The organism is Vibrio sp., from assembly GCF_050299255.1.
Classification (GTDB): Bacteria; Pseudomonadota; Gammaproteobacteria; order Enterobacterales; family Vibrionaceae; genus Vibrio.
In genome coordinates, this window is record NZ_JBNKVP010000013.1 from 1 (window position 1) to 57671 (window position 57671).

General features: G+C 50.6%; 52 protein-coding genes, 1 other RNA gene and 1 pseudogene (1 of these 54 running past the window's edge). 43 read left to right on the plus strand and 11 right to left on the minus strand.

What is annotated here, in order from left to right; genetic code table 11:
* From ACQY6F_RS05895 to parC, 4 genes and pseudogenes are all read left to right on the plus strand, one after another.
* A pseudogene (locus ACQY6F_RS05895) lies at positions 1 to 370 on the plus strand (3',5'-cyclic-AMP phosphodiesterase); the annotation flags it as partial.
* A 1-nt stretch (position 371) separates the two neighbouring features.
* The gene (gene yqiA / locus ACQY6F_RS05900; protein WP_428772908.1) at positions 372 to 953 is read left to right on the plus strand and encodes an esterase YqiA; all 582 of its coding nucleotides are present in this window, start codon (positions 372 to 374) and stop codon (positions 951 to 953) included.
* Positions 954 to 1173: 220 nt separating this feature from the next.
* Complete coding sequence (parE, locus tag ACQY6F_RS05905) at positions 1174 to 3054, plus strand: DNA topoisomerase IV subunit B (RefSeq protein WP_428772910.1); 1881 nt, start codon at positions 1174 to 1176, stop codon at positions 3052 to 3054.
* 3 nt (positions 3055 to 3057) lie between these two features.
* Complete coding sequence (parC, locus tag ACQY6F_RS05910; protein WP_428772911.1) at positions 3058 to 5334, plus strand: DNA topoisomerase IV subunit A; 2277 nt, start codon at positions 3058 to 3060, stop codon at positions 5332 to 5334.
* 67 nt (positions 5335 to 5401) lie between these two features.
* Here parC and degS read toward each other — a convergent pair whose 3' ends face one another.
* The 3 genes from degS to zapG form a co-directional block, all read right to left on the minus strand.
* Entirely contained in the window at positions 5402 to 6466 is a 1065-nt protein-coding gene (degS, locus tag ACQY6F_RS05915; protein WP_428772912.1) for an outer membrane-stress sensor serine endopeptidase DegS, read from the minus strand.
* Positions 6467 to 6604: 138 nt separating this feature from the next.
* On the minus strand, positions 6605 to 7972 hold the full coding sequence (locus tag ACQY6F_RS05920) for a Do family serine endopeptidase (RefSeq protein WP_428772914.1): 1368 nt from the start codon (positions 7970 to 7972) through the stop codon (positions 6605 to 6607).
* A gap of 117 nt (positions 7973 to 8089) precedes the next feature.
* The gene (zapG, locus tag ACQY6F_RS05925) at positions 8090 to 8533 is read right to left on the minus strand and encodes a Z-ring associated protein ZapG (protein ID WP_428772915.1); all 444 of its coding nucleotides are present in this window, start codon (positions 8531 to 8533) and stop codon (positions 8090 to 8092) included.
* Positions 8534 to 8684: 151 nt separating this feature from the next.
* On the opposite strand from zapG, the gene zapE reads away from it, so the two are divergent.
* From zapE to sspB, 8 genes are all read left to right on the plus strand, one after another.
* Positions 8685 to 9788, plus strand: coding sequence for a cell division protein ZapE (zapE, locus tag ACQY6F_RS05930; protein ID WP_428772916.1), 1104 nt, complete (start codon positions 8685 to 8687; stop codon positions 9786 to 9788).
* Positions 9789 to 10010: 222 nt separating this feature from the next.
* Positions 10011 to 10439, plus strand: a complete 429-nt coding sequence (rplM, locus tag ACQY6F_RS05935; RefSeq protein ID WP_428772918.1) for a 50S ribosomal protein L13 — start codon at positions 10011 to 10013, stop codon at positions 10437 to 10439.
* Positions 10440 to 10454: 15 nt separating this feature from the next.
* Positions 10455 to 10847, plus strand: coding sequence for a 30S ribosomal protein S9 (gene rpsI, locus ACQY6F_RS05940; protein ID WP_428772919.1), 393 nt, complete (start codon positions 10455 to 10457; stop codon positions 10845 to 10847).
* 328 nt (positions 10848 to 11175) lie between these two features.
* Positions 11176 to 11769: a ubiquinol-cytochrome c reductase iron-sulfur subunit gene (gene petA / locus ACQY6F_RS05945; protein WP_428772921.1), complete on the plus strand. Its 594-nt coding sequence runs from the start codon at positions 11176 to 11178 to the stop codon at positions 11767 to 11769.
* Complete coding sequence (locus tag ACQY6F_RS05950; RefSeq protein WP_428772922.1) at positions 11769 to 13034, plus strand: cytochrome b; 1266 nt, start codon at positions 11769 to 11771, stop codon at positions 13032 to 13034. The genes petA and ACQY6F_RS05950 overlap by 1 nt, the downstream gene beginning before the upstream one ends.
* Positions 13031 to 13768, plus strand: coding sequence for a cytochrome c1 (locus ACQY6F_RS05955; protein WP_428772923.1), 738 nt, complete (start codon positions 13031 to 13033; stop codon positions 13766 to 13768). The genes ACQY6F_RS05950 and ACQY6F_RS05955 overlap by 4 nt, the downstream gene beginning before the upstream one ends.
* A 97-nt stretch (positions 13769 to 13865) precedes the next feature.
* Positions 13866 to 14501: a stringent starvation protein SspA gene (sspA, locus tag ACQY6F_RS05960; protein ID WP_428772924.1), complete on the plus strand. Its 636-nt coding sequence runs from the start codon at positions 13866 to 13868 to the stop codon at positions 14499 to 14501.
* A gap of 5 nt (positions 14502 to 14506) precedes the next feature.
* Positions 14507 to 14971 carry a ClpXP protease specificity-enhancing factor gene (sspB, locus tag ACQY6F_RS05965; RefSeq protein ID WP_428772926.1) on the plus strand — a complete coding sequence of 155 codons (465 nt, stop codon included), beginning with the start codon at positions 14507 to 14509 and terminating at the stop codon, positions 14969 to 14971.
* Positions 14972 to 15050: 79 nt separating this feature from the next.
* Here the strand turns inward: sspB and ACQY6F_RS05970 are convergent, their stop codons facing one another.
* From ACQY6F_RS05970 to ACQY6F_RS05985, 4 genes are read right to left on the minus strand one after another with little or no spacing between them, the layout of a single operon-like run.
* Positions 15051 to 15626, minus strand: coding sequence for a BON domain-containing protein (locus ACQY6F_RS05970; protein ID WP_428772927.1), 576 nt, complete (start codon positions 15624 to 15626; stop codon positions 15051 to 15053).
* Positions 15627 to 15630: 4 nt separating this feature from the next.
* Positions 15631 to 16221 carry a phosphoheptose isomerase gene (locus ACQY6F_RS05975; protein WP_428772928.1) on the minus strand — a complete coding sequence of 197 codons (591 nt, stop codon included), beginning with the start codon at positions 16219 to 16221 and terminating at the stop codon, positions 15631 to 15633.
* A gap of 3 nt (positions 16222 to 16224) precedes the next feature.
* The gene (locus ACQY6F_RS05980; RefSeq protein ID WP_428772929.1) at positions 16225 to 16635 is read right to left on the minus strand and encodes a YraN family protein; all 411 of its coding nucleotides are present in this window, start codon (positions 16633 to 16635) and stop codon (positions 16225 to 16227) included.
* Complete coding sequence (locus tag ACQY6F_RS05985; protein WP_428772931.1) at positions 16580 to 18388, minus strand: penicillin-binding protein activator; 1809 nt, start codon at positions 18386 to 18388, stop codon at positions 16580 to 16582. Before ACQY6F_RS05985 ends, ACQY6F_RS05980 begins: the two co-directional genes overlap by 56 nt.
* Positions 18389 to 18451: 63 nt before the next feature.
* Here ACQY6F_RS05985 and rsmI point away from each other — a divergent pair, with 63 nt between their 5' ends.
* The 16 genes from rsmI (at position 18452) to lpxC (ending at position 36540) form a co-directional block, all read left to right on the plus strand.
* Positions 18452 to 19318, plus strand: coding sequence for a 16S rRNA (cytidine(1402)-2'-O)-methyltransferase (rsmI, locus tag ACQY6F_RS05990; RefSeq protein ID WP_428772933.1), 867 nt, complete (start codon positions 18452 to 18454; stop codon positions 19316 to 19318).
* Between the two features lie 99 nt (positions 19319 to 19417).
* An RNA gene (gene rnpB, locus ACQY6F_RS05995) (RNase P RNA component class A) lies at positions 19418 to 19811 on the plus strand.
* Positions 19812 to 20003: 192 nt separating this feature from the next.
* A complete protein-coding gene (gene rsmH, locus ACQY6F_RS06000; protein WP_428772934.1) occupies positions 20004 to 20954 on the plus strand; it encodes a 16S rRNA (cytosine(1402)-N(4))-methyltransferase RsmH in 951 nt (316 codons plus the stop codon).
* A 4-nt stretch (positions 20955 to 20958) separates the two neighbouring features.
* Positions 20959 to 21276 carry a cell division protein FtsL gene (gene ftsL, locus ACQY6F_RS06005; RefSeq protein WP_428772936.1) on the plus strand — a complete coding sequence of 106 codons (318 nt, stop codon included), beginning with the start codon at positions 20959 to 20961 and terminating at the stop codon, positions 21274 to 21276.
* Positions 21273 to 23009: a penicillin-binding transpeptidase domain-containing protein gene (locus tag ACQY6F_RS06010; protein ID WP_428772937.1), complete on the plus strand. Its 1737-nt coding sequence runs from the start codon at positions 21273 to 21275 to the stop codon at positions 23007 to 23009. The genes ftsL and ACQY6F_RS06010 overlap by 4 nt, the downstream gene beginning before the upstream one ends.
* A gap of 11 nt (positions 23010 to 23020) precedes the next feature.
* A complete protein-coding gene (gene murE, locus ACQY6F_RS06015; RefSeq protein WP_428772938.1) occupies positions 23021 to 24508 on the plus strand; it encodes a UDP-N-acetylmuramoyl-L-alanyl-D-glutamate--2,6-diaminopimelate ligase in 1488 nt (495 codons plus the stop codon).
* On the plus strand, positions 24505 to 25869 hold the full coding sequence (murF, locus tag ACQY6F_RS06020) for a UDP-N-acetylmuramoyl-tripeptide--D-alanyl-D-alanine ligase (protein WP_428772939.1): 1365 nt from the start codon (positions 24505 to 24507) through the stop codon (positions 25867 to 25869). The genes murE and murF overlap by 4 nt, the downstream gene beginning before the upstream one ends.
* Positions 25869 to 26951 carry a phospho-N-acetylmuramoyl-pentapeptide-transferase gene (gene mraY, locus ACQY6F_RS06025; RefSeq protein ID WP_428772940.1) on the plus strand — a complete coding sequence of 361 codons (1083 nt, stop codon included), beginning with the start codon at positions 25869 to 25871 and terminating at the stop codon, positions 26949 to 26951. The genes murF and mraY overlap by 1 nt, the downstream gene beginning before the upstream one ends.
* A gap of 14 nt (positions 26952 to 26965) precedes the next feature.
* Positions 26966 to 28291 (plus strand): UDP-N-acetylmuramoyl-L-alanine--D-glutamate ligase, encoded by a 1326-nt coding sequence (murD, locus tag ACQY6F_RS06030; protein WP_428772941.1) that lies wholly within the window; start codon positions 26966 to 26968, stop codon positions 28289 to 28291.
* Positions 28292 to 28309: 18 nt separating this feature from the next.
* Positions 28310 to 29503 carry a cell division protein FtsW gene (gene ftsW, locus ACQY6F_RS06035; RefSeq protein WP_428772942.1) on the plus strand — a complete coding sequence of 398 codons (1194 nt, stop codon included), beginning with the start codon at positions 28310 to 28312 and terminating at the stop codon, positions 29501 to 29503.
* Positions 29490 to 30551 (plus strand): undecaprenyldiphospho-muramoylpentapeptide beta-N-acetylglucosaminyltransferase, encoded by a 1062-nt coding sequence (gene murG, locus ACQY6F_RS06040; protein ID WP_428772944.1) that lies wholly within the window; start codon positions 29490 to 29492, stop codon positions 30549 to 30551. The genes ftsW and murG overlap by 14 nt, the downstream gene beginning before the upstream one ends.
* A 14-nt stretch (positions 30552 to 30565) precedes the next feature.
* Entirely contained in the window at positions 30566 to 32041 is a 1476-nt protein-coding gene (gene murC, locus ACQY6F_RS06045; protein ID WP_428772945.1) for a UDP-N-acetylmuramate--L-alanine ligase, read from the plus strand.
* A 165-nt stretch (positions 32042 to 32206) separates the two neighbouring features.
* Positions 32207 to 32989: a cell division protein FtsQ/DivIB gene (locus ACQY6F_RS06050; protein WP_428772947.1), complete on the plus strand. Its 783-nt coding sequence runs from the start codon at positions 32207 to 32209 to the stop codon at positions 32987 to 32989.
* Positions 32982 to 34244 carry a cell division protein FtsA gene (ftsA, locus tag ACQY6F_RS06055; protein ID WP_428772949.1) on the plus strand — a complete coding sequence of 421 codons (1263 nt, stop codon included), beginning with the start codon at positions 32982 to 32984 and terminating at the stop codon, positions 34242 to 34244. Before ACQY6F_RS06050 ends, ftsA begins: the two co-directional genes overlap by 8 nt.
* A gap of 30 nt (positions 34245 to 34274) precedes the next feature.
* Positions 34275 to 35522 carry a cell division protein FtsZ gene (gene ftsZ, locus ACQY6F_RS06060; RefSeq protein ID WP_428772950.1) on the plus strand — a complete coding sequence of 416 codons (1248 nt, stop codon included), beginning with the start codon at positions 34275 to 34277 and terminating at the stop codon, positions 35520 to 35522.
* Between the two features lie 100 nt (positions 35523 to 35622).
* Positions 35623 to 36540 (plus strand): UDP-3-O-acyl-N-acetylglucosamine deacetylase, encoded by a 918-nt coding sequence (gene lpxC, locus ACQY6F_RS06065; RefSeq protein WP_428772952.1) that lies wholly within the window; start codon positions 35623 to 35625, stop codon positions 36538 to 36540.
* 88 nt (positions 36541 to 36628) lie between these two features.
* On the opposite strand, the gene ACQY6F_RS06070 is transcribed toward lpxC, so the two are convergent.
* Complete coding sequence (locus ACQY6F_RS06070; protein ID WP_428772953.1) at positions 36629 to 37096, minus strand: DUF721 domain-containing protein; 468 nt, start codon at positions 37094 to 37096, stop codon at positions 36629 to 36631.
* Positions 37097 to 37412: 316 nt separating this feature from the next.
* Between ACQY6F_RS06070 and secA the strand changes: the two genes are divergently transcribed.
* The 5 genes from secA (at position 37413) to carB (ending at position 46439) form a co-directional block, all read left to right on the plus strand.
* Positions 37413 to 40136, plus strand: a complete 2724-nt coding sequence (secA, locus tag ACQY6F_RS06075; protein ID WP_428772954.1) for a preprotein translocase subunit SecA — start codon at positions 37413 to 37415, stop codon at positions 40134 to 40136.
* Between the two features lie 114 nt (positions 40137 to 40250).
* Positions 40251 to 40649: an 8-oxo-dGTP diphosphatase MutT gene (mutT, locus tag ACQY6F_RS06080; protein ID WP_428772955.1), complete on the plus strand. Its 399-nt coding sequence runs from the start codon at positions 40251 to 40253 to the stop codon at positions 40647 to 40649.
* Positions 40650 to 40761: 112 nt separating this feature from the next.
* Positions 40762 to 41571 carry a 4-hydroxy-tetrahydrodipicolinate reductase gene (gene dapB / locus ACQY6F_RS06085; RefSeq protein WP_428772957.1) on the plus strand — a complete coding sequence of 270 codons (810 nt, stop codon included), beginning with the start codon at positions 40762 to 40764 and terminating at the stop codon, positions 41569 to 41571.
* 481 nt (positions 41572 to 42052) lie between these two features.
* Positions 42053 to 43192 carry a glutamine-hydrolyzing carbamoyl-phosphate synthase small subunit gene (gene carA / locus ACQY6F_RS06090; RefSeq protein ID WP_428772958.1) on the plus strand — a complete coding sequence of 380 codons (1140 nt, stop codon included), beginning with the start codon at positions 42053 to 42055 and terminating at the stop codon, positions 43190 to 43192.
* A gap of 16 nt (positions 43193 to 43208) precedes the next feature.
* Entirely contained in the window at positions 43209 to 46439 is a 3231-nt protein-coding gene (gene carB / locus ACQY6F_RS06095) for a carbamoyl-phosphate synthase large subunit (RefSeq protein ID WP_428772959.1), read from the plus strand.
* 128 nt (positions 46440 to 46567) lie between these two features.
* Here the strand turns inward: carB and ACQY6F_RS06100 are convergent, their stop codons facing one another.
* Both ACQY6F_RS06100 and grcA read right to left on the minus strand, forming a co-directional pair.
* A complete protein-coding gene (locus ACQY6F_RS06100; protein WP_428772960.1) occupies positions 46568 to 46984 on the minus strand; it encodes a VOC family protein in 417 nt (138 codons plus the stop codon).
* Between the two features lie 273 nt (positions 46985 to 47257).
* On the minus strand, positions 47258 to 47635 hold the full coding sequence (gene grcA / locus ACQY6F_RS06105; RefSeq protein WP_428772962.1) for an autonomous glycyl radical cofactor GrcA: 378 nt from the start codon (positions 47633 to 47635) through the stop codon (positions 47258 to 47260).
* 300 nt (positions 47636 to 47935) lie between these two features.
* Here grcA and nfo point away from each other — a divergent pair, with 300 nt between their 5' ends.
* From nfo to ACQY6F_RS06120, 3 genes are all read left to right on the plus strand, one after another.
* Positions 47936 to 48859, plus strand: coding sequence for a deoxyribonuclease IV (nfo, locus tag ACQY6F_RS06110; RefSeq protein ID WP_428772964.1), 924 nt, complete (start codon positions 47936 to 47938; stop codon positions 48857 to 48859).
* A 299-nt stretch (positions 48860 to 49158) separates the two neighbouring features.
* On the plus strand, positions 49159 to 49842 hold the full coding sequence (gene ung, locus ACQY6F_RS06115) for a uracil-DNA glycosylase (RefSeq protein WP_428772965.1): 684 nt from the start codon (positions 49159 to 49161) through the stop codon (positions 49840 to 49842).
* Between the two features lie 80 nt (positions 49843 to 49922).
* Complete coding sequence (locus ACQY6F_RS06120; protein ID WP_428772967.1) at positions 49923 to 50477, plus strand: hemerythrin domain-containing protein; 555 nt, start codon at positions 49923 to 49925, stop codon at positions 50475 to 50477.
* A gap of 99 nt (positions 50478 to 50576) precedes the next feature.
* On the opposite strand, the gene ACQY6F_RS06125 is transcribed toward ACQY6F_RS06120, so the two are convergent.
* Positions 50577 to 50759, minus strand: a complete 183-nt coding sequence (locus ACQY6F_RS06125; RefSeq protein ID WP_428772968.1) for a DUF3545 family protein — start codon at positions 50757 to 50759, stop codon at positions 50577 to 50579.
* 695 nt (positions 50760 to 51454) lie between these two features.
* On the opposite strand from ACQY6F_RS06125, the gene ACQY6F_RS06130 reads away from it, so the two are divergent.
* From ACQY6F_RS06130 to deoA, 7 genes are all read left to right on the plus strand, one after another.
* Positions 51455 to 52885, plus strand: a complete 1431-nt coding sequence (locus tag ACQY6F_RS06130; RefSeq protein ID WP_428772969.1) for an alanine/glycine:cation symporter family protein — start codon at positions 51455 to 51457, stop codon at positions 52883 to 52885.
* Positions 52886 to 52986: 101 nt separating this feature from the next.
* On the plus strand, positions 52987 to 53763 hold the full coding sequence (gene yaaA / locus ACQY6F_RS06135) for a peroxide stress protein YaaA (RefSeq protein WP_428772971.1): 777 nt from the start codon (positions 52987 to 52989) through the stop codon (positions 53761 to 53763).
* Positions 53764 to 53789: 26 nt separating this feature from the next.
* Positions 53790 to 53921, plus strand: coding sequence for a DUF5363 family protein (locus tag ACQY6F_RS06140; protein ID WP_428772972.1), 132 nt, complete (start codon positions 53790 to 53792; stop codon positions 53919 to 53921).
* A gap of 13 nt (positions 53922 to 53934) precedes the next feature.
* Positions 53935 to 54708, plus strand: a complete 774-nt coding sequence (locus tag ACQY6F_RS06145; RefSeq protein ID WP_428772992.1) for a TatD family hydrolase — start codon at positions 53935 to 53937, stop codon at positions 54706 to 54708.
* Between the two features lie 203 nt (positions 54709 to 54911).
* The gene (locus ACQY6F_RS06150; protein WP_428772974.1) at positions 54912 to 56174 is read left to right on the plus strand and encodes a NupC/NupG family nucleoside CNT transporter; all 1263 of its coding nucleotides are present in this window, start codon (positions 54912 to 54914) and stop codon (positions 56172 to 56174) included.
* A 507-nt stretch (positions 56175 to 56681) separates the two neighbouring features.
* A complete protein-coding gene (gene deoC / locus ACQY6F_RS06155) occupies positions 56682 to 57458 on the plus strand; it encodes a deoxyribose-phosphate aldolase (RefSeq protein WP_428772976.1) in 777 nt (258 codons plus the stop codon).
* A gap of 93 nt (positions 57459 to 57551) precedes the next feature.
* On the plus strand, positions 57552 to 57671 hold the 5' end (the start) of the coding sequence (gene deoA / locus ACQY6F_RS06160; RefSeq protein ID WP_428772978.1) for a thymidine phosphorylase. The gene runs 1209 nt beyond the window's last position; the window shows 120 of its 1329 coding nt (coding positions 1-120); the start codon lies at positions 57552 to 57554; the stop codon falls past the right edge of the window.

Sequence of the window (57671 nt, forward strand, 5' to 3'; positions counted from 1 at the left end):
ACATGCCGACCGGTACAGTCTGGTGTTGCTGCATCATCACCCGCTGTTAGTCGGCAGCGCCTGGCTGGATCAGCACACCTTAAAAGACAGCGACAATTTCTGGCAGGTAGTTGAAGCGCACTCGAACGTTAAAGCGGTAGTTTGTGGCCACGTGCATCAGGATTTTGACCGTAACCACAACGGTGTGCGCGTATTTGCGACTCCATCGACTTGCGTGCAGTTCAAACCCAATTCCAATGATTTTGCCCTGGATAATAAACCTCCGGGCTGGCGAGAACTGACTTTGTATGCCGACGGCCAGCTTGACACGCAAGTACAACGCCTGGAAGAAGGCTGTTTCTTGCCTGATTTCAATGCCGCCGGTTACTGATATGAAGCCGTCGTTGCTGATATACATTCACGGCTTTAACAGTTCACCTCAGTCGCACAAAGCGATGCTGATGCAGCAATATTGTCAGCAGCATCGTCCTGATATTAAGGTGCTCGTGCCGCAGTTACCCTGCTTCCCCAATCAATCCGAACAGTTGTTGCTTCAACTGGTGGAGCAATATCGGGATCACTATCAGATAGGCCTGGTAGGCAGTTCTCTGGGGGGCTATTTTTCCATCTGGCTCAACCAACAATTCGCATTTCGCGCAGTGTTGGTTAATCCGGCAGTTAAGCCTTATGAATTACTGGTCGACTATCTTGGTGATCAGCTTAACCCGTATACCGGTGAACAGTACGTGCTGCTGCCGCAACATGTTCAGCAGTTAAAAGAGCTGGATGTTGAGCAGATTGCCCGTCCGGATAGCTTGTGGCTACTGCAGCAAACCGCTGATGAAGTGCTGGATTACCGGCAGGCAGTAGAAAAACTTTCGTTGTGTAAACAAACGGTTGAACAAGGTGGTGATCATAGCTTTGTCGATTTTGAACGTTTCCCCCAATCGATCATCGAATTTCTTCAACTATGACTCTGGTTGAGGGAAAAGTCATAAAATCACACCTTAGTTGCTGAACGAACTTGACATAGCCCGGCCTGAGCCAGACTATGTTTCTCCTATAATTGCGCAGTTGTGCCGTTCAAACCTGGTGTATCAATATCCGCTTTGTTTTTGTTAGCCAGTCCGGCCTGCATTGTCCAAATCAACTGCCCAATCGCATTTTGAGTATTCCAACACGAAATTCCGCAATATGACTGAACAATATAATGCTGGAGCCATTGAGGTTCTTAATGGTTTAGAACCAGTGCGTCGCCGCCCGGGGATGTACACGGATACAGCTCGTCCAAACCACCTCGGTCAGGAGGTTATCGACAACAGCGTCGATGAAGCTTTGGCCGGACACGCTACCAAGGTGCAGGTTATCCTGCACGCTGACCAGTCACTGGAAGTCATTGATGATGGTCGTGGTATGCCGGTTGACATTCACCCTGAAGAAAAAGTCTCCGGGGTTGAACTTATTCTGTGTAAATTGCATGCCGGGGGTAAGTTTTCCAATAAAAACTACCAATTCTCTGGTGGTCTGCACGGGGTGGGGATCTCGGTCGTTAACGCCCTGTCCAAGCGTGTGGAAGTGACGGTTCGCCGTGATGGTCAGGTCTATGAGATCGCTTTTGAACATGGCGACAAAGTGTCGGATCTTACTGTTACCGGAACCTGCGGCCGCCGCAATCGTGGTACCAGTGTCCACTTCTGGCCGGAAGCGAAATATTTTGATTCGCCTAATTTTTCCGTTACCCGTCTGATCAACAACTTACGCGCCAAAGCGGTGCTTTGTCCCGGCCTGGAAATTACGTTCAGTGACAAGGTTAATAACCAGGATTACCAGTGGCTTTACGAGGATGGCCTGAAAGACTACCTGGCTGAAGGGGTGAAGGGTTATCCGGTATTGCCGGAATCACCGTTTACCGGGGAGTTCCGCGCGGAAACCGAAGCCGCTAACTGGGCCGTGATCTGGCAGCCGGAAGGCGGTGAGATGATCACCGAGAGCTACGTCAACCTGATCCCGACCGCTCAGGGCGGCACCCATGTCAATGGCCTGCGTCAGGGGCTGCTCGACGCTATGCGTGAGTTCTGTGAATTTCGCAACATGTTGCCGCGCGGCGTCAAACTGACCGGCGACGATGTGTTTGACCGCTGTTCTTATGTGTTATCGGTCAAAATGCAGGATCCGCAATTTGCCGGCCAGACCAAAGAGCGCTTGTCTTCCCGTCAGACCGCTGCTTTTGTCAGTGGGGTGGTCAAAGATGCCTTCAGCCTGTGGCTGAATGAAAAACCGCAGCTGGCCGAACTGTTAGCTGAAGTCTGCATTGCCAACGCCCACCGCCGGATGCGCGCCAGTAAAAAGGTGGTGCGGAAAAAAGTGGCTTCCGGGCCAGCTTTGCCGGGTAAGTTGACCGACTGCTCGGTACAGGATCTTAACCGTACAGAAATCTTTTTCGTCGAGGGGGACTCGGCGGGAGGCTCGGCTAAACAGGCACGAGACCGAGAGTTTCAGGCGGTGATGCCGCTGCGGGGTAAAATTCTTAATACCTGGGAGGTGGCTGCTGATCAGGTATTGGCCTCGCAGGAAGTGCATGACATCTCTGTTGCGCTGGGCATCGACCCGGACAACGACAATCTGGATGGTCTGCGGTACGGTAAAATTTGTATTCTGGCCGATGCGGACTCCGATGGGCTGCATATCGCCACTCTGTTGTGCGCCCTGTTTACCAAACACTTCCCTGCGCTGGTCAACGCCGGACACATTTATGTTGCCATGCCGCCGCTGTATCGTATTGACTGCGGCAAAGAGGTATTTTACGCCCTGGATGACGATGAGAAAGAGGGCATTCTGGAGCGGTTAAGTAAGAAAAAAGCCAAAATCAACGTCCAGCGCTTTAAAGGTTTGGGGGAAATGAACCCACTGCAGGTGCGTGAAACCACCATGGATCCGAATACTCGCCGCCTGGTTCAGCTAACGATCGATGACGCTGAAGCGACGGTAGAAATGATGGATATGCTGCTGGGTAAGAAGCGCGCCGATGACCGTCGCAGCTGGTTGCAGTCTAACGGTGATTTGGCCGAGGTGTAATGAATGTCTAGTGAGATTACTTTTGACGGCGTCGAACAGTTGCCAATGCGCAAGTTCACCGAAGACGCTTATTTGAATTATTCGATGTACGTCATTATGGACCGGGCGCTGCCCTACATAGGTGACGGACTGAAGCCGGTACAGCGGCGTATCATCTATGCGATGTCTGAGCTAGGTTTGTCGGCGGCGGCCAAATACAAAAAATCCGCCCGTACCGTCGGTGACGTATTAGGTAAATATCACCCGCACGGGGATTCGGCCTGTTATGAAGCCATGGTGCTGATGGCACAGCCGTTCTCTTACCGTTATCCACTGATCGATGGTCAGGGTAACTGGGGTGCGCCGGATGACCCGAAATCGTTCGCGGCGATGCGATATACCGAGGCGAAATTGTCCAAATTTGCCGAAGTTTTACTCGGTGAGCTGGGGCAGGGCACGGTGGAGTGGCAGCCAAACTTCGATGGCACCATGAAAGAGCCGCAAATGCTGCCGGCCCGTCTGCCGCATATTCTGCTCAACGGCGTCACCGGTATCGCCGTCGGTATGGCTACCGATATCCCGCCGCACAATGTGCGGGAAGTGGCCGACGCAGCGATCCATATGATTGATCATCCTTCGGCACAACTGGCCGATGTGATGCAGTACGTTAAAGGTCCGGACTACCCAACCGAAGCGGAGATCATTTCCGCCAGTTCCGATATCGAGAAGATCTACCGCACAGGCAGGGGCAGCATCAAGTTGCGCGCGGTATGGCATAAAGAGGGCAGTGACGTAGTGATCACTGCGCTGCCACACCAGGTGTCCGGCGCTAAGCTACTGGAACAGATCGCCGCCCAGATGCGCGCTAAGAAACTGCCAATGGTCGATGACCTGCGCGACGAATCTGACCATGAAAATCCGACTCGTATCGTGATTGTGCCGCGTTCCAACCGGGTCGACTGTGACCTGCTGATGAACCATCTATTCGCGTCGACCGATCTTGAGAAAAGCTACCGGGTGAACCTGAACATGATTGGCCTGGATAACCGGCCTCAGGTGAAAGGTCTGGTGAAGATCCTATCCGAGTGGATTGAGTTTCGCCGCACTACCGTTCGGCGCCGTTTGCAGTACCGGCTGGATAAAGTGCTGGCACGGCTGCACATCCTGGAAGGCTTGTTGGTCGCTTACCTCAATCTGGACGAAGTGATCGAAATCATTCGTACCGAAGACGACCCGAAAGCGGTGCTGATGGCCCGGTTTGGCATCACCGACATTCAGGCCGATGCGATTCTCGATACCAAGCTGCGTCATCTGGCGAAGCTGGAAGAGATGAAGATCCGCGGCGAGCAGGAAGAGCTGGAGAAAGAGCGCCAGAAACTGGAACAACTGCTGGGTTCCGAGCGCCGGATGAATACGCTGCTGAAAAAAGAGATCAAAGCAGACGCGGATAAATACGGTGATGATCGCCGTTCGCCGCTGGTGGAAAGAGCCGAAGCCAAAGCGCTAACAGAGCGTGATCTGGTTCCGAGTGAGCCCGTGACCGTGGTGCTGTCTGAGAAAGGCTGGATCCGGCATGCCAAAGGCCACGATGTCGATCCAAGCGGCTTAACCTACAAAGCGGGTGACCAGTATCTCGCCCATGCCCGGGGTAAGAGTAACCAGCAGGCGGTCTTCCTGGGCAGTGATGGTCGCAGCTACTCGCTGGAAGCGCACAGCTTGCCATCGGCGCGGAGCCAGGGTGAACCGATCACCGGCCGTCTGAACATCACCGAAGGCAGTTCAATTCGTCAGGTGGTGATGGGAGAAGAGCAGCAGCTATGGCTGGTAGGTTCGGATGCCGGATACGGCTTTGTCTGTAAAGGCGCGGAACTGCTGTCGAAAAACCGCAGTGGTAAGGCGTTGGTGAATCTGCCAACTAATTCTCAGGTGATGGAACCGCAAGCTATTGCTGATCTGGACAGTGATGAAATTCTGGCCATCACCAATCAGGGCCGAATGTTGCTGTTCCCGATAAAAGATCTGCCGCAATTGGGCAAAGGTAAGGGCAATAAGATCATCAATATTCCGGCTGCGAAAGCGAAAGAGCGGGAAGAGGTGGTGTCACACCTGCTGGCCTTACCAAATGGCAGCGCCCTGACGCTGTATGCGGGCAAGCGCAAGCTGGGGCTCAAAACCTCGGATCTGGATAACTTCCGCGGTGAGCGAGGCCGGCGTGGCAGCCTGCTGCCGAGAGGGCTGCAGAGAGTGACGCGAGTTGAAGTGGAACTGCCTGCAGATCATCCGAGCGACGAGAGCGAATAAACCAAAAACCCAGCTAACGCTGGGTTTTTTATCACATCAGTTTAAGGCTTAAATTCGCTGCGACATACTACTCACGGGTATCTTCAGCGATAGTGACCGTCAGCGGCACTTCATTGCCTTTACGCAACACAATCACCTCTACCGTGGTACCCGGACGTAAATCGGTGACGATTTCCATGACACTCTCACGGCCGTTAACTTTTTTGCCGTCGATGTTCAGGATGATATCCTGAGGCTGGAAGCCCGCCTGAGCCGCCGGGCCATTGGGGTCAATGCCCAATACCACAATGCCACCCATTTGCTCCTTGCCCAGTAACCGGGAGGTCACGGAACTGATATCCTGACCGTCAATGCCGATGTAACCGCGAATTACCCGGCCGTCAGCAATGATTTTGTCCATAATTCGTTGTGCCAGCGAATAGGGGATAGCAAATGAGATGCCATAGGTTTCCAGTTCGGTGGCCTGCTGAAACGAGGCTGTGTTGATACCGACCAGTTCGCCGCGGGTATTGACCAATGCCCCGCCTGAGTTGCCCTCGTTTATCGCGGCGTCAGTCTGAATAAACGCCTGGCGGCCGTCGGCACTGATTGATGAGCGACCGGTTGCCGAGATAATGCCGAAGGTGGTGGTCTGCCCCAGGTTATACGGGTTGCCAATAGCCAGCACTACATCACCTACTTTGGCTGCGTACTCCGGGTTAAGCGGGATGACAGGCAGATTGGTTCCTTCCACCCTGAGTACGGCAATATCCGTGCGGCGATCTTTGCCAACCAGTTGTGCCGCAGCAACCCGCCCGTCTTGCAGCGCGACGATGATCTGATCCGCCTGTGCGACGACGTGGTAGTTGGTGATGATATAACCTTTTGCGCTGACGATAACCCCGGAACCCAGCCCTTGGGTCGACAGTTTGGTGCGGTCATTTTCGGTGTATTTACGGCTGTAGATATTAACCACGGCAGGCGCCGCTTTACGCACCGCAGTGTTAAATGACACCTGCAAGTTGCTGAAACTCTCGACCGGATCGATAATTTGAGTTGGAATGATTTTGGGGCGAAGTGACGGCACAAAGGTTAACACCAGTGCTGCGGACACCAGTCCTAACATCACAGATCGAAAAACAAAGTTCAGCATACCAGGCCCAAACACTCCACACTCTTAGTCAGAAGTCCGAAGAATAGCACTAGTTGCGTAAATAACAAAAGGACAGAGCTGACCGGCTCTGTCCTTTCGAATCCAACTCGCGTTTATGTTACTAAATGCGCCTGGCGGTTAACGAACCACTATATAGACAGTTCGGTTCCCCCGCTGAATATTCAGCGCCAATACCGTCGGGTTTTTCTCCAGAATAGTGCGCAGTTCGGCCAGATTTTTCACCCGCTTGCGATTGACGCCAATAATAATATCGCCTTTTTGTAGCTGATAATTTTCCGCATTAGACCCTTTCTCTACCGAAGAGACTTTGACGCCGTCAATGCCGTCACGGGAAGTGGTGTTGGTGAGTTCGGCGCCTGCCAGGCCTTCATGCAGTTTGTTCGCGGCGGTCTTGACATCGGTTTGAGCACCCAAAGTTACGTCGAATGAACGTTGTTTACCATCGCGTATGACCCCAAGCGTCACGTCTTTACCTGCACCGAGCGTGGCGATTTTTGCGCGTAATTCACTGAAGGTATTAATTTTTTTACCGTTGATCGAGATAATCACATCGCCTGCTTCCAGGCCGGCCTTGTCTGCAGCGCTATCCGGGACCACCTGACTGACAAATGCCCCTTTACTGGATTCATAACCCAGAGCTTCGGCCAGTTCAGAGGTGATCTCTCCCCCCTGCACCCCGAGCATGCCTCGTTTAACCTCTCCGTATTCCAGGATCTGGTTGGTGAGGTTCTTCATCATGTTGGCTGGGATAGCAAAGCCAATACCGACGTTGCCTCCGTTGGGGCCTAGAATGGCGGTGTTGATCCCGATCAGTTCACCATTAAGGTTAACCAGTGCGCCGCCTGAGTTACCACTGTTGATGGCAGCATCGGTCTGAATGAAGTTCTCAAAGTTTTCGATATTGAGACCACTGCGCCCCAGGGCTGAGACGATACCGGAAGTCACGGTCTGGCCTAGACCGAACGGGTTGCCGATCGCTACGGTAAAATCACCCACGCGTAACTGGTCCGAGTCTGCAATCTGTACCTGAGTTAGGTTTTTGGCTTTTTCCAGTTTTAGCAGCGCGATATCGGCCATTTCATCACCGCCGACTAACTCTGCATCGTATTCGCGACCATCGTGCAGTTTGACGCGGATTTTCTCGGCGCCATTGATCACGTGATAGTTGGTGACTATATGACCCTGTTTGGCATCAATAATGACCCCTGAACCAAGACCACGGAAGGGGCGCTCCTGCAATTGCTCGGTGGGAAAATCCGGGCCAAAGAAAAAGCGAAACTGCTCCGGAATATTCTGTTTGGTCACCTGAGTCCCCTCTACGGCGATACTGACCACCGCTGGCATCACTTGCTCCAGCATTGGTGCCAAACTGGGCAGTTGCTCAGAGTTGACGGCGGTAGGAATAGCAGCAGAGGCGGTTACGGGGCTGATGACTGCAGATACGCAAAGTGTCAGAACGGATAATGCAAGTATTGGTTTTTTCATTTTGAAATAACTCCCATTATGAGGTTGCCTGTTGAACAAGATGTGGTCTAAATGAATTATTTCAACAGGCACTTGTGAGAGTTATGACTATTTGCTACCGCTAAAGTTCATTTTGTTCTAAGAAGCTTTTTCGGTGATGACATCCTGGGAATGGATGACGGCTTTTTCGGGCTCTTTGAATAATCCCGTGGCACCTTTGGCATAATCTTTTGGCGCTTCTTCTAACAACACGTTGTCTTCCTGATGCTGTTTTTCCTGATCCGAAAGCTTGTTGCTAAAAGGGTTGTCTTGCGGTGGGAGGTTAGGCAGCAGATCGGACGAGGTTTTCGCCATATGTTGATAAAGCTTGGTGTAATCTTTACCGATCGTATCGAGCATTTCCGCCGTCTGGGCGAAATGATCGGCCAGTTCCTGACGCTGCTGTTCCAGCTCGAATTTAGCGCTTTCGAGATCTTTGCGAATGCTTTTTTGGTTTTTGTATTGTGGGGTTGTGATTCGGGTGATGACGATTCCCAGTATCGCACCGGCCATCAGGCCAACAAGGGCATAAATCCAAGGCATATTTGCTCCTTATCATTGTTATTTAACATGTTTTTTACCGGTTGGTTACACATGCTCAAATCCCATGGTACTATGAGTGTCGTAGACGATAAAGCAAAATGCACCTGTTTTAGGTGAGTGCTTTTCTTGTTTCTCCTCAGGTAGTGGCGAGATGACCCCGATTCAAAAATACCAACAAGACATAAAACTGCATGGATTTCAAAAAGATGCAGCTCAGGAACAGGCCGTAGAGGCGTTGGAGCAGCTCTATCATGAATACATTGAATATCAACGTAGCCCGGTAGCCCCGCAAAAGCGCTGGCAGAAGTGGTTAGGAAAATCACCAGCCCAGCCAGAGGTGCCAAAAGGGCTCTATTTCTGGGGCGGAGTCGGGCGCGGCAAAACCTACCTGATGGACACGTTTTTTGATGCGCTGCCAGGCCGTAAAAAAATGCGGGTGCATTTTCACCGCTTTATGTATCGGGTCCATGACGAGCTGAAAGGCCTGGGGGAGGTGAGTGATCCGCTGGAAAAAGTAGCGGATATCTTTAAATCCGAAGCGGAAATCATCTGTTTTGATGAATTCTTTGTCTCCGACATTACCGATGCGATGATTTTGGGTACGCTGTTTCAGGCCCTGTTCCAACGTGGTGTCATTTTGGTCGCGACATCCAATATCCCGCCGCAAGACCTCTATCGCAATGGCCTGCAACGGGCGCGTTTTCTGCCAGCGATTGCTCTGATAGAAGCAAACTGTCGAATTCTTAATGTCGACAGTGGTATTGATTACCGGTTGAGGACCTTAGAGCAGGCCGAAATCTATCACTACCCGTTAGATCAGGCTGCCCACGATAACCTGGCTCGATACTATCAGCAGCTGGTCGCGGATAATCATGCCCCGCAGCACTCGATTGAGATCAACCATCGCCATATCACGGTGATTGAAGCCAGCGATGGTGTGTTGCACGCCAGTTTTGCCCAGCTGTGTCAGACCGCTCGCAGCCAGAACGATTACATCGAAATATCCCGTCTTTACCACACCGTGCTGCTGGCGGATGTCTGCCAGATGTCGCCGCTGATAGATGACGCTGCACGGCGTTTTATCGCCCTGGTCGATGAATTTTATGAACGACACGTCAAGCTGATTATTTCGGCTGAGGTGGCGCTGGAACAGCTCTACAGCCATGGTTTGCTGGAATTTGAGTTTAAGCGCTGCCAGTCGCGTTTGATTGAAATGCAAAGCCATGAATATCTGGCAAAAGAACATTTGGCTTAGTGATTCGGCCCAGCGAGAAAAATTCGGTGATAGGGTTCAAAAAAAAGGTGATTTTTTCATCTCACTTCTCTATAATCCTGCGACCCACCGTTACTGCAGGTCTGTTTCTTTGAAACACAAGGCCGAGAGTGCCAACCACTCGAAGGGGTGATGCATGGGCTCTTAGACAGTGGGAGCTAAGGCTCCTTAAGTGTAAAATTTAATTAACGGGTTATTATTAGCATGAAAACTTTCGTTGCTAAACCAGAAACTGTAAAACGCGACTGGTATGTTGTAGACGCAGAGGGTAAAACTCTTGGCCGTCTAGCAAGTGAAATTGCATCTCGCCTACGTGGCAAACACAAAGCTGAATACACTCCTCACGTAGACACTGGTGATTACATCATCGTTGTTAACGCTGAGAAAGTTGCTGTAACTGGCAACAAAGCGAAAAACAAAGTGTACTACCGTCACTCTGAGTTCCCAGGTGGCCTGAAATCAATCACTTTTGAAAAGCTGATTGATCGTAAGCCTGAAATGGCTCTTGAACTAGCGGTTAAAGGTATGCTGCCACGTGGTCCTCTGGGCCGTGCTATGTACCGTAAGCTTAAAGTTTACGCTGGCGCTGAGCACAACCATGCTGCTCAACAACCAAAAGTACTAGACATCTAATCGGGGATTTCGGAAATGGCAGAGAATCAATACTACGGCACTGGCCGTCGCAAAAGCTCAGCTGCACGTGTTTTTATTAAACCAGGCAGCGGCAACATCGTAATCAACAAGCGTAGCCTTGATGAGTACTTCGGTCGTCCAACTTCTCGCATGGTTGTTAAACAACCTCTTGAGCTAGTTGAGATGGTTGAGAAACTTGACCTGTACATCACTGTTAAAGGTGGTGGTATCTCTGGTCAAGCGGGTGCAATTCGTCACGGCATCACTCGTGCTCTTATGGAGTACGATGAGTCTCTACGTCCTACTCTACGTGCTGCGGGTTACGTTACTCGTGATGCTCGTTGCGTTGAACGTAAGAAAGTTGGTCTACGTAAAGCACGTCGTCGTCCACAGTTCTCCAAGCGTTAATCTTTTCCTGGAAAAGATTCGCTCCGGTTTATACCGGAATGTGGTTCAAAAAGCCTGGCATTGCGCCAGGCTTTTTTTGTTTTGAATAGCGAATAAAATCCTCACCACTAAGCACTCTGCGCAACTTTTCTTACAGTTATGCCCCTTTTGTGACCTCGCAGACGATTTACTTCACGTTTGTTACAAAAAGGTAGCTTTATCTTGTCAAAAAGTAGGGTTTTAATTATCATTTCCCGTCAAATAAATACAACTAAATTCGTATTTTGTTAGCCATGCTCTGTAAGCGGAATAATAACTATCCAAAAGGAGCAAATGGGAGAATGTTTGGATGAGCAATGCGCCTTTAAATAACGGTCGTAGACGTTTCCTGACAGCGACAACAGCAGTTGTCGGTGGTCTGGGAGCAGCTGCAGTCGCCGTTCCTTTTATTAAATCTTGGAACCCAAGTGCAAAAGCAAAAGCAGCCGGTGCCCCTGTTGAAGTTGATGTCAGCAAGCTTGAAGAAGGGCAGATGGTACGTGTTGAATGGCGAGGTAAGCCTGTATGGGTAGTTCGTCGTTCTCAGTCTATTGTGGACGGCCTGAAAGCCATTGATGGCCAACTGCGCGACCCGGCTTCCGGAGAAGCCCAACAACCTGAGTACGCTCGTAACGAGTACCGCTCAATCAAGCCTGAGTACTTTATCGCAGTCGGTATCTGTACCCACCTGGGTTGTTCACCTACCTATTTGCCAGACAGTTTTAGTGAGCAGGTTCAAGGCGTGAAGTCAGGCTTCTTCTGTCCTTGTCACGGCTCCAAATTTGACATGGCAGGACGTGTTTTCCAAGGCGTTCCAGCACCGCTGAACCTTGTGGTGCCTAAGCACATGTATTTGAGTGATACCCGAATTATGATCGGTGTTGACGAACAAGGGGAGGCATAATGCAAGCTCTACTGGACTGGGTAGAAAAACGCATACCCGCAATGAATGCGTACAAAAAGCACCTTTCTGAATATCCAATGCCGAAGAACTTTAACTTCTGGTATCTGTTCGGTTCGCTGGCGATGCTGGTTCTGGTTAACCAGATCCTGACGGGCATCTGGCTGACAATGAACTACGTTCCTTCCGGAGAAGGTGCATTTGCTTCAGTTGAATACATCATGCGTGATGTCGAATATGGTTGGTTGCTGCGCTATATGCACTCTACCGGTGCTTCGGCATTCTTTATCGTTGTTTACCTGCACATGTTCCGTGGCCTGATTTACGGTTCCTACCAGAAGCCTCGTGAACTGCTGTGGATCTTCGGCATGTTAATCTTCCTGGTACTGATGGCGGAAGCCTTTATGGGTTACTTGCTGCCATGGGGACAGATGTCTTACTGGGGTGCACAGGTAATCATCTCGCTGTTTGGTGCAATTCCGGTTATCGGTGATGACCTGACGCTGTGGATTCGTGGTGACTACGTTATCTCTGGTGCAACTCTGAACCGTTTCTTCGCTCTGCACGTAATCGCATTGCCAATCGTTCTGTTGCTGCTGGTTGTGTTGCACATCCTGGCGCTGCACGAAGTGGGTTCTAACAACCCTGATGGCATTGAAACCAAGCTGCCTAAAGGCACTATGGGCGATGATTACCAGTCTCAGTTCAAGTTCCACGACTACTACGCGAAGAAATACGACATCATTGATTCGATCCCGTTCCATCCATACGGTACGGTGAAAGATCTGGTTGGTGTTGCGGGCTTCCTGTTCCTGTTCTGTTATGTGCTGTTCTTTAACCCTGAAATGGGTGGATACTTCCTTGAGCCGCCTAACTTTGAAGCCGCGAACCCACTGAAGACTCCTGAGCATATCGCACCGGTTTGGTACTTCACTCCGTTCTACGCCATCCTGCGTGCGGTTCCGGATAAACTGCTGGGTGTTATCGCCATGGGCGCATCTATCGTAGTACTGTTTGTACTGCCTTGGTTGGATCGTTGTAAGGTACGCTCTTACCGCTACCGCAGCAAATTCCATTTGATCAACATCATTCAATTCACCATCTGTTTTGTGGCTCTGGGTGTACTGGGTGCGTTGCCTGCAACGCCGACATACACATTGATGGCTCAGATCTTCAGTCTTGGATACTTCATGTTCTTTGTGCTGTTGTTCTTCTACAGCAAAAATGAAGCGACAAAACCACTACCAGAAAGGGTGACATTCAAATGAAAAAATGGATTGTAATTTTATTTGCAATGTTGCCATCTCTGGCGATGGCAGCCGGTGCAAATGTTCATCTCGATAAAGCAAATAATGACCTGACAGACCAAGCCTCTTTGCAACAGGGTGCTAAGTTGTTCATGAACTACTGTTTTGGTTGTCACTCGACGCAATACCAGCGCTATGAGCGTGTGGCGACGGATCTGGGTATTCCAACCGATCTGATGAAAGAGAACCTGGTATTCGATCCTGAAGCCAAAATCGGTGATCTGATGGAAAACGCCATTCCGGAAGATTCAGCGGCGAAATGGTTTGGTGCTCCACCGCCAGATTTGACTCTGGTTGCCCGCGTTCGTGGTACCGACTGGTTATACACTTACCTGCGCTCATTCTACGCCGACCCGTCTCGTCCGTTTGGCGTCAACAACATCGTGTTCCCAAGTGTGGGTATGCCGCATGTGTTGGAAGAACTGCAGGGCATACCACAGCCAGTTTTTGAAACCCAAATGGTGGACGGTGAAGAACATCAGGTCATCGTCGGCGTTGAAAGTGATGGCACTGGTGAGCTGAACCAGGAAGAGTACGACAATGCAGTACGCGATCTGGTCAACTTCCTGGAGTACGCTGGTGAACCCATGCAGTTAGAGCGTCAAAACTTGGGTTGGTGGGTGATGGCCTTCCTGGTGCTGCTGACGATCGTGTTCGTACTGTTGAAGAAAGAGTATTGGCGGGATGTGCACTAATTGTGCTAACATGTCTTGCTAATTTTCTATTTTTGAAATTGCAATGGAGGCTTAGCCTCCATTGTTTTTTGTATATGTAAGTGTGCTGGAGGGCTCCATGGCTGTAGCTGCCAATAAACGTTCTGTGATGACTCTATTTTCAAGCGCCTCTGATATGTATAGCCATCAGGTTCGTATCGTACTGGCTGAGAAAGGTGTCAGTGTTGAAGTTGAGCTGGTTGATGAAGCGAACCTGCCAGCGGAACTGGTTGAACTAAACCCGTACAAAACAGTGCCAACCTTGGTCGACCGTGAACTGGCGTTATATGATTCCAAGATCATCATGGAGTATCTGGACGAGCGCTTCCCGCATCCACCTCTGATGCCGGTCTATCCGGTGGCTCGTGGTAACAGTCGTCTGATGATCTACCGTATCGAAAGAAACTGGTACTCTCTGGCTGAAAAAGTGGTCAATGGCAGTGCAGAGGAAGCAGAAGCGGCTCGCAACAAGCTGCGTAACGATCTGCTGACGCTGGCGCCGGTTTTCGCCGAGTATGAATACTTCATGAGTGAAGAGTTCAGCCTGATTGACTGTTATCTTGCGCCATTATTGTGGCGTCTGCCTCAGCTGGGTATTGAACTGAGTGGCCCCGGTTCTAAAGAGCTGAAAGTATACATGAGTCGTGTATTTGAACGTGATTCATTCCTTGCTTCTCTGACAGAAGCCGAACGTGAGATGAGACTGGCACGCTAATCGATATGGATATCTCCAAGATGACGGCCCGCCGCCCTTATATGCTGCGAGCCTACTATGATTGGTTGGTTGATAACGATTTGACACCTCACCTGGTGGTAGACGCAACCGCATCAGGTGTTCGTGTTCCGCTTGAATTTGTTCAGGACGGGCAGATCGTGCTTAATATCGTCCCGCGGGCTGTGGGCAACCTTGAGCTAGGCAACGATGCAATCACCTTCAATGCCCGCTTTGGTGGTCGACCTCATTCGGTGATCGTGCCGCTATACGCCGTACAGGCTATTTATGCGCGAGAAAACGGTGTTGGTACCGTCTTTGACCCTGAAGAGGCCTACATGGGCCACTTTATCCAGGATGAAGTGGCCGCAGAGCATCAGGAGCAAAATGGACCATCAGCGATAGAGAATGACGATAACAGCGAAGAACCGGTAAGGCCAAGTGGTCGACCCAGTTTGAAAGTCGTTAAATAAATCTGTCGCTAAAGTGCCAATCAACTAAAAAGCAGCCAATCGGCTGCTTTTTAGTTGATGCTATCTTAGTGCGGTCGGGTTATTGCACTTCGGGATACTGAAAGGCTTTTATCACCTGTTTTACCCCAATGGTGTTACGGGCAATCTCGGCAGCCAAATCGGCATGTTGTTTGGTGACGTAGCCAAACAGGAACACTTCCCGATCTTCTGTGATCACTTTGATCTTGATGCCGTTTAGGTCGCTTTCAGTCAGCAGTGAAGATTTTACCTTAGTGGTGATCCAGCTGTCATTGCTGATCTGACTGACAGACAGTGGACCTTTGTTCCTGACTTGATTGTGTACTTTGGTCACACCACTGATCTTGCGGGTTGTCGCGACAAACTCATTTAATAACTGTGGGTCGCTGGCCTGGCCAACCAACACCACGGTTCCTCGATAAGAGACCGCATTGATACGCAGCGCGCTGGTGTACGGCGCTTTGTTGACCATTCCTGCAATTTCAAATTCGATTTGATTGTCCCGTAGGATTTCACCGGTACTGCGCGGGTCGATGGCGATACTGGCAGTTGTGGCGGCTCCGGCGACAAACAGACCGGCGCAACCGGAAGTCGTAAGTAGTAACAACAGGGTAAACAGCGCTTTTATTCTGATCATAAGATTACTCTTCATGGGCTGGAAACAGGACCTGGTCGATCAAATCACATAAACAGTGCAGAGTGAGCATATGTACTTCATGAATACGGGCGGTGCGCTGGGAAGGAATTCGAATCTCAACGTCGTTTTCACCCAGTAAGCCAGCCATTTCGCCGCCATCTTTACCGGTAAGGGCAATAATGGTCATGTCGCGAGTCACTGCGGCTTCCATCGCTTTCAGGACGTTTTTACTATTACCGCTGGTAGAAATCGCCAGTAAAATATCTCCAGGCTGACCGAATGCACGCACCTGTTTAGAGAATATCTCCGCATAGTGGTAGTCGTTCGCGACCGCTGTCAGCGTGGTATTGTCTGCTGTCAGTGCCATCGCTGGCAGGCTCGGTCGCTCTGTCTCGAAATGGTTCAGCAGGCAGGAGACAAACTGCTGTGCATTCGCTGAAGAGCCGCCGTTTCCGCAGCAAAGAATTTTATTGCCGTTCAGCAGACTGCTGACCATGGCCTGTGCCGCGTAGGTGATCGCATCGGGCAGGGCCTCTGCTGCGGCAATCTGGATCTGAATACTTTCTTTAAAACTGTCTTTAATGCTGTCTAGCATCGGTTATCCTTGAGTAATTGCGTTTTTTATCCAATCTATTTGTTGGCCGTGCTCGTGAATGGCGACCACATCGAAACGAAAGTCACAGCTATGCACCGACAAGCCTTTACTCTGCAGCCAAACGTTAGCCGCACGTAGCAGTTTTCGCTGTTTGGCTGGCGTAACTGTCTCCGCGGCGTGGCCAAAATTCTGGTTGCGACGGTAGCGGACTTCAACGAACACGATGGTTTGCTTGTCGCGCATGATCAGGTCCAGTTCGCCAGATTTTACCAGGAAATTGCTTTCGAGTGGCTGTAAACCCTGGCGCGACAGATAATTTTGTGCCAGGGCTTCAAACTGGTTACCTCGCTGACGGGGGCTATTGAGCACTGTGCTCGGCCCAGCTGATTTCCCGCTGGACAATACACTGGTCATCAATGCTGAGCTGCCCGGTTTTACCTTCAATAGTATAGCCATCGACAACTTTCATCTGCGGCAACTGCTGCATCAGCTGATAAGCGTCCATGCCCAAGGCTTGCAGACGTTTTTCAGCATTGGAATGTTTTGGCCACAGCTCGGTTAATTGAGCTTCCAACGCATCGTCTGGCTGGATCAGTAACGGAATATCACTATACATCACGCCGCTCAGGTCTTCATACTGGGTACGGCCACTATTGCTACGTGAGTTAGAAAACAGTTTCGGTGGCTTGGTATCAGGGTTGATCGCGACTTCGATAAACGGCTTGATCAGGGTCAGTTCACCACTGTCTGCTACTATGTAGACCGCGTCGATATCACGGCGGCTGCGCGGTTGGCTTTCCAAAGGAATATCCAGGATCTGTTCCATCTGAGCAATATGCTGCTGACTCTCCTGCAAGCCAAAAACGTTATTGATGTTGCGCTGCAGCTGGCGTTTGTCACCAAACAGACTGACCGCAACTTTGTTATCGCTCAGTTGACGCCATTCCTCATTAAAGGCTTCTACCACCCGTTCACCCAGGCGGCCTTGCGGTGCCAGAATAAGTGGGTAGCGGTAACCCTGTTGATACAGATGTTTCGCAGCCTGCGCCACTTCCTGTTCCGGGGACAAAGCCAGATAACAGGTACTGTCGCCGGTTTCGATCTGGTCCGGAATATTCAAAGCGAGAGTGGGAATGGTATAACCGTTGTCACGGCTAATCTGCTGTAACTTGGTGATGTTGCTTTTCACCAGCGGACCAACCACAAAGTCGATGTTTTTGTTGACCAGTTGCTGATTGATGCTGGCAAGATCCTGACCATTAACGTCAATCACGGTCAGTGTCGCGTTGGGATCGCGTACTTCATCGTTCATCATCTCTAAGATAAAGCCATCACGAATCAGCTGCGCCTGTTTGGCATATTTACCGCCTAACGGCAGTAATAGTGCCGTATTGACCGGTTTGCTGATCTGCAGCGCAAGAATGTCGTTGATCGCTTGTGGGGTGAATATCGCGGCTGGATGAGTAGGGTTTTCTGCCATCCAGTTTTCCAGGCTGTTTTTCAGCAGCGAAACATCGCCGCTCAACGATTTCACATACACTGCTAACTGTAACCAGCCGTCCAGCACTTCTTCTTGTGGCATCGCTGACAACTGATTGATTTGCTGCTCATTGTATTGCATCAGGTTTTGCCAGATCGCATCGGCGATTTGCGCATCTTCACCCTGAGCATACATATTGAGCTGGGTCAGCTCTCGACTGGCTTCAAAGTACTGCCCGACTTGCTCCAGCAATCTTGCACGTAATCGATAGTAGTCCTGCCACTGAATGTTAGCCAAAGGCCAGTCCGTTCTGAAATTGAGCAGTTGCAGAGCATCGCGGTAGCGCTGCTGACGCTCCAGCAGTTCTGCGCGTGACAATTGCCACTCGGCTTGCTGAACCGGACTCAGCTTTAATTTGGCGATACGTTTGAGCAGCAGATCGGCCTGGTCAGTGTCACCGGCTTGCACGGCGGCTTTCAGGGCCATAATCAACCAGTCATTCTGAAGGCTACCACTGCTGCTGTCTGCCAACATCAGATAACTTTGCGCCGTTTGCGAAGGGTCGAGGGTAATATCAACAGCAGTCGGTGCTGAAGGTTTAGACGAACACGCTGCCAGGGTCACTGCCAGTGCAACAGGCACCAATAAGCGTGATACACTGTGTCTCTTATGGTTTTTCTTTGCCATGAGTTCTAATTAGTTTCCGTGTAAGATTGTCTCTATATTAATCGTTGAAGTGATGGTAAACAAATGACAGATAACAATTCCTGCCCTGCAGAGATCGCAACTCTCTATATTGTCCCAACGCCAATCGGCAATTTGGGGGATATTACCCAGCGGGCGCTGGAGGTATTATCGACCGTTGACCTGATTGCGGCGGAAGACACGCGGCATACAGGCAAACTGCTGGCTCACTTCAATATTGCCACCAAAACCTTTGCTCTGCATGACCATAATGAACAGCAAAAAGCCCAGGTGCTGGTAGAAAAACTATTGGCTGGTCAGTCGATTGCGTTAGTGTCTGACGCAGGTACACCGCTGATCAGTGATCCAGGGTACCATCTGGTTTCCCAGTGTCGTCAAGCCGGTGTCAAAGTTGTTCCCCTGCCAGGGGCCTGCGCGGTCGTCACGGCGCTGAGTGCTTCAGGATTACCGTCTGACCGATTCAGCTTTGAAGGATTTTTGCCGGCTAAAACCAAAGCACGCAAAGAACGCCTGCAGCAAATCGCGGAAGTTGAACGCACCTGCATATTCTATGAATCCCCCCACCGGATTCTGGACTCACTGCAGGATATGTTGGCAGTGCTGGGGCCGGAAAGAGAAGTGGTACTGGCCCGGGAGCTGACCAAAACCTTTGAAACCATTCGAGGTCTGCCGCTGGCAGAACTGGTGGAATGGGTATCAGCCGACGGTAACCAGCAGCGTGGTGAAATGGTACTGCTGATCCACGGCTATCGCAGTGAACAGTCAGACAGCTTGCCGGCGGAAGCGACCCGGACGCTGAAACTTCTCACCTCAGAGCTGCCATTGAAGAAAGCGGCAGCATTGACAGCAGACATTTACCAACTGAAAAAGAACGCCCTGTACAAGTGGGGTTTGGCCAACCTGGCTGAATAACCGTAAATTATGCTGCTATTTTCTCCAGTTAAAGCGGATTCGGCTTACAAAGCGTGATCTCGCTAGACAGCGCCAAGCGATGACTATACAATTCGCCTCGGAGTTGACTGGGTAGTCGCTGCCTTATTGATGTCCTTCGGGAGACTGATGAGGGGGAGGAAAGTCCGGGCTCCACAGAGCAGGGTGCCAGGTAACGCCTGGGGGGCGAAAGCCTACGACAAGTGCAGCAGAGAGAAGACCGCCGATGGCCCCTATCTTCGGGTAGTGGTGCACAGGTAAGGGTGAAAGGGTGCGGTAAGAGCGCACCGTGCGACTGGCAACAGTTCGTAGCAGGGTAAACTCCACCCGGAGCAAGACCAAATAGGCTTCCACACGGCGTGGCTCGCGTCAGGAAGCGGGTAGGTTGCTTGAGCCAGTGAGCGATTGCTGGCCTAGACGAATGGCTACCACCGCGCAAGCGGTACAGAACCCGGCTTACATGTCAGCTTCACCTATTAATACCCATCATAACGATTTCGTTATGATGGGTTTTTTGCTTTTAATTGACGAAAATGATTTCCCAGCCGCTAAACTTGGCGCAACATCACGAGAACGGCTCGGGCAGTGCTGGCGATATTGAGACAAATCAGTACACTGTTAACCAGGTGTAAGCTACGCCAATCAGTTTTTGCAGAACGAGACAATCATGACCGAATCACTACAACATATATCCGTATTGCTTAATGAATCTATCGATGGTCTGGCGATCAAGCCTGACGGCATTTACATCGATGGGACGTTCGGCCGTGGCGGTCATAGTCGAACCATACTGTCAAAGCTGGGTGAGCAAGGTCGATTATACAGTATTGACCGCGATCCCCAGGCGATAGCTGAAGCCGCCAAGATTGACGATCCCCGTTTCACCATTATTCACGGACCGTTTTCCGGTATTGAAGGTTACGCACGTGAACACGGTTTAGTCGGCCGGGTCGACGGCGTGTTATTTGATTTGGGCGTCTCTTCACCGCAGTTGGATGATGCTGACCGCGGATTCAGTTTTATGAAAGACGGCCCGTTGGATATGCGCATGGATCCTACTTCCGGTATGCCGGTGTCCCAGTGGCTCAGCCAGGCGGAACTGGACGATATCACCTGGGTCATTCGTGAGTTTGGCGAAGATAAGCACGCGCGCCGAATAGCTAAAGCGATTGTCAATTACCGTGACAATCCTGACAACGAACCACTGACACGGACCAAACAGTTGGCCAACCTAATCTCGGAAGCGGCGCCAAAGAGCTTCAAAGAGAAAAAACACCCGGCCACGCGAGCATTTCAGGCATTTAGAATTTATATCAACAGTGAGTTGGAAGAGATCGACACCGCATTAACAGGAGCGGCGGCGATATTGGCACCAGAAGGTCGTTTGTCGGTTATCAGCTTCCACTCGCTGGAAGATCGGATGGTGAAACGCTTTATCCGTAAAGAGAGCAAGGGGCCGCAGGTGCCTCACGGTATTCCAATGACTGAAGCACAAATTCAGGCGTTGGGCAGTGCCAATCTCAAAGCGGTCGGAAAGGCGCTGAAGCCGTCGGCGCAGGAAGTGGAACTCAACCCACGTTCCCGCAGTTCTGTATTACGGGTCGCAGAAAAACTGTAGCACTATGCCAGCACCGAAACCCAACCTCGCCAAATTGATTGCGCTCGATTTACTTACGGTCGGGCGCTGGCCGCTACTATTGCTGCTGTTGCTATTTGCCTCGGCAATGGCGGTGGTGTTTACCACTCACCACACCCGTCAGGCTATCTCAGAAAAAGATCTTGCCCTGAGCGAACGTGAGCGACTGGACAACGAGTGGCGCAACTTGTTGCTTGAGGAGACCGCGTTGGCAGAACACAGCCGGGTTCAGGATGTCGCCCGACAGGAACTCTCTATGCAGCGCCCCGAGTCGGACAAAGAAGTGGTGATTTCTCTCAAATGACAGCCCAGAAAAGCAAACGTAACGTCAACGCCAAAAAAACAGCACCAGTGCCGCAGCCAGTCTTTATCCGCTGGCGTTTTTATCTGATGCTGAGCTTTGTCTTCGCAGCGTTTGCGCTGCTGGTCGGCCGGGTGGCGTATATTCAGATCATAGAACCGGACAAGTTGATTGCCCAGGGGGATCTGCGTTCCGTGCGGGCCAAAACCCTCCATTCTGCCCGTGGTATTATCTCCGATCGCAATGATGAACCGCTGGCGGTCAGTGTGCCGGTTGAAGCGGTATGGGCCGACCCTGTAGCCATTTACAAAGCAGGCGGGCTGAAAGATCTGGATCGCTGGCATGCGCTGGCAGATGTGCTCGGCCTGCAACGCAAAGAACTGACCGATAAAATCCAATCCAACCGTTCACGGCGGTTCATCTACCTGCAGCGTCAGGTCAGCCCGGCGATGGCTAAATATATCCGCGAACTTAAACTGGCTGGTGTAGGGCTAAAGGCGGAATCACGTCGTTATTACCCGACTGGCGAAGTTAGTGCTCACTTGATTGGCGTGACTGGTATCGACGGCCATGGTCTGGAAGGGGTCGAACGCAGTTATGACAAATGGCTGACCGGTGAAGCGGGCAAACGTATTATTCGAAAAGACCGCTATGGGCGGGTGGTGGAAAATATCGCTCTGGAAGAGCGCGAAGAAGGCAAACCGCTGGAACTGACCATCGACCAGCGCCTGCAGGCGATCGCTTACCGGGCGGTAAAACAGGCGGTGGCCGATTATCGGGCTACGTCCGGATCGGCCGTGATGCTGGATGTGAAAACCGGTGCGGTTCTGGCGATGGTCAACGCCCCGTCATACAACCCGAATAACCGTGATGATTTGCAAACCTTCAAAATGCGCAACCGGGTGATCACCGATTCTCTGGAGCCGGGATCGACGGTAAAACCGTTTGTGGTGCTGGCTGCGCTGGAAAATGGTAGCGCCAACTTTGATACCGTGATCGATACCGGTAATGGCATGATGCAAATCGGTGGTAGCCGGGTGCGCGACACCTCTAAAGTGGGCAAAGCTGACCTGACCACCATATTGAAAAAGTCCAGTAACATCGGGGTGGCGAAACTGGCGCTGGAGATGCCGTTGGATGCCTTACTTGGTATGTACAGCTCGGTGGGCTTTGGTGAGATATCGGGCCTGAACCTGATTGGTGAGACCACCGGTATCTTCCCCAACCGGCGTCGCTGGTCTAAATTTGAAATCGCTACCCTGGCGTTTGGTTACGGTATGTCCGTTACCCCGCTGCAACTGGTGCACGCGTATGCCACGCTGGGTAACCACGGGCTCTATCAACCAATCCATATTATTGAAAACAATCAGCAGGACCTCTCCAAGCAGGTGATTGACCGCGGCAATGCGACCCGGGTGCTGGAAATGCTGGAAACCGTGACTCAGCCTGGCGGTACTGCAACCAAAGCGGCCGTGTCAGGTTACCGGATAGCCGCGAAAACCGGTACGTCGCGTAAAGCCGCCGCGGGCGGTTACAGTGATGAATATGTTGCGGTAACGGCGGGAGTGGCACCGGTGAGCAATCCCCGCGTCGCACTGGTGGTGATCGTCAACGAACCGCAGGGCGACCAGTACTATGGTGGCTCAGTGGCGGCACCGGTATTTTCTGAAATTATGAAAGGGGCGCTGCAGATCCTCAATGTCGCCCCGGACGAAAACCGATTTAAACAAGAGTAAGCGAGAACGATATGGCCAAGGCGGTAAGCTTAGCAAATTTGATTGCACCCTGGATGGATATCCGCGCTACTGAGTGGGCTGACATTCAGGTAGAACGTTTAACTCTGGACAGTCGCCAGGTAACAGCGGGGTGTACCTTTGTCGCGATAAAAGGCCACCTCACCGACGGCCGTCAGTATATTCAGGCGGCAATTGAAAACGGCGCCAATGCGATTATTGCTGAAGCGAGTGAGGCCTATCCCCATGGAACGCTACAGCCTTTGTCCGGTGTTGTGGTGCTGTATCTGGCTGAACTGGGTGAACACCTGTCGCAATTAGCCGGCCGTCGTTACCCACTAGAGCAGAACCGCCTGATTGGCGTGACCGGCACCAATGGCAAAACCACCATTACCCAGCTCATTGCCCAGTGGCTGGAGCTGTTAGGTCATCGAGCCGCTGTAATGGGCACTACAGGGAACGGCTTTCTTGACCAACTGCAACCCGCGGCCAATACCACCGGCAATGCGATAGAAATTTTTAGTACCCTGCATCAGCTGCAGGACGCAGGTGCAGAGTACACCGCGCTGGAAGTGTCGTCGCATGGCCTGGTGCAAGGCCGGATCAAGGCATTGGATTTTGAAGTGGGGGTATTTTCCAACCTCAGCCGGGATCATCTCGATTACCACGGCAGTATGGAACAGTACGCCGATGCGAAATTGTCGCTGTTTACCCGCCACAACTGCCAGCAGGCGGTGATCAATATTGATGATGAGGTTGGCCGGCAGTGGATAGAACAGCTGCTCTCAGCGACTGCAGTGTCTTTGCAGCCTGTAACCGGCCGCGCGGATGCGGTATGGGCAGAGTCTATCCGGTACAGCGAAGCGGGTATCAGTATGACCGTGGCCGGGCGCTACGGCAGAGGCGAGTTAAACACAGCACTGATTGGTGAATTTAACGCCAGTAACGTGTTGCTCGCCTTAACAACCTTGCTGAGCCTGGGCATTGAACTTGAGCAGTTGCTGAAAACCGCGCCGCTGCTGAAACCGGTTCTTGGCCGGATGGAGCTGTTTAGCCAACCGGGCAAAGCCAAGATCGTGGTTGATTATGCCCATACGCCGGATGCTCTGGAGAAAGCGCTACAGGCGTTGAAAGTGCATTGCCAGGGAAAACTATGGACGATCGTCGGTTGTGGCGGTGACCGTGACCGAGGTAAGCGGCCGATGATGGCGGAAATTGCAGAAAGGATTGGCGATCAGCTTATCCTGACCGATGACAACCCGCGTAGTGAAGATCCGTCCGCGATTGTCGCCGATATGGTGGCGGGGCTGGAGCAACCAGACCTGGCCCGGGTCGAACACGACCGTTTCAAAGCGCTGCAGATCGCTCTGCAACACGCCACAGACAAAGACATCATCCTGCTGGCCGGTAAAGGCCATGAAGATTACCAGGTACTGGCGGATCGCACGGTGCATTATTCTGACCGCGAATCCGCACAGCAACTGCTGGGAGAAACCGCATGATCAGTGTCGCGTTAAGCCAACTGGCTGAGGTTTTGTCAGCCTGTTTAATCGGGGCGGACAGAGAAATCAGCGCCGTTTCCACCGATACCCGGACAATCAGCCCGTCTGGTCAGAGTCTGTTTGTTGCTCTGGCGGGCGAGAAATTTGACGGTCACAACTTTGCCGAGCAGGCGCTGGCAAATGGTGCCGCAGCGCTGCTGGTCAGCCGCCGGCTTGAGTTGGATATTCCCCAGTTGCTAGTGGAAGATACCCGGGTTGCTCTGGGTCAGCTAGGTGCCTGGCTGCAGCAACAGTGCCCAACGCCGACCGTCGCGATTACCGGCAGCTGCGGTAAAACCACGGTGAAAGAGATGGTCGCCAGTATCATGGCACCGCTCGGTCAGGTGTTGTTCACCGCCGGCAATTTCAATAATGATATCGGTGTACCTTTGACCCTGCTGCGAAAAACGCCTCAGGATCAGTACAGCGTCATCGAGCTGGGCGCTAATCATGTCGGCGAAATTGCCTATACAACACGCCTGGTCAAACCGGATGTGGCGCTGGTCAATAACGTTGCGGCCGCGCATCTGGAAGGTTTCGGTTCGCTGCAGGGCGTCATGCAGGCCAAAGGCGAGATTTTTCAGGGTTTACCCGCTGGTGGTGTGGCGATCATCAACTGTGAAAGCCATGGTGGCGATCTGTGGCAGCCGGTGCTGGAAGATAAAACGGTCAAGCGTTTCTCTACCCGGCGCCAGGATGTGGAATTTTACGCCACAGAGATTTGTCTTAACTCGCGCAGCGAAGCGCAGTTTTGCCTGCATAGCCCATCGGGTGATGTGCAGATTCAGCTCGGCTTGTCAGGCCAGCACCATGTTGCTAACGCGCTGGCAGCCGCTGCACTGGCGATGGAAATGGGCGCTAGCCTGACTCAGGTACGGACTGGGTTAGCCAACCTTGCCAACGTCAAAGGTCGTGGTGAAATGCTCGACCTGCGATCCGGTATTACTCTGATCGATGACAGCTACAACGCCAGTGTACCGGCCATGCTGGCAGCGGTGGATCTGCTTAACAGCTTTAGTGGCCAGCGCTGGTTAATTTTAGGGAATATGGCAGAGTTAGGCACAGAAAGTCTTGCACTTCACCGTCAAGTCGGGGAATATGCTGCCCCCTTTGCGTTTGATCAGGTGCTCACCTATGGTGAGGATGCCAAAGTGATCAGTGACGTTTGCCATGGTCATCATTTTGCCGATCATAGCAGTATGATTGACTACATTGAGCAGCAGCTAGCCAATCGTAACGATGTGCCGTACACCCTGTTAGTTAAAGGGGCCAACAGTGCAGGCATGAGTAAAATAGCGGCTGTGATAAAGGAGAAGTTTTAATGTTTATTTGGCTCGCTGATCTGCTACAGCCATATTTATCTTTTTTTCGTCTGTTCGAATACCTGTCGTTCCGCGCCATTGTCAGTGTGTTGACCGCGTTGTTGCTCTCGCTGTGGATGGGGCCGAAACTGATTAAACGCCTGCAGATGTTGCAAATCGGCCAGGTCGTGCGCGATGAAGGGCCGGAGTCCCACTTTAGCAAACGCGGTACTCCGACCATGGGCGGGGTGATGATTCTGGCAGCGATTATCACCACAGTACTGTTATGGGCAGACCTGTCGAATCCTTACGTCTGGGCGGTTCTTGCCGTTCTGGCCGGTTATGGCGCGGTCGGCTTTGTCGATGATTTTCGCAAAGTGGTGCGCAAGAATACTGATGGTCTTATCGCCCGCTGGAAATATTTCTGGCAGTCCGCGATTGCACTGGTAGTCGCCTTTGCCCTGTATGCGCACGGCAAAGACACGGCTGCGACTCAATTGGTGGTGCCGTTTTTTAAAGACATCATGCCGCAGTTAGGCCTGTTCTATATCGTACTGACTTATTTTGTTATCGTCGGCACCAGTAACGCGGTGAACCTGACCGATGGCTTGGATGGTCTGGCCATTATGCCGACCGTGCTGGTGGCTGCCGGTTTTGCCGCCATTGCCTGGGCGACCGGTAACGTCAATTTTGCCAACTACCTGCATATTCCTTATGTCCCTCAGGCGTCAGAGCTGGTGGTGGTCTGTACCGCGATCGTCGGTGCTGGTCTTGGCTTTCTCTGGTTCAACACCTATCCGGCTCAGGTCTTTATGGGCGATGTCGGCTCTCTTGCTCTGGGCGGGGCGCTGGGCACCATTGCGGTGCTGGTTCGCCAGGAGTTTGTGTTAGTGATCATGGGGGGCGTATTTGTCATGGAAACCCTGTCAGTCATTCTGCAGGTGGGTTCTTACAAACTACGTGGCCAGCGTATTTTCCGTATGGCACCGATTCATCACCACTATGAACTGAAAGGCTGGCCAGAGCCGCGCGTGATTGTCCGTTTCTGGATTATCTCTATCGTGCTGGTGTTAATTGGTCTGGCGACCCTGAAAGTACGTTAAACGAGAGAAGCAGCATGGATAAGAGTCGTTGGCAGCATATTGAACGAGTGGTAGTAGTAGGACTGGGCATCACCGGGCTGTCGGTTGTCCGTCATCTCAAACAACTGCCGAAGACGCTGTCGGTGCGAGTTATCGATACCCGAGACAACCCGCCGGGCTGTGACAGACTGCCTGAAGGGGTTGAGCTGCATCAGGGCAGCTGGAATCTCGATTGGCTGTTGTCAGCCGATCTTATAGTGGCAAACCCCGGTATTGCCCTGGCCACAGACGAAATTCAGCAGGCGCGTCACGCCGGTATTCCTGTGGTGGGTGACATTGAGCTGTTCGCCTGGCAAGTGGATAAGCCGGTGATCGCAATCACCGGATCTAACGGTAAGAGCACCGTCACCGATTGGACCGGTGTGGTTGCCCGTGGATGTGGCCTCAACGCCGCAGTGGGTGGAAATATCGGCGTTCCGGCGTTAGATCTGCTGACCATGCCTGCGGATCTGTACATTCTGGAGCTGTCGAGTTTCCAGCTCGAGACCACCACAAGTCTTCAGCCGGTGGCGGCCGCATTTTTGAATCTTTCTGAAGACCATATGGACCGCTACCAGGGAATGGACGACTACCGGGCGGCAAAATTACGTATTTTTGACCACGCAGCAGCCTGCATTGTGAACCGTGACGACCGCGCGACCTATCCTGACCAGCGCGATATCGCGGTGACCGAGTTCGGACTCAATAGTGACGCTGAATTTGGCCTGACCTCAGTCGATGGCCGGGAGTTTTTACAGGCAGGCTCTCAGCCATTGGTCGCCAGTGACCAGTTGGCCCTGGTGGGGCGGCATAACGTCGCCAATGCTCTAGTGGTACTGGCGCTGCTGGCCAAAGCGGGAGTGAATCTCAGCGCCGGAATGGACGCTCTGTGTCAGTATCGTGGACTGTCTCACCGCTGCCAGGTGGTGGCGGATCGCAATGGCGTCAAGTGGGTCAATGATTCTAAAGCCACCAATGTGGCCAGTACCCAGGCAGCCCTGTCCGGGCTCAGTTTGCCCGGGACTTTGTACCTGCTGGTGGGCGGCGTAGGCAAAGGGGCGGACTTCTCGCCGCTGGCTGAACTCCTCCAGCCGATGAATGTGCAGCTGTGCTGTTTTGGCCAGGACGGTGATCAGTTTATGCCACTCCATCCTTCCGCCCGTCGTTACGAGTCGATGGAGCAGGTCGTCGACCAGATCGCCGCTGAACTTAGGCCCGGAGATATGGTGATGCTGTCGCCCGCTTGTGCCAGCTTCGACCAGTTCGCTAATTTTATGGCGCGTGGTGACGCATTTGCGGCGTTGGCGCAGCGCTACGCATAACGGAAATTGAGGCTGGTGATGCAAAGTCCGATTGCGGTAATGACTCTCTGGTTAAAAAGGCGAGATCCTGAAGCGCTGTTTGATCGCCAACTGGTGTGGATTTCGCTTGGATTGATGTTTACCGGGTTGGTGATGGTGACTTCTGCTTCGTTTCCGATCAGTACCCGCCTGACCGATCAGCCTTTTCACTTTATGTTCCGTCACGCCGTGTTTATGTTGTTGGCACTGGCAAGCGCCGCGGTGATCCTCCAGGTACCAATGGAGAAGTGGCTCAGATACAGCTCGGCGATGCTGGTTGTGGCTTTGTTCTTGCTGGTGGTGGTATTGGCCGCCGGTAAATCGGTTAACGGCGCATCACGCTGGATACCATTGGGATTGTTTAATCTCCAGCCGGCCGAGATCGCCAAATTATCGCTGTTTATTTTTATGTCCGGTTACCTGGTGCGTAAGCAGGATGAAGTCCGCTCGACATTTTTCGGCGGCTTTATGAAACCGATTATGGTGTTTGGCTTACTTGCGGGTTTACTGCTCAAACAGCCTGATCTGGGTACCGTGATCGTAATGCTGGTGACCCTGTTTGGCATGCTGTTTATTGCCGGGGCCAAGCTGTCGCAATTTCTGGCGCTGGCTGTGGCGGGCATTGGGGTCGTGATTGCGCTGATCATTGCCGAACCATACCGGATGCGCCGGGTTACTTCATTTCTCGACCCGTGGGAAGACCCGTTTGGCAGTGGTTATCAGCTGACTCAGTCACTGATGGCCTTTGGCCGTGGTGAGTGGTTCGGCCAGGGGCTGGGCAACTCCATCCAGAAGCTCGAGTACCTGCCAGAGGCGCATACCGACTTTGTCTTTGCCGTGATAGCAGAAGAGTTGGGCTTTGTGGGCGTCACTCTGGTGTTAATACTGATTTTTAGCCTGGTGCTGAAAGCCTTGATGATTGGTCGTAAAGCGTTTGAACAGCAACAGCTGTTTGGCGGCTATCTGGCGTTTGGCATCGGCATCTGGTTTGCGTTCCAGACACTGGTCAATGTCGGTGCGGCGGCCGGGCTGGTTCCGACCAAAGGCTTGACGCTTCCTCTGATCAGTTATGGTGGCTCCAGCCTGATCGTTATGAGTGCCGCAGTGGCCATGTTACTGAGAATTGACCATGAGTGCCGGTTAGCCGAACCGGGCGGCGCACAACAATACAAGGCAGACAATGACAACGACTAAACGTTTAATGGTCATGGCCGGAGGAACCGGGGGGCACGTTTTTCCCGGTCTGGCGGTGGCGAAAAAGCTTCAGCAACAGGGCTGGCAAATCCGCTGGCTGGGTACGGCTGATCGTATGGAAGCCGAGCTGGTGCCTAAGCACGGCATTGAGATAGATTTCATCCGGGTCAAAGGGCTGCGCGGCCAGGGTATTGGCCGGTTGATCAAAGCACCGTTTCAGATAATAAACGCTATCTTGCAGGCCCGGCGTCATATGCAGGCCTGGCGTCCCGATGCGGTACTGGGGATGGGTGGCTATGTCAGTGGACCCGGCGGTGTTGCAGCCTGGACCCTGGGTATTCCAGTGGTGCTGCATGAGCAAAATGCTGTTGCGGGCCTGACCAACCAGTGGCTGGCCAAGATTGCCAAGCGCGTGTTTCAGGCTTTTCCGGGTGCATTTGCCGATGCGCAAGTGGTCGGTAATCCGGTACGTGCCGAGCTGGTAAATGTGATGTCACCACAGCAGCGTTTGCAACAGCGTAGCGGGCCAATCCGCATTCTGGTGATGGGCGGCAGTCAGGGCGCGCGCGTACTGAATCAAACCGTGCCGCAAGCCATCGCCCGTCTGGGTGAACAGTACCAGATCCGTCATCAAGCGGGAAAAAATAACGCCCAGCAGGTCGAACAGGCTTATCGCCAGGCCGGTGGTAACAATGCCGAAGTAGTGGAATTTATTGACGATGTTGCCGAGGCTTATCAATGGGCAGATTTACTGATCTGCCGCTCGGGCGCGCTGACCGTCTCAGAGGTGTCAGCGGCAGGAGTGGCGGCGATATTTGTCCCGTTTATGCATAAAGATCGTCAACAGGCGCTAAACGCTGACCATCTGGTCAATTGCGGTGCTGCTATTATGATTGAGCAACCCGATTTGAGCGTGGAAAAATTGTGCCAGCAGATAGAGTCACTGGACCGGCAACGCTTGCTGGAGATGGCTAGCCAAGCCCGCAGCGCCGCTCAATTGAATGCTGACCAAACCGTTGCAGATGCTATCGTCGCTTTGACCGAATAATTAGAGATACCTTCATGACCATACAACATACCCAAGATTTAGCCCAGATTCGCGCAATGGTACCGGAAATGCGCCGCGTAAAGAGCATTCACTTTATCGGTATTGGTGGGGCGGGGATGAGTGGTATCGCAGAAGTGCTGCTCAACGAAGGTTATCAGATCACAGGTTCAGATCTGAATACCAATCCGGTTACCGAGCGGCTGAGCAGCAAAGGCGCCAAAGTTTATCTTGGTCACCATGAGAGCAACGTTGCCCAAGCCAGTGTGGTGGTAGTCTCGACCGCGATCAACGAGCAGAATCCGGAAATCAGAGCGGCACGAGAGCAGCGAATCCCTGTGGTCCGCCGCGCTGAAATGTTGGCAGAACTGATGCGTTTTCGTCACGGTATTGCAGTGGCGGGGACACACGGTAAAACCACCACCACGGCCCTGGTGACGCAAATCTATTCAGAAGCCGGACTGGATCCGACTTTTGTTAATGGTGGTCTGGTCAAAAGTGCCGGAACCAATGCCCGGCTGGGCTCAAGCCGGATTTTGATCGCGGAAGCGGACGAAAGTGACGCCTCGTTTTTGCACCTGCAGCCTATGGTCAGTATCGTGACTAATATTGAAGCCGACCATATGGATACCTATGGTGGCGACTTTGCGACTTTGAAGCAGACATTTATCGACTTTCTGCACAACTTGCCTTTTTACGGTCAGGCAATTTTGTGTATTGATGATCCTGTTGTCCGTGAGCTGATCCCGCATATCAGCCGTCAGGTGATCACCTACGGCTTTTCTGCGGATGCCGATGTCAGAATCGAAGACTATCGCCAATTCGGTCAACAGGGTAAGTTTACCGTGTGCCGCAAGGGCCGCCCGGATCTGGCGATCACTCTCAATATTCCTGGCCGACATAACGCTCTCAACGCGTCGGCGGCTATCGCGGTCGCCACTGAAGATGACATCAGCGATGACGCGATACTAACGGCGATGGCGGGGACCCAGGGAACCGGTCGCCGGTTTGACCATCTTGGCGAATTCGACACAGGTAACGGTCAGGTTATGCTGGTCGATGACTACGGTCACCATCCCACCGAAGTCGGCGTGACGATTAAAGCTGCGCGCAGTGGCTGGCAGGACAAACGTCTGGTGATGATATTCCAGCCGCACCGCTACAGCCGCACCCGCGATTTGTACGATGACTTTGCCAATGTGCTTGAACAGGTCGATGTACTGATCATGCTGGATGTGTATGCGGCGGGAGAGACACCTATCGCCGGTGCAGATGGCCGCTCACTATGCCGGACTATTCGTAGCCGGGGTAAACTGGATCCTATTTTTGTTCCAGACAGTAAAATGCTCCCTGAAGCGCTGGCGAATGTATTACAAGACGGTGACCTGGTGTTAACTCAAGGGGCAGGGGATATCGGTAAGGTGGCTAAAGTACTCGCCTCGTTGCAGTTAAATGTCAATAAAATGCATCAGTACGTGGAATCGAGTTCATAGATTACTAATTTGGATAAAATCTGTAAGTTAGGTACAGTTTTGACATAGACACCAATTGATAACTTCACGTAGCTCAGTATAATTCGAAAGTTACAGTAGGTGTTTTGTCTTCAAAACAAACAAGGCTAGGAACAGTTTGACGAGCGTTCAGCAGGGAAAATGGATTTGACGACCAGTATTTTAAATCCAAACCGTCTTGTACCCATTTCGCCGCCAGTGAAGCAGCAGGCTATCGGCGCCACCTTTCTGTTGGTGGTGTTATTGCTTATCGGGTCGCTGCTTTATTCAACCTTATCCTGGATGTGGGACGATCAACGTTTGCCCCTGTCCAAGATAGTGTTGCAGGGAGATTTGCAATACGTCTCGGCGCTGGATGTGCAACGCGCATTTGCCCGCATCGACCATATTGGTACTTTTATGTCACAAGATATCAATATGTTACAAGACGCTGTTCAGTCGATCCCCTGGGTTTCTCATGCTTCAATTCGCAAGCAATGGCCAGATACTGTAAAAGTTTTTTTAACGGAATATAACGCGGTTGCCATCTGGAACGGCAATGCTCTGCTGGATGAAAAAGGCATTGTTTTCGATGGCGATCTGGGACTGATAGAGGGTGATAGAGTGAAACTCTATGGTCCAGAAGGTTCTGAACAGACGGTATTGACCATATGGCGAGAGCTGTTACCTGAGTTTGATGTACTTGGCCTGTCTATCTCTTCACTGGTACTGAACGAGAGACGCGCATGGCAAATTATTTTGGACAATGGCATGCGACTTGAGTTAGGCAAGGAATCGCTGCACGAGCGGATTGAACGTTTCTTTTCCCTATACCGGAATTTGGGCGATGATCGGCTTAAGGTCAGTTATATCGACCTCAGGTATGATACCGGGGCAGCAATAGGCTGGATTCCGGCACAAGAATTAGAACAAGAGAAAATAAATGACTAAGACCGCAGATGACAACATTATTGTTGGTCTTGATATAGGCACGGCGACCGTGTCGGCTCTGGTTGGCGAGTTATTACCTGACGGTCAGATTAATATTATAGGCGCAGGTGTAAGCCCTTCCCGAGGAATGGACAAAGGCGGGGTCAACGATCTGGAATCGGTCGTGAAATCGATTCAAAGAGCCGTTGACCAGGCTGAACTGATGGCGGAATGCCAGATCAGTACAGTGTATCTCTCTTTGTCCGGCCGTCACATCGCCAGTCGTATTGAGAAAGGTATGGGGACCATTTCTGACGAAGAGGTCACCCAGGGCGATATGGACCGCGCCATACATACCGCCAAGTCGATCAAAATTGGTGACGAGCAGCGTATTCTGCACGTGATACCTCAGGAATTTACCATCGACTACCTGGAAGGGATCAAGAATCCACTCGGCCTGTCAGGGGTTAGAATGGAAGTCAGTGTCCACTTGATCTCCTGCCACAGTGATATGGCAAGGAATATCATGAAGGCGGTCGAACGCTGTGGTCTGAAAGTCGAACAGCTGGTTTATTCAGGTTTGGCCTCAAGCAGTGCCGTGATCACTGAAGATGAACGGGATCTTGGGGTTTGCGTGGTGGATATCGGTGCTGGCACCATGGATGTGGCAATCTGGACTGATGGCGCTCTGCGTCACACTGAAGTCTTTCCTTATGCAGGAAATGCGGTGACCAGCGATATCGCATTTGCATTTGGGACACCGATGAGTGACGCGGAAGAGATTAAAGTTAAATACGGTTGTGCTCTCAGTGAACTGGTGAGTAAAGATGACACAGTTAACGTTCCTAGCGTTGGCGGGCGTCCATCACGCAGTTTACAAAGGCAAACCTTGTCTGAAGTGATTGAACCTCGCTACACTGAGCTAATGGGACTGGTTAATCAGACCATTGATGCCGTTCAAGCGAAACTTCGGGCTGAAGGAATTAAGCACCATTTGGCGGCTGGTGTAGTCTTGACAGGCGGTGCCGCTCAAATCGAAGGATTGGTAGAATGTGCGGAACGAGTGTTCCACAATCAGGTGAGAGTAGGTAAGCCAATTGAAGTCAGTGGCTTAACCGATTATGTCAAAGAGCCGTACCATTCTACGGCAGTGGGTTTACTTCATTACGCAAAAGACAGCCAGATTCATGACGACACAGAGTATAATGAGCCAAAGCGCCAATCTATGTCGAATCTGTTTGGACGTTTACGTAACTGGATACAAAAAGAGTTTTAACCTGAGCAGCAGGAAAAACGGAGAAAACAAATGTTTGAACCGATGATGGAAATGTCTGACGATGCAGTAATCAAAGTCGTTGGAGTTGGTGGTGGCGGTGGTAACGCTGTAGAACATATGGTTCGTGAGTCCATCGAAGGCGTGGAATTTATTAGCGTTAATACCGATGCACAGGCGCTTCGTAAAACAAGCGTGAGCTCAGTAATTCAAATCGGTGGTGATATCACCAAAGGCTTAGGTGCCGGAGCGAATCCTCAGGTGGGTCGTGACGCAGCGCTGGAAGACAAAGAAAGAATTAAAGATGTCCTCACTGGTGCCGATATGGTGTTTATCGCAGCCGGAATGGGTGGCGGTACCGGTACCGGTGCAGCACCTGTGATCGCCGAAGTCGCTAAAGAGCTGGGTGTCCTGACTGTTGCTGTGGTAACTAAGCCATTCAGTTTTGAAGGTAAAAAGCGGCTGGCGTTTGCAGAGCAGGGTATCGAAGAGCTGTCTAAGCATGTGGACTCTCTGATTACCATTCCAAATGAAAAGCTGCTGAAGGTACTTGGCCGCGGTGTCACTCTGCTGGAGGCATTTGCCAGTGCCAATGACGTATTGAAAAATGCGGTTCAGGGGATTGCCGAACTGATTACTCGCCCGGGTATGATTAACGTCGACTTCGCAGACGTACGTACAGTGATGTCTGAAATGGGTCACGCCATGATGGGTAGCGGTATTGCCAAAGGTGAAGACCGTGCTGAAGAAGCCGCGGAAACGGCTATTTCCAGCCCGCTGCTGGAAGATATTGATCTGGCTGGCGCCCGTGGTGTTCTGGTGAATATTACCGCCGGTCTCGACATGCGACTGGACGAGTTTGAAACCGTAGGTAACACCGTAAAAGCGTTTGCTTCAGACAATGCGACAGTTGTAATCGGTACATCACTTGATCCGGATATGACCGATGAAATTCGTGTTACTGTCGTGGCCACAGGTATTGGCAACGAGAAAAAACCCGATATCACTTTGGTCGCGGGTGGCAAAACTAGCGTGGCTTCGGTCAGCCAGCCAAAGCCGGTAGCGCAACCGACAGTGCAGACTTCTACTGCTCAAGTGACGGCAGAAGAGAAGCCGGCACGTAGTTTGCAAGGTAGTTACCAGAAAGAAAAAGAAAATGTAACCTCTCAGCCGGCGACTCATACTGTTGCCAGCTCAGGAAAGCAGAACACCGCGCCTGAGTCGGAAAAAGAAGATGGTTACCTGGATATTCCAGCGTTTTTGCGTCGTCAGGCTGACTAAAAAAGTATCAAAATTTGACTTTGTTCAAATTAATGGTAGGATTCGCGGATTATGGTCCCATAGACCGCGGATCATACAGCACTGACGTAGAGGCAAGTAGATGATCAGACAACGTACTCTGAAACAAATAGTGAAAACAACTGGAGTTGGATTGCACTCCGGTCGTAAAGTGACACTTACGCTTCGCCCTGCTGCTGCAAACACAGGCGTGGTGTATCGTCGCACCGACCTGAATCCGCCGGTTGATTTCCCTGCTGATGCCGAGTCTGTCCGTGACACTATGCTGTGTACGGCGCTTGTAAATGAGCAAGGTGTTCGTATCTCAACGGTTGAACACCTAAACGCTGCACTAGCAGGTATGGGTATCGATAACGTAATTATTGAAGTCGATGCACCTGAAATCCCAATTATGGATGGCAGTGCCAGCCCGTTCGTCTATCTGTTGCAACAAGCAGGTGTCGAAACCTTGACTGCACCAAAACAGTTCATTCGTATCAAAAAACCGGTGCGTTTTGAAGATGGTGATAAGTGGGCTGAACTGGTACCGTTTGACGGTTTCCGGATGGATTTCGAAATTGAATTTAACCATCCTGCTATCGATTCTGATGAACAGCGCCTACAGTTCGATTTTTCTTCGCAAGGTTTTGTGAAAGAGATCTCCCGCGCACGTACATTTGGCTTCATGCGTGATATCGAATATCTGCAGTCGCAGAATCTGTGCCTGGGTGGTAGCTTTGATTGTGCCATCGTGCTGGATGACTACCGCATCCTCAACGAAGAAGGGCTGCGATTCGAAAACGAATTTGTTACCCACAAAGTACTGGATGCAATTGGTGACCTGTACATGTGTGGCCATGCTATAGTCGGCGAATTCCGCGCCTATAAATCTGGTCATGGATTGAATAACCAGCTACTCAGAGCTGTGTTAGCCGACCAGGAAGCATGGGAGTGGGCAACCTTTGAGGAAGAAGTTGGTTCTCCAGTAGCATTTGGTGACCCAAGCTTGGTGTTTGCCTGATAGTTAAAAGAAAAAACCAGTCCCGTCGGACTGGTTTTTTTGTGTCTATAACAATACCCGAAGTTGTCTCTACCTCGACTAACCTCTTTTAATCAGAACGTTTTTTGGCCAGTTGTGCCAGTTTTTCCAGTCTCTTCTGCAGTTTCGGTGAAGCATTGACCGCCAGTTCACGTAAAAAATTAGCGGCAGTATCTGACAATGGCTCTCTGGGTTTTGCAGCGTTATCGTCTTCCCGGCCTGGCAGTGGTGACCGACTGAGTTCCGGGTTGATTTTCAGTTCTATACCCACCAATCCGGCAAAGCCAGCACTGCGCAGTTGATTGAGCAGGTTCAATCGCTCGTAATTGAGTTTCATCTTTATCGGTGCACTGGCGACTTCGATAATCAGCATACCCTGACGCAGGTTTGCCGCCCGGCAATAGTTCTCCGTACCACGGGGAAGCAGTATAGATAGCGCATGGTTGATGGCCAGGATCTGTTTTGCATGCTGTTGTAACTGACTCAGCTTAGAGTCGTCCATAAGTTGACTGGTTGGTGTGGGACGATGGTCGCGCATAAAGAGCCTCACAGATTGAGAACCATTAGTGTAATGGAATCTGGCCTGGCTTGATAGGGGCGGGCTGGTCAATAGATAAGCAGTGAAAAGGTCAAAAACGAAAAGTGGTTCAAACAAATTAGGATGTAATTGGTTGTTGAATACGAAATTACTTACACTAACGGGCCTAAACAGAAATAATGCCTTGAAATATAGACACTGTGTCACAATATGAGTGGTATATGATTTATCTCAGTATTCTTAGTTGAAAACTGGTGGAGACTGAAGGCATTTTTAGTAGATCGTCTGCGATCTAAACGAGAGAGATTCATAGCAAATGATAACTAAGCTACTGACGAAGGTAATTGGTAGTCGCAATGACCGAACTTTGCGTCGCCTTAGAAAAATTGTAAAAGAAATCAATAATTACGAACCTGCATTTGAAGCGTTTTCAGATGAAGAGCTGAAAGCGAAAACAGTGGAATTTCGTGAACGCTTAGAACAGGGTGAAACACTAGACCAGTTACTGCCTGAAGCGTTCGCAACGGTACGCGAAGCCTCTAAGCGGGTGTTTGGCATGCGCCACTTCGACGTCCAGTTGATCGGTGGTATGGTGCTTAATGCGGGCCAGATTGCAGAGATGCGTACTGGTGAGGGTAAAACCCTGACCGCAACCTTGCCGGCGTACCTGAATGCTCTGGCTGGCAGAGGGGTTCATATTGTGACAGTGAACGACTATCTGGCCAAACGTGACGCGGAAACCAACCGCCCACTGTTCGAATTTCTCGGTATGACCGTCGGTGTTAATGTGCCTAATATGCCACCGCATGAGAAAAAAGCCGCTTATCTTGCTGATATTCTGTACGGAACCAATAACGAATTTGGTTTTGACTACCTGCGTGACAACATGGCGTTCCGCGCGGAAGATCGGGTACAACGCGACCGTTTCTTCGCTGTTGTCGATGAGGTGGACTCAATCTTAATCGATGAAGCGCGTACACCGTTGATCATTTCTGGTCCAGCGGAAGACAGCTCAGAGCTTTACACCCGAATCAATACCCTGATCCCAAATCTGCAGAAGCAGGATCAAGAAGACTCTGAAGAGTACCGTGGTGATGGCCACTACACGGTAGACGAAAAATCGAAGCAAGTTTACCTGACTGAAACCGGTCAGGAGTTCGTCGAAGAGTTGATGGTAAAAAATGGCCTGATGGAAGAGGGCGATACTCTCTATTCTCCTACGAATATCAGCCTGCTTCACCACGTCAATGCGGCGCTGCGTGCTCACGTACTGTTTGAGCGCAATGTTGATTACATCGTTACCGACGACGGTGAAGTGGTGATCGTTGACGAACATACCGGCCGTACTATGCCGGGTCGTCGCTGGTCTGAAGGTTTACACCAGGCTGTCGAAGCCAAAGAAGGGGTGAAAATTCAGAACGAAAACCAGACGCTGGCATCGATTACTTTCCAGAACTACTTCCGTCTGTATGAAAAACTGTCCGGTATGACAGGCACGGCAGATACCGAAGCGTTCGAATTCCAGTCTATCTACGGTCTTGAGACGGTAGTTATTCCTACCAATAAGCCAATGATCCGCGACGATATGCCGGATGTGGTCTACCGCACTGAGCTGGAAAAATTCAACGCGATCATCGAAGACATCAAAGAACGTTCAAGCAAAGGACAGCCAATCCTGGTCGGTACCGTTTCAATCGAGAAATCGGAACTGCTTTCCAATGCGTTGAAACAGGCAAAAATTAAGCACAATGTACTGAACGCTAAGTTCCACGAAAAAGAAGCGGAAATTGTCGCCGAAGCGGGTAAACCTGGCGCGGTTACTATCGCGACCAACATGGCCGGCCGTGGTACCGATATCGTGTTGGGTGGTAGCTGGCAGGCCAAGATTGAAGGTATTGAAAGCCCGACTCAAGAGCAGATCGACACCATTAAAGATGAGTGGAAACAGGTGCATGAACAGGTCTTGCAAGCTGGCGGTTTGCATATTATCGGTACTGAGCGCCATGAATCACGCCGGATCGATAACCAGCTGCGCGGCCGTTCAGGACGTCAGGGTGATGCCGGTTCTTCACGTTTCTATCTGTCGATGGAAGATTCGCTGCTACGTATCTTTACCTCAGATCGCATGGCTAGCTTGATCCAAAGCGGTATGGATGAAGGCGAAGCGATTGAGAGCAAGATGCTGTCCCGCTCAATCGAAAAAGCACAACGTAAAGTCGAAGGCCGTAACTTCGACATCCGTAAACAGCTGCTTGAGTTCGATGACGTTGCCAATGACCAGCGTAAAGTGGTTTATGAGCTGCGCGATGAGTTAATGAGCGCAGAAGACATCAGCGATATGATTGAACAGAATCGTATCGATGTGTTTACCGCTGTCATCGATGAGTATATTCCACCACAATCTCTGGAAGATATGTGGGATGTCGAGGGGCTGCAAAACCGTCTGAAAAATGACTTTGACCTGGAACTGCCGGTTAAAGAGTGGTTAGAGCAGGACGACAAACTGTACGAAGAGGCGTTGCGAGAAAAAATTCTTTCTTCTGCAGTCGAGGTATACAAAGAAAAAGAAGCGGTGGTTGGCGAGTCTGTGCTGCGTAACTTTGAAAAATCTGTGATGCTGCAAACCCTCGATACACTGTGGAAAGAACACCTGGCTGCCATGGACCACCTGCGTCAGGGAATTCATTTGCGCGGTTACGCCCAGAAGAACCCGAAACAGGAATACAAACGTGAGTCGTTTGAACTGTTTGAAAACCTGCTTGAAGCACTGAAAGTTGATGTCATCATGGTACTTTCCCGAGTACGTGTTCAGCAACAGGAAGAGGTTGAGCGGATGGAAGCACAGCGCCGAGCTCAGGCTGAAGAGGCAGCTCGCCTTGCTCAGGCTCAGCACGCCTCAGCGGATAGCCCGTTGTCGGAAGGTGATGAAGAAGGTGAGCATCAGCAGACGGTTCGAAATGAGCGCAAAGTCGGCCGTAACGAACCGTGTCCATGTGGCAGCGGGAAAAAATACAAACAGTGCCACGGAAAAATTGCCTAGCCACTAGGTTTCCGTTGGGTAAAATGTAAATCAAAGAGTCGCTATGGCGGCTCTTTTTTTACAGTCTGATTCATTGCCTGTCAGGGCTGAAGCACTATAGTAGGACAAAAAGTTATGAAACGAATTCACATCGTGGCGGGAATCATCTTCAACCAGGACAAGTCGCAGGTATTTATCACCCAACGCCCGCAAGATAAACACAAAGGTGGTTACTGGGAGTTTCCTGGAGGAAAAGTGGAGTCGGGTGAGAGTATCGAACAGGCACTGATTCGTGAACTGGATGAAGAAGTGGGGATTACCGTCACCGAACAGCTACTTTTTCAACATCTTGATTTTGATTACTCGGATAAATCCCTAACCTTCGATTTTCTTTCCGTGACAGCTTTTGAACGTGAGCCGTATGGGCGGGAAGGCCAGAACAGTGCCTGGGTGGCGGTTAACAAGCTCGATCAGTACTGTTTTCCTGAGGCGAATACCCCGATAGTTGAGCGCGTGATGAAAGAGTTCTCTTAACTGCTAGCCAGCACTGTGGAATGTTGGTAGTTTAAGAGCACTAAGCAACTTGTAACTGGCGCAGGGCTCCCAAAGCAGGAGAGGCGCAACAGAACAAATGGAGAATTAGGGAATGGTCAGAATCGCAGTCGCGGGTGCCGCAGGGCGAATGGGGCGCAATCTTGTCAAAGCGGCAATGGTAAATCCGAACGCAAAATTTTCTGCTGGATCTGAACGTCCGGAGTCATCTTTGGTGGGCGTCGATGTCGGAGAACTGTGTGGTGAAGGTAAACTGGACATCACTCTGGTGGATGACCTGGCCAGCGTTGTCGATCAGTTTGACGTTATCATCGACTTTACTGCGCCGGCGAGTACCCTCGCAAATCTGGAGTTGTGTCGTCAACATGGTAAAAAAATTGTGATTGGCACGACAGGGTTCAGCGAGCAGGAACGTACGCAGATTGAGGAAGCGGCCAAACAGGTTCCGGTGGTCATGGCCCCCAACTACAGCGTTGGCGTAAACCTGGTGTTTAAACTTCTGGAGAAAGCGGCCAAAGTGATGGGCGATTACTGTGATATTGAGGTGATCGAAGCGCACCACCGTCATAAAGTTGATGCGCCGTCGGGAACGGCCATCGGTATGGGGGAAGCGATCGCGGGCGCGATGGGGAACAAACTCAGTGACGTCGCCGTGTATGCCCGGGAGGGGATTACCGGAGAACGCAGTCGCGACGAAATTGGTTTTGCCACGATTCGGGCTGGCGATATTGTGGGTGAACATACCGCGATGTTTGCCGATATCGGTGAGCGGGTTGAGATCTCTCATAAAGCAACCGACCGAATGACGTTTGCTAACGGGGCGGTGAAGGCTGCCGTCTGGCTAAACGGACGGGAAGCCGGCTTCTATTCGATGGTAGATGTGCTCGGACTCAATGAGCTATAAGTAAATAATTATTCGCCGGCATATGCCGGCGATTTTGTATTTACCATTTCAATAGGGTTAAACTCAACAGCAAAGATCGGCTTATTCCCGTTTAGTTAACGTATGATTATGGGGGTTATGGTTGATTTTAAGTGGCTAATAATTAAAAGCCCTACTAAAGTTGCTTCAGTTAACGATTGCGCAATTCTGAACAAAATTATTAAATGGTTTAACCTGGAGTGTTTTATGTTTTTTAATAAACCCTGTCCGGCTGGTGGGTTTTTGCGGTTAAAAGTTGTTATTTTGGGGCTTTAGTAACTGAATTGCATGATGGTCTTGAAAATATCTGTTTTATTTATGGCTCAATGTTGACACAGGTCATACTCGTCATTAGAATACCGCCAATTTGTCTAATTTCCCAATAAGTACGTTTATTTGGCATTTTGGAAGGCAAATTTGCAGTTTAATTTAAAATTTATGCATTTTTATTCTGGAGGTTGTCTTGAGTAAATCAGCACTGTTAGTCCTAGAAGATGGGACAGTGTTCCGCGGAGTTTCCATAGGGGCAGATGGTACATCCGTTGGTGAAGTCGTTTTTAATACCTCGATGACGGGGTATCAAGAAATCCTCACTGATCCTTCCTATTCTCAACAGATTGTTACCCTTACTTATCCCCACATTGGCAATACCGGTACTAACACCGAAGATGAAGAATCTTCTTCAATCCATGCACAAGGCCTTGTGATTCGCGATCTTCCGCTTATTGCTTCTAACTTCCGTAACGAACAGTCCCTATCTGATTACCTAAAATCGCAAAATATCGTCGGCATCGCTGATATCGATACGCGTAAGTTAACCCGTATTTTGCGTGAGAAAGGTGCACAGAATGGCTGTATCGCGGCAGGTGACAACCTGGATGAAGCGTTGGCTCTGGCAAAAGCAAAAGAGTTTCCGGGTCTGAAAGGAATGGACCTGGCCAAGGTAGTGACGACTAAAGAGAACTACGAATGGAAACAGGGTTCCTGGACTCTGGAAGGCGGTCTGCCGGAAGCGAAAGCCGATAGCGAACTTCCTTATCACGTTGTTGCTTATGATTTTGGTGCCAAGCGCAACATCCTGCGTATGCTGGTTGATCGTGGTTGCCGCCTGACGGTGGTACCTGCTGAAACGCCGGCAGAACAAGTACTGGCACTGAACCCGGATGGCGTATTTCTGTCAAACGGCCCTGGTGACCCGGCGCCATGTACCTATGCTATTGAAGCGACTAAGACATTCCTTGATGAAGGACTGCCACTGTTTGGTATCTGCCTGGGCCACCAAATTCTGGCTCTGGCGTCCGGTGCCCAGACTGTCAAAATGAAGTTTGGCCACCATGGTGCCAACCACCCGGTAAAAGATCTTGATCGTGACGTTGTGATGATCACGTCGCAAAACCACGGTTTTGCCGCGGATGAAGAGACTCTGCCAGAGAACCTGCGTGCCACACACAAGTCTCTGTTTGACGGTACACTGCAAGGTATTCACCGCACAGATAAACCGGCATTCAGCTTCCAGGGTCACCCGGAAGCGAGCCCAGGTCCACACGATGCTGCGCCATTGTTTGACCACTTCATTGAACTGATTAAGAAACACAAAGCGTAATTCGGAGTAGTTAAGAATGCCAAAACGTACGGATTTAAAAAGTATTCTAATTCTTGGTGCTGGCCCGATTGTTATCGGTCAGGCTTGTGAGTTTGACTATTCTGGTGCGCAAGCGTGTAAAGCGCTACGTGAAGAGGGCTACCGAGTCATCCTGGTTAACTCTAACCCGGCGACTATCATGACTGACCCGGAAATGGCCGATGCCACCTACATCGAACCGATTCAGTGGGAAGTTGTACGCAAGATCATCGAAAAAGAACGTCCTGATGCTGTTCTGCCGACTATGGGCGGTCAGACTGCACTGAACTGTGCGCTAGACCTGGAGAAGCATGGTGTTCTCGCTGAGTTTGGCGTGGAAATGATTGGTGCAACCGCAGACGCAATTGATAAAGCGGAAGACCGTTCTCGCTTCGATAAAGCGATGAAGTCCATCGGCCTGGAGTGTCCACGTGCCGATACCGCGAAAAGTATGGAAGAGGCGTATCGAGTACTCGATATGGTCGGTTTCCCATGTATTATTCGTCCTTCATTTACTATGGGTGGTACCGGCGGTGGTATCGCGTATAACAAAGAAGAGTTTGAAGAGATCTGTCGCCGCGGCCTGGATCTGTCGCCAACCAATGAACTATTGATCGACGAATCTCTGATCGGCTGGAAAGAGTACGAAATGGAAGTGGTTCGCGACAAAGCGGACAACTGCATCATCGTCTGTTCAATCGAAAACTTTGACCCAATGGGTATTCATACCGGTGACTCAATTACAGTCGCTCCGGCACAGACGCTAACGGATAAAGAGTACCAACTGATGCGGAACGCATCGCTGGCCGTTCTGCGCGAAATCGGTGTTGAGACCGGCGGCTCAAACGTTCAGTTTGGTATCAACCCGAAAGATGGCCGTATGGTCATCATCGAGATGAACCCGCGCGTATCTCGCTCTTCGGCTCTGGCATCCAAAGCGACCGGTTTCCCGATTGCGAAAATCGCGGCTAAACTGGCAGTAGGTTTCACGCTGGATGAGCTGATGAACGACATCACTGGTGGTGCTACACCAGCTTCATTCGAACCGACGATCGACTACGTAGTGACCAAGATCCCTCGCTTTAACTTTGAAAAGTTTGCCGGCGCTAACGACCGTCTGACCACTCAGATGAAGTCTGTGGGTGAGGTAATGGCGATTGGTCGTAACCAACAAGAGTCTCTGCAAAAAGCTCTGCGCGGTCTGGAAGTCGGTGCCAACGGTTTTGACGAAATGGTCGACCTGGAATCTCCGGATGCCCTGTCGCAAATTCGTCACGAACTGAAGGAAGCCGGTGCTGAACGTATCTGGTATATCGCTGACGCATTCCGTGCCGGTCTCTCTGTTGATGGTGTATTTAACCTGACGCAAATCGATCGCTGGTTCCTGGTTCAGATCGAAGAGATCGTTAAGCTGGAAAATGAAGTCAAGGCGGGCGGTTTTGCCGGTTTGACGGAAGACGTACTGCGTAAGATGAAACGTAAAGGCTTCTCTGATGCCCGTCTGTCTGCACTGCTAGGCGTCTCTGAGAGTGAAATCCGTCGTCTGCGCGATCAGTTCGACATTCATCCTGTCTACAAGCGCGTTGATACTTGTGCGGCTGAGTTCTCTTCAGATACGGCTTACATGTACTCCTCTTATGATGAAGAGTGTGAAGCCCAGCCAACAGATAACGACAAGATTATGGTTCTGGGCGGTGGTCCAAACCGTATCGGTCAAGGTATCGAGTTTGACTACTGCTGTGTACACGCCTCGCTGGCACTGCGTGAAGACGGCTATGAGACCATCATGGTTAACTGTAACCCTGAGACGGTTTCAACCGATTACGACACGTCTGATCGCCTCTACTTCGAACCGGTGACGCTGGAAGATGTACTGGCTATCGTCCGTGTTGAGAAGCCAAAAGGGGTTATCGTTCAGTACGGTGGCCAGACACCACTGAAACTGGCTCGTGCTCTGGAAGCTGCTGGTGTGCCGATCATCGGTACCAGCCCGGATGCGATCGACCGTGCGGAAGACCGTGAGCGCTTCCAGGCAGCGGTAGAGCGCCTTGGTCTGTTGCAGCCAGAAAACGCCACTGTAACCACCATGGAACAGGCCGTTGAGAAGTCCAAAGAGATTGGCTTCCCGCTAGTCGTTCGTCCATCTTACGTACTGGGTGGTCGTGCGATGGAAATCGTTTACGATGAACAAGACCTGCGCCGTTACTTCAACGAAGCGGTCAGCGTATCGAACGAATCCCCAGTTCTGCTGGACCGTTTCCTGGATGACGCAACCGAAGTCGACATTGATGCCATCTGTGATGGTGAGCGTGTGGTTATCGGCGGCATCATGGAACACATCGAGCAAGCCGGCGTTCACTCTGGTGACTCTGCCTGTTCGCTGCCTGCTTATACACTAAGCCAGGAAATCCAGGATGTGATGCGTGAACAGGTTGAGAAACTGGCGTTCGAACTGGGTGTTCGTGGCCTGATGAACACTCAGTTTGCGGTGAAAGATAACGACGTGTACCTGATTGAGGTTAACCCTCGAGCTGCGCGTACCGTACCGTTCGTCTCTAAAGCCACCGGTGCACCACTGGCGAAAATTGCCGCTCGTGTTATGGCTGGTCAGTCGCTGGAATCTCAAGGCTTTACCAAAGAGATCATCCCGCCATACTACTCGGTTAAAGAAGTGGTACTGCCATTTAACAAGTTCCCTGGCGTTGACCCACTACTCGGCCCTGAAATGCGCTCGACCGGTGAGGTAATGGGCGTTGGCAACACCTTTGCCGAAGCTTACGCGAAAGCGGAACTGGGCTGTGGCAATGTTTACCCAGAAGGTGGCCGTGCACTGCTGTCGGTTCGTAAAGGCGACAAGAAGCGCGTAGTGGACCTGGCCTCTAAGCTGACCAAACTGGGTTACCAGTTGGATGCAACCCACGGTACTGCGGTAATTCTGGGTGAAGCAGGTATTAACCCGCGCCTGGTGAATAAGGTACATGAAGGTCGTCCACATATTCTTGACCGGATCAAGAACAATGAGTACACCTATATCATCAACACGGCTGCAGGGCGTCAGGCGATTGAAGACTCGAAAGTTCTGCGTCGCGGCGCTCTGGCTGAGAAGGTGAACTACACGACTACGCTTAACGCGGCTTTCGCTACCTGTATGGCTCATACAGCCGATGCAAAAACCAGCGTCACTTCAGTGCAGGAGCTGCACGCAAAAGTGAAAGCTAACTTGGCTTAATTAATAACAACAGTAAGCCTGAGGCTTACATGACAACCTCATTGCCCGCTCACAAGAGCGGGCTTTTTTGTCTGCAGCGGTGTGAAATGGATAACAGGCAGAAACTCCGTAAGTGGCCTAACCAGAAATTATTCGTACAGGTTGCGCTCATTGGCATCATCGCTGAAGTACTGGATAAACTCCCATTCGATGCCATCGCTGTCAAAAAAGTAGATCCGGCGGCGAAATGTCTCATCGGCACCCTGGGGATTTTGCCGGTAGCCCTGTTTCAGCAGTCGCTGCTCGATTTCGCTAACGTCCTCTACCACAATACCGATATGGTTGATGCCGATATCGTAATAGGGGGTGCTCTGACCTGGTGGTTTGTCAGCTGGTCCCTGTTCCTGTATCGCCAGGTAACTACTGTCGGTACCGATATGACACCAGCGCTGATCGTTTTTCCCCTGGTGGCGGATTTTGAACTCAGGTAACGCGGTCTGGATAAACTGCAGGGTCTGCTCCAGATTACTGACGGTAATATTGGCGTGTTCTACATAAGTGGTCATCTCGCCCTCCTTCTCACCGTGTTATTGTGATTATTATGGCTGGTGCGTATCACCAGACTGGTAAAATGATTAAGTAAAGTATTGTCTTTATAAATTTAGCCAAAAGCTGTATTTAGTAAATAAAAAACTTTATATAATTAAGATGAAGGACTAGTTTGCGATCAATGAAGGATTGGAGTGCAATTTCTGCAGTTGTTGCAGCGACTCGGCACGTTTTAACTGGAAACAAAAAAGGTGCTCATTGAGCACCTTCTTAAATCCTGCATGAATCGATTATAGTGATTCAGTAAAAGTACGTGCGATAACGTCGCGTTGCTGCTCTGGGGTCAGAGAGTTGAAACGTACCGCATAGCCACTAACGCGAATAGTCAGTTGCGGGTATTTTTCCGGGTTTGCAACTGCATCTTCCAGAGTTTCACGTTTCAGTACATTGACATTCAGGTGTTGGCCGCCTTCGATCTTAGGCGCAGTTTCAACTGCAACTTCACGGCTTTCAAAGCTGCCCAGTTCGTCGATAGCGACAACTTGCTCGGGCTGATAACCTTCTGTAGCGGCAACACAACGAGCCTGGTTCGCTTCGCTATCGATCAGCCAGATGGAATTAACCAGTTGTTGATTGTCTGCTTGGGTAATTTGAATACCTTGTATCATTACTTATCTCCTTGGCCACTAAAAAAGTGGTGTATATTTTCAAATTTTGTTGAGTAAGTACTATATACCCTATTTTTGTTGTGTGTATTTTGATTTAAGTCAAATAACCACATTCTAACCGTATTGTGTTGATGTAAAATTGACGGCATGCAATTTAACGCACTGTAAATTGGTATCTTTCAGATTTTCATGGACGGAGGGGGAGCGATGAAATGGCATGAAATGAGGGTTTATAACTACAAATTTAATCTGTTGATCAATAGTATTGGCTGATTGAAAGAATAAGGTTTTACTGAATATATGAAAATTACAAAGTTTGAGTCGGTCAACGGTATTCCCGCTGATGTTGGCAACAAATATATCGGTGCTCATGTTTCAGCCGCCGGTGGTGTGGAGAACGCGCCGCTTCGCGCGAAAGAGATTGGCGCTAATGCTTTTGCGCTGTTTACTAAAAATCAGCGCCAGTGGCAGGCCAAACCGCTCAGCGAGTCCAGCATCCGCGACTTTAAGCGGAACTGCCAACAGTTCGGCTTTTCGCCACAGCAAATCCTGCCCCACGACTCTTACCTGATCAATTTAGGATCCCCGGACCAGCAGAAGCTGGAAAAATCCCGGCTGGCTTTTATCGATGAAATGGCGCGCTGCCGACAACTTGGGCTGACTATGCTCAACTTCCATCCCGGTAGTCATCTCAATCAAGTGGATGAGCCGCAGTGTCTGGCAACGATTGCTGAGTCGATCAATCTGGCTCACCAAGCGGTTCCAGATGTGGTTGCCGTAATCGAGAACACCGCCGGTCAGGGGACCAACCTGGGATGGCGATTTGAACATCTGCGCGACATCATCGACCAGGTAGAAGACAAACAGCGGGTAGGTGTCTGTCTAGATACTTGTCATACCTTCGCTGCCGGATATGACCTGACGAGCTTTGCCGCTTGTGAGGCAACCTTTGCCGAATTTGACCGGATCGTAGGCATGCACTATCTGCGTGCAATGCATCTAAATGACTCAAAAATCCCCTTAGCGGGTCGGGTTGACCGCCATCATTCGCTAGGCGCAGGAGAGATAGGCTGGGAGTGCTTCCGGTATATTGCCCAGGACCAACGTTTTGACTATATCCCCTTGATACTAGAGACAATTAACCCTGATCTCTGGCCGGATGAAATCGCAGCGCTGCGCCACTACCATTTCGCCGAAATGAGAATTAACCGCAAAATCACATAACTGGCATCTTTCTTTCATACAGTTAAGGTGACATATGTTGAATGATGACGTTTGGGAGGTTCGCTATGTCTAGATCAGTTATGCCACACATTACTACCCGTGTACGGTTACCGGTACCAAATCGCCACATTACCGGCCGCGGACACCACCGCACACCGCAGCACAAAAATTAACCTGGTTAGTTAAGTGTTTTTATACAGTTAACTATCGGGTAAAGTCGAATAATGGCTGTCAACGGGTAGGTTTTTGCTGCTGATTTTGCGAAAATGCAGCACTCTATCTTTCTCAGGGCAACCACTATGGCGACGTCATTCACATGGCATGATGTAATTGGTGAAGAAAAGCAGCAACAGTACTTTCAGCAGACGCTGCAGTTTGTAGAGCAGGAGCGTTCGGCGGGAAAAAACATCTACCCGCCTGCGCAGGACGTGTTCAACGCTTTTCGCGCAACAGAGTTTCAAGACGTAAAAGTTGTGATTTTAGGCCAGGATCCTTATCACGGCCCCAATCAGGCACACGGCTTATGTTTTTCTGTTTTGCCCGGAGTTAAACCGCCTCCCTCTTTAGTTAATATGTACAAAGAGTTGGCGCAAGATATTGAAGATTTTAGCATTCCCTCACATGGTTACTTACAGCAATGGGCTGAGCAAGGGGTGTTATTGCTCAATACGGTACTGACCGTTGAGCAGGGCAAAGCCCACTCACATGCAAAAACCGGTTGGGAGCAGTTTACCGACCAGGTTATCGCCGCAGTCGATCAGTATCAAACCGGTGTGGTTTTTCTGTTGTGGGGGGCGCATGCTCAGAAAAAAGGCCGGTTTATAGACCGTTCAAAGCACTTTGTGCTGGAGGCGCCGCATCCTTCTCCTCTCTCTGCCCATCGCGGTTTTTTTGGTTGCCGACACTTCTCTCAAGCAAATAAGCTATTGACTCAGCAAGGCAAACAGCCAATAGATTGGCGCTTACCTGTGCTGATAAACTGACCAAATTAAGAGCAAGGTCAAAGCGAATTCTCCTGCCCTGATATACACTTATTAATAGTGGCTGTTTAAGGAGAGACGCTATGATGCTCGAACGTATCCGAAGAGAGCATGGCTACATGATACGATTGTTGGCCATCCTCAAGAATAAACTCAACCTGCTCAAGCAAGAAGAGTCGGTCAATTATGCTTTGATCAAAGAGATCGTTGATTACCTCACTAACCACTCTGAGCGGGTACACCATCCCAAAGAAGATATTATTTACCAGTATTTCCTGGATAAATATGGTCACCAGCATCAAATTGAAAACCTTGAACAGGAACACGTCGAGCTGTCGAAAAGTACCCACGATTTTCTCAATACCGTCGATATGATCCTGCAAGATGCGATTGTGCCTCAGTCAGTGTTTATTGAGCAGTTGGAAGAGTTTATTGCCAGTCAAAAACGGCACCTTGAACTGGAGGAACACTCTGTGTTACCGCTGATTGCCAACACCTTCACCACGGAAGACTGGCAAGCGGTCGAGCAGAAGTGGTCGGTTAACGAGGACGATCCAGTCTTTGGCGATACCATTGCCGAGCAGTATCAGCAACTGGCGCAGAGGGTCAGACAAACAGATGCCGAGTCCAGCCGATAGAGCGGGTATTCAAACTACCAAGAGTCGAACTGAATCTGGCAGGCACAATAATAACGACAATAAAAAAAGAGGCACCACCCAGTGCCTCTTCTCATTGTGTTATAAATCGATATCCGCTGTATCTTCGAAACCGATATCCATTTCCATTAGTTCTTTCTGTAACCGTTGCCTATCCTTAATAGCTTCAATTTCTCGCCATTTACGCTTTACGGGCTTTGAGCGAACTGAACGCCCACGGGGAAAATCCATTTCCATAATGTCGTTAAACTGCATGCCTTCCATAAGCCACCTCTAATTAACGGTTCTCTCCAACATGGAGATTTCTTAATACCACATCTGCTCGAAGATTAACCTTGATTTGTTTCTCATTTGTTGCATTTTAATGAATAAATTTTTCAATTTTGACTGCCTGTCAAAACTTGTCAGCTGCTGGTTGATGAAGCTTTGAACGATCAATGTCACATTGTTGGCGAATGGCGCAAACCTATTTTGTTAACACGTCACTGAATACGGGTACAAATAGCCGCCAGCCTGGTATCAAAAAAATCTGGCACGGATTTTTCCCGGCTTTTCGCATCAGGTTGACCTGGCTCAAGCCTGTTTTCGCAAGGGATGGCTCCCGTTTGCGTTGTCTGCAAGTATTAAATAATGCAATCTAAGCTTTTGCAGTTTCCGAGTGGTTTTAAACACTGTTTTATTAACTTATTTTTTGGATATTGTGTTAATTAAGTGTATTTTTGTAGTTAAATCTACCGGTGGGTGTGCCCGGTTTCATATTGATTTTTGTCTGCTAAGCTTGCATCATCCGCCCGTCAAAAAATAAGCTGGCCACAAACAAGGAAGCCTAGTGTCTGAGTAAAAGTGTTGCTTTTGCGTTTTCAGACATGGGGATCAAGACACATTGACATCTTGGTCTTGCAGGCTAATTCAACTACAGAAAGGAAGCCTCAGTCAGCAACAACTCTATTGAGGGAAGTATGGAAGACTTAATTAATTTACTGAGTGACCTTTTGTGGGGCTCGATTCTGGTCTATCTCCTGGTTGGGGTTGGCATCTATTTTACGTTTCGTTTGGGCTTTATCCAACTGCGCCATTTTGGCCATACATTTTCGGTGTTAAGAAATAGCCGTAAGGCAGACAAAGCTGGTATCTCTTCTTTCCAAGCACTTTGTACCAGCCTGGCAGCCCGCGTTGGCACCGGTAATATGGCGGGGGTTGCCGTAGCCCTGACTGCTGGCGGACCAGGGGCCATCTTCTGGATGTGGCTGATCGCCATGTTGGGCATGGCGACCTCATTCGCCGAAAGTACACTGGCTCAGCTGTACAAGACTCGTGATAAAGACGGTAACTACCGTGGTGGGCCGGCCTACTACATGGAAAAAGGGTTGGGAATGCGCTGGATGGGCGTTATGTTCTCAATATTCCTGATCATCTCGTTTGGACTGGTATTCAATGCGGTGCAAGCAAACTCCATTACCGGTGCGGTGAACAATGCCTTTGGTATTGAGCCTCTCTATGTAGGTTTGGCGATCGTTGCCCTGTCTGGTTTCGTTATTTTCGGTGGTATCCGTAAAATTGCCCGCACTGCGGAGCTGATCGTTCCAATCATGGCACTGGCCTATCTGGCGCTGGCATTCTTTATTCTGCTGTCAAACGCGGAGAAAGTACCGGCTGTGATAGCAATGATCTTCAAAAGCGCGTTTGGCTATCAGGAAGCGGCCGCTGGTGGTGTAGGCTACGCGATAGCTCAGGCCATGATTAACGGGGTGAAACGCGGCCTGTTTTCCAACGAAGCGGGGATGGGTTCAGCGCCGAATGCTGCTGCATCAGCGACACCGTATCCACCACATCCGGCATCTCAGGGGTATGTGCAAATGCTCGGTGTTTTTGTCGACACTATCGTGATTTGTACCGCGACAGTGGCGATCATTCTAATGTCGGGTGAATATGTGCCACATGGTGAAGTGACTGGTATTGAACTGACTCAGCGCGCGTTGACCACTCAGGTCGGTGACTGGGGCGGAACCTTTGTCGCAATCGCGATTTTCTTCTTTGCCTTTACTTCGATTATTGCCAACTACTCATACGCTGAAACCAACCTGGTGTTCTTGGAACACAACAATAAAAAAGGGTTGATGCTCTTCCGTTTGGTGGTACTGGGTATGGTTATGTTTGGTGCTCTGGGTGCTCACTCCACCGTTTGGAATCTGGCGGATGTCTCTATGGGCCTGATGGCAATTGTGAACCTGGTGGCGATACTGTTGTTATCCGGTATCGTGGTGAAACTGGCTAAAGATTATAACCGTCAGCTGGATGCCGGTAAGCTGCCTACCTTTGATGCCAATGAGTACCCTGAGCTGAAATCTCAGCTGGAAGAAGGTATCTGGGACGGTAACAACAAAGGTTAATACCCTATCGCTATTACAGTGATAGAAAAAGCCATGCAGACATTGCATGGCTTTTTTTGTAACCTAAGACAATATGTAAAGCAAAAAGTAGAGATATTGCGATGTTAGTGGTTTTATCCCCAGCCAAAACTTTGGATTATGAGTCTCCTTGTGCAACAGAGAAGTTCACCCAACCCGATTTTGTCGATCAATCCAAGCAGTTGATCGATGTCTGTCGGGCGTTGACACCAGCAGATATTGCCAGCCTGATGAAAGTCAGCGATAAGATTGCCAGCCTGAACGTGGCACGATTTGCCGAGTGGAGCGAAACCTTTACCCAGCAGAACTCGCGTCAAGCGATCCTGGCTTTTAAAGGTGATGTTTATACCGGGCTGGAAGCGGAAACCATGACCGAGCCGGCGTTTGAGTTCGCGCAAAAACATCTGCGCATTCTCTCCGGTTTATATGGACTGTTAAAACCGCTGGATCTTATGCAGCCCTACCGTCTGGAGATGGGCACCAAACTGGCCAACCCGCGTGGCAGTAACCTCTATCAGTTCTGGGGCGATAAGATCACTGAGGCGCTGAACCTGGCTCTCAATGACCAAGGTGACAATGTGCTGATCAACCTGGCTTCGAACGAGTATTTTAAGGCGGTGAAGCCTGCCAAGCTGGACGGCCAGATTATTACCCCTATCTTTAAGGATCAGAAAAACGGTCAGTATAAAGTGATCAGTTTTTACGCCAAAAAAGCCCGTGGCATGATGGCGCGTTATATTATCGATAACCAAGTGGACAGTGTGGCGCAATTGACTCAATTCGACACTGACGGCTACTATTTTGTAGAGCAGCAATCGACGCCGACTGAGTTGGTGTTCCAGCGCGACCATCAGAATTAACCACGCCTGACTAAGAGAAATGTGATATGTGGAGTTGGTTTAAACAGTTACTGGCAAAGTATGACGCCTGGTGCCGGGAAATGGGCCTGACGCCCGAACAGAAACGGTGCTGTGCCCCTTATCGTAAAGATCCTGCCCATGACGACAGCAGCGAATGACGACGGGGAACCACTGTCGCTATTTGATACCCATTGTCACTTTGACTTTGCCCCTTTCGCTGCAGATTTTGCACTAAATTGGCAGCAAGCCCAAGCGCAGGGGGTGAAGCGGATGGTGATCCCCGCCGTTGGTGAAAGCAACTGGCACCGCATTGACCAGTTATCCCGCCACAATCACGGGCTCTATTACGCTTTGGGCTGGCATCCGCACTTTTTACAGGGCGAGCCGGATGTTGCACTGGATCTTCTGGCGCAAGCGCTGGAAAGCAGAACGGAACAGTGTATTGCGGTGGGGGAGTGCGGCCTGGATTTTGCGATCGACACCTCTCCAGAACGGCAAGAGCAGTTTTTTACCGGCCAGATAGAGCTTGCCCTGCGCTTGCAACTCCCGCTGATTATTCATAGTCGCAAGGCCCACAATCGGATTCTGCAATTACTCAAACAGTATCATTTCAACGCCGGCGGCATCCTGCACGCATTTTCCGGCAGCTACCAGCAAGCGATGCAGTTTGTTGAGCTCGGTTTTTATATCGGCGTTGGCGGCGTGATTACCTATCCCAGAGCAAATAAGACTCGGCATGCGGTAAAGCGTTTACCGCTTGAATGCCTGGTGCTGGAAACCGACGCGCCAGACATGCCAATTTGTGGCCGTCAGGGGATGGATAACCATCCTAAGTGGTTGCAGGATATTCTGTATGAACTAGCTGATTTAAAAGAGACTTCAGCGCAAACGATTGCCCCGATCCTTTGGCGAAATAGCCATCGTGCGTTTAATATCTGTAAATGAATTGCCGTTTTTTTGTTAATTACTGAAACGATAGTTCTATCAAAAGAGATTTCAGTCACACATTTAAGTGAATCAATAGTGAATCTTATCGGAAAGTGTGAAGGCAGCATTACTTTATAACTGGTCGCATGAGTATAATTGCCGCGCTTTTGAGCTCCATTTTGTTACACGCCAACAAATAAACTATAAGGAAGTCATAAACTATGAGTCTGTTTATGAGCCTAATCGGTATGGCAGTACTGGTCGGCATCGCCGTGCTTCTGTCTGACAACCGTAAAGCTATCAACTTTAGAACCGTGGGTGGTGCGTTCACTATCCAATTTTTGCTCGGTGGTTTCGTTCTTTACGTACCATGGGGTCGTGACCTGCTCGCTAGCTTCTCAGCTGGTGTTCAGAATGTTATCGACTTCGGTAAAGACGGCACCGGTTTCCTATTCGGTAGCCTGGTCAACTTCTCTGTTGACGGCATCGGCTTTATCTTCGCGTTCCAAGTACTACCAACACTGATCTTTTTCTCGTCACTGATCTCTGTACTGTACTACCTGGGTGTCATGCAGTGGGTTATCAAGATTCTTGGTGGCGGTCTGCAAAAAGCTCTGGGTACGTCACGTGCGGAATCTATGTCTGCGGCGGCAAACATTTTCGTTGGTCAGACTGAGGCGCCACTGGTTGTACGCCCATTCGTACCTCGCATGACTGAATCAGAACTGTTCGCCGTAATGTGTGGTGGTCTGGCATCTGTAGCCGGTGGTGTACTGGCTGGTTACGCAGCGATGGGTGTTCCTCTGGAATACCTGGTAGCGGCTTCCTTTATGGCGGCTCCTGGTGGTCTGCTGTTTGCTAAAATCATCAAACCTGAAACTGATCAGCCTCACGAAGATCTGGGAGCGGACATCGACGGCGGTGAAGACAAGCCTGCTAACGTAATCGATGCAGCTGCTGGCGGTGCTTCTGTTGGTTTGCAACTGGCTCTGAACGTTGGTGCAATGCTGCTGGCCTTCATTGGTCTGATCGCGCTGATCAACGGCCTGTTGGGCGGTGTTGGCGGTTGGTTCGGTATGCCTGAACTGACACTGGAAATCCTGTTGGGTTACCTGTTCTCGCCTCTGGCATTCCTGATCGGTGTTCCTTGGGAAGAAGCGACTCTGGCTGGTTCATTCATCGGTCAGAAGCTGGTAGTAAACGAATTCGTCGCTTACCTGAACTTCGTACCTTATGTCGGCGACAATGCTCAAATCGTTGCGGCAACTGGTGTTGCGATGTCTGAGAAGACTGCCGCAATCATCTCGTTTGCTCTGTGTGGTTTCGCGAACCTGTCTTCTATCGCGATCCTACTGGGTGGTCTGGGTGGCCTGGCGCCAAACCGTCGTCACGACATCGCACGTATGGGTGTTAAAGCGGTAGCTGCAGGTACTCTGTCTAACCTGATGGCAGCGACCATTGCTGGCTTCTTCCTGTCTTTCTAAGCTTGTTCTGAGAAAGCATTTATAGACGCCATTAGAATTCGCCCCGTAGCATGAATGTGCTGCGGGGCGTTTTGTTTTTTGGCCGAATGGTATTTTCACCCCATTTGGTCGTAAGTTCGGTCAGGATGGCCGGATCTTTTTTGAGATACAAACCGTTTGCGTTCTATTTGACCACTACAGTTTTATTGGTAATACCTATAATCTAGTGGCTAAGTTAAAGTGCTGGGAATATTTCCTGATACAGACTGACCAGGCAAACGAGTTGCCTGATGACCTCCGGAACACCATATCCGGCGGAAAGACACCGCAATCGAAGATTGTTGTGCCATAGACCAAACTGGTACTGTGCGGTGACAAGGATAGCAATTGGTACGTAATGGAATGTACCGAGTCTTCAAGGAACCAAGTCCGTTCATTTATGACTGTTTCTCTACCGATTCTGCTTCAGTTTCTATACTGAGTGACAGGTAGAGCAGAGACATTTTTGACTATTGATCGGAGATAGAAATGAGCGATTTAAAAGCAGCAGCACTTCGTGCACTGAAATTGATGGATCTAACCACACTGAATGATGATGATACTGACGCTAAGGTGATCCAGTTATGTCATGATGCCAAGACCCCAGTGGGCACCACTGCGGCGATCTGCATCTACCCTCGCTTTATTCCTATTGCAAAGAAGACCCTGCGTGAGCAAGGGACACCAGAAGTACGCATCGCGACCGTGACCAACTTCCCACACGGTAATGACGACATTGAAATCGCAGTGGCTGAAACCAAAGCCGCAGTGGCCTACGGTGCTGATGAAGTGGACGTGGTCTTCCCATACCGTGCCCTGATGGCCGGCGATGAGAAGGTCGGCTTTGAGCTGGTGAAGCAGTGTAAAGCTGCCTGTGGTGATATTCTGCTGAAAGTTATCATCGAAACCGGAGAACTGAAAGAAGAAGCGTTGATTAAGCAAGCATCACAAATCTGTATCGCAGCGGGTGCCGACTTTATTAAAACGTCCACCGGTAAAGTGCCGGTGAACGCAACGCCTGAATACGCCCGCATGATGCTGGAAGTCATTCGCGATATGGGTATGGCAGAAACAGTCGGCTTTAAACCTGCCGGCGGTGTGCGCACTGCAGAAGATGCGGCAGCTTACCTGGCCATGGCTGACGAGATCCTGGGTAACAACTGGGTAGATGCCCGTCACTACCGTTTCGGTGCGTCAAGCCTACTGACAAACCTACTAAATACATTAGAAATCACAGACGAAACTGCAGACCCTGCAGCTTACTAATTCATAACAGTCTGTTTAGTGGAGCAGCAGCGTGCTGCTCCCTATTACCTCTTTACCCTTACAACCATGACTCACAGAGTATGGGAGGATCTAATGTATCTACCTCAAGAAATTATTCGTAAAAAACGCGACGGCGAAGTGCTGACTGCGGAAGAAATTAACTTTTTTATTCAGGGCGTAGCAGACAATACTGTCTCTGAAGGTCAGATCGCG

What these genes read in the sequence shown, in the direction of transcription:
- ACQY6F_RS06140 (WP_428772972.1), top strand. Translation starts at nt 53,790, where the DNA reads ATGTGGAGTTGGTTTAAACAGTTACTGGCAAAGTATGACGCCTGGTGC.
- ACQY6F_RS05985 (WP_428772931.1), bottom strand. Translation starts at nt 18,388, where the DNA reads ATGGCAAAGAAAAACCATAAGAGACACAGTGTATCACGCTTATTGGTG.
- ACQY6F_RS06120 (WP_428772967.1), top strand. Translation starts at nt 49,923, where the DNA reads ATGATGCTCGAACGTATCCGAAGAGAGCATGGCTACATGATACGATTG.
- mraY (WP_428772940.1), top strand. Translation starts at nt 25,869, where the DNA reads ATGTTTATTTGGCTCGCTGATCTGCTACAGCCATATTTATCTTTTTTT.
- yqiA (WP_428772908.1), top strand. Translation starts at nt 372, where the DNA reads ATGAAGCCGTCGTTGCTGATATACATTCACGGCTTTAACAGTTCACCT.
- nfo (WP_428772964.1), top strand. Translation starts at nt 47,936, where the DNA reads ATGAAAATTACAAAGTTTGAGTCGGTCAACGGTATTCCCGCTGATGTT.
- lpxC (WP_428772952.1), top strand. Translation starts at nt 35,623, where the DNA reads ATGATCAGACAACGTACTCTGAAACAAATAGTGAAAACAACTGGAGTT.
- sspB (WP_428772926.1), top strand. Translation starts at nt 14,507, where the DNA reads ATGGATATCTCCAAGATGACGGCCCGCCGCCCTTATATGCTGCGAGCC.
- rplM (WP_428772918.1), top strand. Translation starts at nt 10,011, where the DNA reads ATGAAAACTTTCGTTGCTAAACCAGAAACTGTAAAACGCGACTGGTAT.
- parE (WP_428772910.1), top strand. Translation starts at nt 1,174, where the DNA reads ATGACTGAACAATATAATGCTGGAGCCATTGAGGTTCTTAATGGTTTA.
- ACQY6F_RS06150 (WP_428772974.1), top strand. Translation starts at nt 54,912, where the DNA reads ATGAGTCTGTTTATGAGCCTAATCGGTATGGCAGTACTGGTCGGCATC.
- degS (WP_428772912.1), bottom strand. Translation starts at nt 6,466, where the DNA reads ATGCTGAACTTTGTTTTTCGATCTGTGATGTTAGGACTGGTGTCCGCA.
- secA (WP_428772954.1), top strand. Translation starts at nt 37,413, where the DNA reads ATGATAACTAAGCTACTGACGAAGGTAATTGGTAGTCGCAATGACCGA.
- ftsL (WP_428772936.1), top strand. Translation starts at nt 20,959, where the DNA reads ATGCCAGCACCGAAACCCAACCTCGCCAAATTGATTGCGCTCGATTTA.
- yaaA (WP_428772971.1), top strand. Translation starts at nt 52,987, where the DNA reads ATGTTAGTGGTTTTATCCCCAGCCAAAACTTTGGATTATGAGTCTCCT.
- petA (WP_428772921.1), top strand. Translation starts at nt 11,176, where the DNA reads ATGAGCAATGCGCCTTTAAATAACGGTCGTAGACGTTTCCTGACAGCG.
- murG (WP_428772944.1), top strand. Translation starts at nt 29,490, where the DNA reads ATGACAACGACTAAACGTTTAATGGTCATGGCCGGAGGAACCGGGGGG.
- ftsW (WP_428772942.1), top strand. Translation starts at nt 28,310, where the DNA reads ATGCAAAGTCCGATTGCGGTAATGACTCTCTGGTTAAAAAGGCGAGAT.
- deoC (WP_428772976.1), top strand. Translation starts at nt 56,682, where the DNA reads ATGAGCGATTTAAAAGCAGCAGCACTTCGTGCACTGAAATTGATGGAT.
- ACQY6F_RS05950 (WP_428772922.1), top strand. Translation starts at nt 11,769, where the DNA reads ATGCAAGCTCTACTGGACTGGGTAGAAAAACGCATACCCGCAATGAAT.
- ftsA (WP_428772949.1), top strand. Translation starts at nt 32,982, where the DNA reads ATGACTAAGACCGCAGATGACAACATTATTGTTGGTCTTGATATAGGC.
- ACQY6F_RS06070 (WP_428772953.1), bottom strand. Translation starts at nt 37,096, where the DNA reads ATGCGCGACCATCGTCCCACACCAACCAGTCAACTTATGGACGACTCT.
- ACQY6F_RS05920 (WP_428772914.1), bottom strand. Translation starts at nt 7,972, where the DNA reads ATGAAAAAACCAATACTTGCATTATCCGTTCTGACACTTTGCGTATCT.
- ACQY6F_RS05980 (WP_428772929.1), bottom strand. Translation starts at nt 16,635, where the DNA reads ATGACCAGTGTATTGTCCAGCGGGAAATCAGCTGGGCCGAGCACAGTG.
- ACQY6F_RS06100 (WP_428772960.1), bottom strand. Translation starts at nt 46,984, where the DNA reads ATGACCACTTATGTAGAACACGCCAATATTACCGTCAGTAATCTGGAG.
- ACQY6F_RS05975 (WP_428772928.1), bottom strand. Translation starts at nt 16,221, where the DNA reads ATGCTAGACAGCATTAAAGACAGTTTTAAAGAAAGTATTCAGATCCAG.
- dapB (WP_428772957.1), top strand. Translation starts at nt 40,762, where the DNA reads ATGGTCAGAATCGCAGTCGCGGGTGCCGCAGGGCGAATGGGGCGCAAT.
- rpsI (WP_428772919.1), top strand. Translation starts at nt 10,455, where the DNA reads ATGGCAGAGAATCAATACTACGGCACTGGCCGTCGCAAAAGCTCAGCT.
- ACQY6F_RS05970 (WP_428772927.1), bottom strand. Translation starts at nt 15,626, where the DNA reads ATGATCAGAATAAAAGCGCTGTTTACCCTGTTGTTACTACTTACGACT.
- ACQY6F_RS06130 (WP_428772969.1), top strand. Translation starts at nt 51,455, where the DNA reads ATGGAAGACTTAATTAATTTACTGAGTGACCTTTTGTGGGGCTCGATT.
- ftsZ (WP_428772950.1), top strand. Translation starts at nt 34,275, where the DNA reads ATGTTTGAACCGATGATGGAAATGTCTGACGATGCAGTAATCAAAGTC.
- ACQY6F_RS06125 (WP_428772968.1), bottom strand. Translation starts at nt 50,759, where the DNA reads ATGGAAGGCATGCAGTTTAACGACATTATGGAAATGGATTTTCCCCGT.
- ung (WP_428772965.1), top strand. Translation starts at nt 49,159, where the DNA reads ATGGCGACGTCATTCACATGGCATGATGTAATTGGTGAAGAAAAGCAG.
- murD (WP_428772941.1), top strand. Translation starts at nt 26,966, where the DNA reads ATGGATAAGAGTCGTTGGCAGCATATTGAACGAGTGGTAGTAGTAGGA.
- parC (WP_428772911.1), top strand. Translation starts at nt 3,058, where the DNA reads ATGTCTAGTGAGATTACTTTTGACGGCGTCGAACAGTTGCCAATGCGC.
- ACQY6F_RS06010 (WP_428772937.1), top strand. Translation starts at nt 21,273, where the DNA reads ATGACAGCCCAGAAAAGCAAACGTAACGTCAACGCCAAAAAAACAGCA.
- murC (WP_428772945.1), top strand. Translation starts at nt 30,566, where the DNA reads ATGACCATACAACATACCCAAGATTTAGCCCAGATTCGCGCAATGGTA.
- zapE (WP_428772916.1), top strand. Translation starts at nt 8,685, where the DNA reads ATGACCCCGATTCAAAAATACCAACAAGACATAAAACTGCATGGATTT.
- murF (WP_428772939.1), top strand. Translation starts at nt 24,505, where the DNA reads ATGATCAGTGTCGCGTTAAGCCAACTGGCTGAGGTTTTGTCAGCCTGT.
- murE (WP_428772938.1), top strand. Translation starts at nt 23,021, where the DNA reads ATGGCCAAGGCGGTAAGCTTAGCAAATTTGATTGCACCCTGGATGGAT.
- mutT (WP_428772955.1), top strand. Translation starts at nt 40,251, where the DNA reads ATGAAACGAATTCACATCGTGGCGGGAATCATCTTCAACCAGGACAAG.
- sspA (WP_428772924.1), top strand. Translation starts at nt 13,866, where the DNA reads ATGGCTGTAGCTGCCAATAAACGTTCTGTGATGACTCTATTTTCAAGC.
- grcA (WP_428772962.1), bottom strand. Translation starts at nt 47,635, where the DNA reads ATGATACAAGGTATTCAAATTACCCAAGCAGACAATCAACAACTGGTT.
- rsmI (WP_428772933.1), top strand. Translation starts at nt 18,452, where the DNA reads ATGACAGATAACAATTCCTGCCCTGCAGAGATCGCAACTCTCTATATT.
- zapG (WP_428772915.1), bottom strand. Translation starts at nt 8,533, where the DNA reads ATGCCTTGGATTTATGCCCTTGTTGGCCTGATGGCCGGTGCGATACTG.
- rsmH (WP_428772934.1), top strand. Translation starts at nt 20,004, where the DNA reads ATGACCGAATCACTACAACATATATCCGTATTGCTTAATGAATCTATC.
- ACQY6F_RS05955 (WP_428772923.1), top strand. Translation starts at nt 13,031, where the DNA reads ATGAAAAAATGGATTGTAATTTTATTTGCAATGTTGCCATCTCTGGCG.
- carB (WP_428772959.1), top strand. Translation starts at nt 43,209, where the DNA reads ATGCCAAAACGTACGGATTTAAAAAGTATTCTAATTCTTGGTGCTGGC.